This is a genomic window from Microvirga sp. ACRRW (assembly GCF_022346925.1).
Lineage (GTDB): Bacteria > Pseudomonadota > Alphaproteobacteria > Rhizobiales > Beijerinckiaceae > Microvirga.
The window spans coordinates 285,174-340,708 of sequence record NZ_JAKRNJ010000002.1 but is presented as its reverse complement, the minus strand read 5'-3'; the positions used below and the strand labels follow the sequence as shown (position 1 = coordinate 340,708).

Here is a 55,535-nt window from a genome sequence, read left to right as displayed (position 1 = left end):
GCCCTCCATGGTCGTGGGCGTGAGCGCGGGCGCGTGGTCCGCCTGCTACAGCCTTCTGGGCCTCGGCCGGACGGTCAACGCCATGGTGGCGGAGGGCTGCAGTCAGGGCCGCCGCAATTTCGAATGGAAGGCGTGGCGCAGCGAAGGCTCGCCTTGGCCCGTCGCCTTCATGTACCGCAGCCTGATCGAGACCATCATCGACGACGATGCCCTGGCGTACTTGCAGCAGGGACCGGACGTCCTGATCGGCCTTGCGCGCAAGCCGCGCCGCCTGCCGCTTTCCATCGCCGTTCCGCTCGGGATCGCCACGTATCAGATCGAGAAGAAATGGCACTCCCCCGTGCATCCGCGCGGCGGACGCGCGCTCGGTTTCAGTCCCGAATTCGTGCGCGTACAGGATCTCGAAACACCTGCGGAGGTCTCGGCAGCGTTGATGGCGAGCGCCAGCGTGCCGCCTTTCATGCCGGTGGGTCTTGTCGGCGGCATGGCCGCTCTTGATGGGGGCCTCGTCGACAACGTGCCGACCGAGCCGCTCTTGCCCGTGGAAGCGCAAGGCGGCAAGACCCTCGTCATTCTCTCGCGCCTCTATCGCGCTTTCCCGAATGTGAAGGGACGCACCTACATCCAGCCGTCCGCGCCCGTCCCCATCGGGCAATTCGACATCACCAATCCGTCCGGCATCCGCAAGGCCTATGAGATGGGATTGAGGGATGGAGAGGCATTCGCGAAGCGTGCGGCTTCGCACATTTAATCGCAAGGCTTGGCCTTAATCACAGCCCCGCTTACCGTTACGTCACACAACCAAGGGGACTGATCATGACACCGCGTTGGGTCGAGGCCATTCTGTCGAGCCGCATCACCGAAATCGCCGCTCGCGTTCTCTTCACCTTTCCGTTCTGGGGTAGCGGCCTCGCCAAGCTCTTGGACTTCTCCGGCGGCATGGCGGAGATGAGCCATTTCGGGCTCGAGCCCGCATGGCTCTTCAACAGCCTCACGATTTTCGTTCAGCTCACTGGCTCAGCGCTGATCATCTTCAACCGTGGCACGTGGTTCGGCGCCGCCATGCTCGGAGTCTTCACATTCCTGACCATCCCGATCGTTCATGCCTTCTGGCGGCTTGAGGGCGAGCGCGCCATCACCGCATTCCATACCGCAGGCGAGCATATGGGCATGATCGGCGCATTGGTCCTGGTCTCAATCCTGGCCGCGCGCTCGAAGGAGGCTTCATCCAGGAACCGCCAGGAAGCGGCTCTCGAAACCGCTGGAATCCTGCGGCGTTAATCCTGGATTCAGCCTGATCGGATCATGTGTGGGACAACACGCACATGATCGAAGCCATGCCTTAATCAGGTCATGGCTCCGCGATCATGAACGGCAGGTGCAAAAACCGCCGGACCTGGAGGAAAAACCATGACTTCGAACGCCAAGAACCGCGATCCTCAATCGAGCCACGAGGCCGCCCAGGCCGCTCCGGCTTTCAAGCCCGTCGCTCTTCCCGCTCTCGCCGCCGCCATGCGCTCGGTGAAACGCCAACCGGCGAAGGCCAAGGCACAGGAGCTTCCCGCGATCCTGCGCAAGGAAGCTCAGCTCGACTGACAATTCCTACAGCCGCAACGAAAAAAGCGCCCCTTGGGGCGCTTTTCCTGTTCGTCTGATGCGATCTTAGCGGACGATCACTTTCGTGTTCATCGCCACGCGATTGTAGAGATCGATCACGTCGATGTTGCGCATGCGGATGCAGCCCGAGGACACGGCTTGGCCGATCTTCTCCGGCTCGTTGGTGCCGTGGATGCGGTAGAGCGTGTCCTTGTTGCCCTCATAGAGATAGAGAGCGCGGGCGCCGAGCGGGTTGTTGGGGCCGCCCTTGGTGAACTGCACATGCGGCCAGCGGGCCTTCATCTCGGCGGGCGGATTCCAATCCGGCCACTCGGCCTTGCGGGCAATGCGCGAGGTGCCGGTCCAGCCATAGGCCTCATCGCCGACCGTCACGCCATAGCGGATCGCCTGCTTGTTCGGCATCACGTAATAAAGGAAGCGCTGCTTGGTATCGACAACGATCGTGCCAGGCGCTTCGCCCGTTGGGTCCTCGATGAGGTAGCGGCCATAGCGCGGCTCTTCCTGGGCAGGCGGAACCTGTGCCATCCATTCGGTATCGCGTGCGGAAACCTGCGGGTCCGGAATACCCTTAAAGGTACAGCCGGCCAGGGCTGCCATGGTTGCGACAAGAAGGACGAGTCTCGAGAGGCGCATCGGAACAAAGCTCTGCTTTGCCGCCGCAAGGGCAGCATGTGTGAAAATTAACGCTATAACGCTAGGGTAAGTTGACCCAGGGTCAATGAGCGAATCACCCGAACCATGCCACGGTTAACCCCAAATGAGTGTTGCATCGCAACAACATGGACATTCACTCATACGGCTGCGACACTGCTTTTCCACCCCAAATCAAGTGCTTGCATGTCCACGCTCTACATCAGCCATCCGGCCAGCCTCGACCATCAGACACCTCTTGGTCACCCGGAGCGCCCCGACCGCATACGTGCCATCGAGCGAGCCCTGGAGAAGGAGCGCTTCACCACCCTGATCCGCGATCAGGCACCTATGGCCGAGATGGAAAGCCTCACTCTGGCGCACCCTGAAGATTACGTGGTTCGGCTGCGGGACATCAGCCCCCGGGAGGGATTAGTCCGGATTGATGAGGACACGGTGATGTCGCCGGGCACCTACGAGGCCGCCCTGCGCGGCGCGGGAGGTGCGGTGAAGGCCGTGGACGAGGTAATGTCGGGCCGCGCGGCGAACGCCTTCGTCGCCATGAGACCGCCGGGCCATCACGCCGAGCGCATCAGGGCGATGGGCTTCTGCTTCTTCAACAACGCGGCGATTGCGGCGCGCCATGCGCAGAAGAAGTTCGGGGCCGAGCGTATCGCGATCTTCGATTGGGACGTGCACCACGGCAACGGCACGCAGGACATTTTCTGGAGCGATGCCAGCGTGCTCTATTGCTCCACGCATGAAGCGCCGCTCTATCCCGGAACGGGCGCGCTCTCGGAGACGGGCGAGCACAACAACATCGTCAATGCGCCGCTCAATGCGGGCGATGGATCGGAAGCTTTCCGCGATGCGGTGGAGAGCGTCATCGTTCCGCGCATCGATGCATTCCGTCCCGATCTCATCATCATCTCGGCAGGCTTCGACGCCCATTGGCGCGATCCGCTCGCGAGCCTCAACCTGACCGAGACGGATTTCGCCTGGGCGACCCGCAAGCTGATGTATCTCGCAGACTGCCGTTGCGGCGGCCGCATCGTGTCGGTTCTCGAAGGCGGCTACGATCTCGAAGGCCTATCGAAATCGACAGCGTTTCATCTCGACGCCCTGATGGGGCGCGAGGTGAACACCTAAAACACTGTCCTCAGAATGAGGACAGTGTGCAGGAAATACGTTTTGTCGATCAGCACTCGATCGGTTCGTCACCCAGCAGATCGATACCGAAGCCGCTGAGGCCTACATAAGAACGGCTCGACGTCGCGAGATTGCGGATCGAGGCCACGCCGAGATCCTTGAGGATCTGCGCGCCGAGTCCGATCTCGCGCCACTGATTGGAGCGCGCGACTTCGGAAGCGGTTTCGTCGTGCTCTGTGAAAGTGGTGGTCGGCACACCCGCCGTTCCGTCGCGCAGGTAGACGAGAACGCCCCTGCCCTCCTTCACGAAACGCTGCATGGCGGCAGCAACCGTCTTGCCGCCCTCGAACACATCCGTGAGCGCATTGGCGCGGTGCAGGCGCACGGGAATATTCGAGCCATCGCCGATGCGACCATGGACGAGCGCCATGTGCTGCACGCTGTCGAAGGGCGTCGAATAAGCATAGCCCGTGAACGAGCCCCACGGCGTCTCCACCGGGAAGGTGGCGATGCGCTCGACAAGCTTCTCGCGCGACTGACGATAGGCGATGAGATCGGCCACCGAGATGCGCTTAAGGTCGTGCTTCTCGGCAAACGCATCGATCTGCGCGCCCTTCATCACCGTGCCGTCGTCGTTGGCGAGTTCGCAGATCACGCCAACCGGCGGCAGGTTCGCGAGCTTGCAGAGATCGACCGCCGCTTCCGTGTGACCCGAGCGCATGAGCACGCCGCCATCCTTCGCGATCAGCGGGAAGATGTGGCCGGGACGCACGAAGTCGGTGGCCCCCATGTTATGGTTGGCAAGCGCGCGCACGGTATTGGAGCGCTGCTCGGCGGAAATGCCGGTGGTAAGCCCGTGCTTCACGTCGACGGTCACCGTAAACGCCGTACCGAGGGGCGCGTCGTTCGAGGCCACCATCGGGTCGAGGCGCAGGCGGCGCGCTTCCGCAGCGGTGAGCGGGGCGCAAACGATGCCGCAGGTATTGCGGATGATGAAGGCCATCTTCTCCGGCGTGCAGAGGGAGGCCGCGACGATGAGATCGCCTTCGTTCTCGCGGTCATCATCATCGGTCACGATGACGATTTCACCACGAGCGAAAGCCTCGATGGCTTCAGTGACGGAATTGGGCATCAAGGCCTCCTGAAGGGATGGGGGCAGAAAATCATTGGGCGTGACCGCGCCGCGGGTCTCGCGGGCGATCAGTTCCGCGGTATCCCGCGAAATCCAGGCCTGCTCTGAGTTGCACATCTGGGTAATGGCGCCGGGCGTGACGCCGATCCGCCGCGCGAACTCCACGCGCGACACGCCATTCCGGGATAACCATTCAGCCAGCTTCATGAGCTTGGCTTAACGGATGGCGGGATTTTAGTAAAACTAAAATTTGCCGATTTCGGCTTGCGCGAAAGCACTCCACCTCATCCTGAGGAGCCTGCGCAGCAGGCGTCTCGAAGGAGGCTCCAGCGATCTCTGGAAATGCCTCGCCCTTCGAGACGGACCTGACGGTCCTCCTGAGGTGAGGCTATGGAGAGTGAGAAGAACCCTAAGCCTTGAACGGCCAGGACGGCCCCTCGCCCACCTGTCCGCGATGACGCAAGACATGATCGGCCAGAACGCAGGCCATCATGGCCTCGCCCACCGGCACGGCGCGGATGCCGACGCAGGGGTCATGGCGGCCCTTGGTCATCACCTCGGCCTCGGCGCCGGTGCGAGTCACGCTGGAGCGCGGGGTGAGGATCGACGAGGTGGGCTTGACCGCAAAACGGCAGACCACCGGCTGGCCCGTGGAGATGCCCCCGAGAATGCCGCCCGCATGGTTCGACAGGAAGGTCGGCGCGCCCTGGTTGCCGGAGCGCATCTCGTCCGCGTTCTCCTCGCCGCGCAAAGCCGCCGCCGCGAAGCCGTCGCCAATCTCGACGCCCTTCACGGCATTGATCGACATCATCGCGGAGGCGAGATCGGAATCGAGCTTGCCGTAGATCGGAGCGCCGAGGCCTGCCGGCACGCCCTCGGCCACGATTTCGAGCACCGCACCGATGGAGGATCCTGCCTTGCGCAAGCCATCGAGATATTCCTCGTAGAAGGCAGCCGCCTTCGCATCCGGGCAGAAGAACGGGTTGCGGGAAATCTCATCCCAATCCCAATTGCCGCGATCGATGGCGTGCGGACCCATCTGCACCAGCGCGCCGCGAATGGTGACGCCGGAGAGAACCTTTCGCGCCACCGCGCCCGCCGCCACGCGGGCCGCCGTCTCGCGGGCGGAGGAGCGCCCGCCGCCGCGATAATCGCGGATGCCGTATTTCACGTCGTAGGTGAAATCCGCATGGCCCGGGCGGTAGGAATTCTTGATCTCGGAATAATCCTTCGAGCGCTGGTCCACGTTCTCGATCATCAGCGCGATGGGCGTGCCGGTGGTGACCTGCTGGCCTGTGCGCTCATCGATGAACACGCCCGACAGGATCTTCACCTGATCCGGCTCCTGGCGCTGCGTCGTGAAACGCGACTGGCCCGGGCGGCGGCGGTCGAGCTCCGCCTGGATCTCGGAAGCCTCGATCGGGATCATGGGCGGGCAGCCGTCGATGACGCAGCCAAGGGCGGGCCCATGGCTCTCGCCGAAAGTGGTGACGCGGAAAAGGTGACCGAAGGTATTGTGGGACATGGCGCTTCTTCGAAGGTTCAAGGCGTCTTAAGACCAAAGCGGGCGGGTGTCACGCCCCCGAAACGATAGGCACCGACTGCAAAGAGCAAGCATCAGCGCTCTCGCGGCTTATGCAGCCCGAGGTTTGGGATCGAGGGAGGCGCGAGGAGGCGTCGGGCTCGATGCTATGTGAGTGTTTGAAGAACCTAACGGCTCCTCGCGCACGGTTCTTTTAGGCGGACACCGCGTCGTTTTCAGCGGTGGGCCTCCCGCCGACAGGCTTGCGAGGCCTGACACGGGACCGTTCCCGGCTCCGACAATCACGACGCCTCGCGAGCGCGCCCCTCGGTGAGCCGGGACGCTCCACCTATAGCCCAGATTAGGAACCTTGTCAAGAACAAAAAGAGAACATTGACCCGCATCGTCATGCCCGGACTTGATCCGGGCATCCACGCCTTTAGCGCGTGAAGGCGTGGATCACCGGCACAAGGCCGGTGATGACGTGGGAGAGCGTCATCCCGGACGGCACAGCCGAGCCGGTGAAGACAGCCGAGAGGAAAGGACGTCACAGACCGCTCTCAGGAATGGATAAAAGCGGGTGATCGGCTTACCGCTGAACGAGCCAGGCCAAGCGCTCATCCGCCATGGCCGGCATGACTTCCTTCACGTCGTATTCCGCGACACCGGCGCGATTAAACGGGTCCTGAGCCAGGATCTTATCCAGTTCATCACGGCTGAGACCGTGCGCCAGGATGAAGCCTCCCACTCTGGGCACCTGCCGCCCGGAAAGCAGGAAAACACCACGGTCATAGCATTGCTTCAGCCAATCGATATGGGCATCGACATGCAGGTCCACTTCGGACAACGGCTTGCAGTAGGTGAGAATGACGATGAACATGAGAAATCCTACTCACACCCAGCGGTGGTTGCGCCCCTCGATCACCAGCACCCTGCCCTGCCAGATATCCATGCTGGCGGCCTGACGTGAATTGACGCCGCAGCAGAGGGCGAGGAAGGCGCGGGCGACGCCACCATGGGCGACGATGACAGTATCGCGCGTGATGTCCTCGATGATGGGATGGATGCGGTCCACGAGCATGGCGTAGCTCTCGCCTCCGCCCGGGGGAACGTAGTTCCACTTGTCGCGCTCGCGCAGAGCCGCCAGTTGCGGCTCGGCCTTGCGGACTTCCTTCCAGGTCATGCCTTCCCAGGCGCCGAAGGTGATCTCGATCAGACGGTCGTCCAGCTTGTAGCTCTCGGGGTGAAGGCCGACGGCTCCCCGCAGGATCTCCATGGTCTCGCGGGTGCGCAGCATCGGGCTCGCCACATAGGCGAGGTCCTCGAATTGCGGAGCGACAGATTGGAGACGACGCCCCGCCTCCTCGGCCTGCACGCGGCCGAGATCGTTGAGCGGAATGTCCTTCTGGCCCTGGAGACGTCCCTCGAGATTCCAATCCGTCTCGCCGTGGCGGATGAAATAGATCTTTGGGCGAGACAGGGTCATGAGGGGCAGACTACTCTTTGTCGAGGGAGAGGTCGGGGGCTTCCGGGGTCTTCATGCCGACCACGTGATAGCCGGCATCCACATGCAGGATCTCGCCGGTCATGCCGCGGGACATGTCGGAGACGAGGTAGGCCGCCGTCTCGCCGACTTCCTCGATGGTGACCGTGCGGCGCAGCGGCGAGTTGTACTCGTTCCACTTCAGAATGTAGCGGAAGTCGCCGATGCCGGAGGCGGCGAGCGTCTTGATCGGGCCCGCCGAGATGGCGTTGACGCGGATGTTCTTGGGGCCGAGATCGGCCGCGAGGTAACGCACCGACGCCTCAAGCGCGGCCTTGGCCACGCCCATGACATTGTAGTGCGGCATCCACTTCTCGGCGCCGTAATAGGTGAGCGTCAGCATCGAGCCGCCGTCGTTCATCAGCTTTTCGGCGCGCTGCGCGATGGCCGTGAAGGAATAGCAGGAGATGAGGAGCGACTTGGAGAAGTTGCCCTCGGTCGTGTCCACGTAGCGACCGGTCAGCTCGTCCTTGTCGGAGAAGGCGATGCAGTGGATGACGAAGTCGATGGAGCCCCAGAGGCGCTTCACTTCCTCGAACACCGCGTCGATGGTGGCGCCGTCCGTGACGTCGCAATGGCCGACCACGTGGGCGTCGAGCTCCTTCGCCAGGGGCTCGACACGCTTCTTCAGGGCGTCGCCCTGATACGTGAAAGCCAGCTCCGCACCCTGCTGGCGAGCAGCCTGCGCAATGCCCCAGGCGATCGAACGGTTGTTCGCCACGCCCATCACCAAGCCACGCTTACCGGCCAGGATGCCGGGGGCCTTTGTCTCCGCCATGATTCACCTAGATCGTCGCTGGACACGTTGAAAAGAGCGGCTTCTTTAGCCGAGACCACAGGCATGGGGAAGCCCTCTTGGGCTCAAGAGGGCAAATCCCGGCGTTATATCGTGGATTTTCGCTATTCTGCCTTAGCGGAACGCCGCTTGCGGGCGTAGTCCATCAGATCCTCGTCCACCACCTCGGGCAGCTTGATCTCCACGGTCACCAGCAGGTCGCCATAATCCCCACCCTTCATGGGCAGGCCCTTGCCGCGCAGGCGGAAGGTTCGGCCGGAATCGGTCATGGGCGGAATGTTCATGTTCACCGCCCCGGTCAGGGTCGGGATCCGCACCGAGCCGCCGAGGATCGCCTCCTCGATCTGGATCGGCAAGCGCGAGCGGAGATTCGGGCCCTCCATGGTGAAGCGGTCATGGGGAGCGATCTTGATGGTGAGCAGCGCATCGCCCGGGTCCACGCTCGGAGCGCCCTGCCCCTGGCCGCGCAGGCGGATCACCTGCCCATCATTCACGCCCTTGGGGATGACCACGTCGAGATCACGCCCGGTGGGAAGCCGGATACGCTTCTTGGCCTCCGCCGCCACCTCTTCCAGGGTCACGGTCAGGGTTGCGGACACATCCTCTCCCTTCTGAGGACGGGCGCGGCTCTGTTGCTGCTGGCGCATGTTCTCGGCTCCCGCCGAGCGGAAAGCCTCGCCGAAAAGCTCGGAGAAGAAATCGCTCGTCTCGCCGCCCGAGAACCCCCGGGAACGGCGACCGCCGAAGCCGAAGCCCTCGAAGCCTTGCGCTCCAGCGCCCCGGCCGCCGCCGAAGCCCTCGAAACCCTGGAAGCGCGGCTTGCCTTCCGCGTCGATCTCGCCCCGGTCGAACTGCCCGCGCTTGTCGGCATCGCCCAGGATCTCATAGGCGGAATTGACTTCGGCGAACTTGTCCTTGGCCTTGGGGTCGTTCTGGTTGCTGTCGGGATGATAGGTCTTGGCCAGCTTGCGGAACGCTTTCTTGATCTCCGCTTCGCTCGCGGAGCGGGATACGCCTAGAACGTCGTAGGGGTTTCGCATTGCGGACAAATCCATGAACCGTCGGATTAGGGCAGAACTGCCCTACGGAACTCAAGGGTTCATATGGATAAAGTGTTGCTACTTTGCAACGGGAAGCTTGCGTAAGCTCAAGCCTTGGCGAGCTTTTTAGCCGATTTAGCCGGCGATTGATCCGGCTTGGTCTCGGCCCCGGCAGGCTTGACCTCCCTGATCGCCCATTCATCGCCCGAAGGCCGGCAGGCCATGCCATGCAGGGAGGCCGTGGCGGAACCGCTGAGCTGGGCATTGAAGGTGCGGCAGATCTCGTCGTTCTTCACGAAGGGCGCGCCGGTGGGCGTGAAGCTGCCCTTCATGTCGGTCTCGGGATTGTCCCAGGAAACCTGGGTGCCCGGGCCCTGCGGGTCGAGCGCGACGCCCAAGGCGGCCTTGGCCCGGCGCCAATCCTCTTCGTCGAGGTCGGCGGACAAGGGGTTGGCGATTTCCGAAACGTCATCGACCGGCGCAATCGCGCCCGTGGTCTTGGGCTCGTCGCTGTTCATGCCCATCATGCCGAGCGAATAGCTGCATGCGGAGGTCGACAGGGCGATCAATCCCGCAGCCAGAATTTTCCCGGCTTCGCGCAGGAAAGCATCTGATCTATAACGGCGCGGATTGGTCCACGGCACGCGTCGAATCTCCCAGATCGAAAAGTCACACTCAGGGATAAAACATTGAACCCGTTAACAACCGGTGACTTCACCGAAGCGGAAGAACCCTTCGCTCTGATCGGCTCCTGGCTGAAGGAGGCGGAGGCCTGCGAGCCGAACGACCCGAACGCCATGGCGCTCGCCACCGTCGACGAGACGGGCCTGCCCAATGTGCGCATGGTGCTGCTCAAGGGTTTCGACGAGAACGGCTTCGTGTTCTACACCAACACGGAATCCAACAAGGGCCGCGAGCTTCTGGGCCAGCAGAAGGCCGCCATCGTGCTCCACTGGAAGAGCCTGCGCCGCCAGGTCCGCGCCCGTGGCCCGGTGACCATCGTGAGCGACGAAGAGGCCGACGCCTATTTCCAGAGCCGTCCCCGCGACAGCCGCATCGGCGCCTGGGCGAGCCAGCAATCGCGGCCGCTGGAGAGCCGCTTCGCGCTGGAGAAGGCGGTCGCCGTCAACACCGCGAAATACGCCATCGGCGAAGTGCCGCGCCCGCCCTACTGGACGGGCTTCCGCATCGCGCCCGTGACCATCGAGCTCTGGCAGGACAAGCCCTTCCGCCTCCACGACCGCGTGGTCTTCACCCGCGAAGCGGACGGCTGGCGCAAGACGCGGCTTTATCCGTAGTCAGATCCGGCAGAGCAAGTTTGATAGCGGATAATATCTTTCTGAGATGGTTGGTCCGATCCATCGTGATCGGACCAATCTTCCTGTTTGTCTTGGGGGCCGCGCTCCTCGTCTCCGGCGATGGCGATCCCTCTTACTATCGTCGTGATGGGATGAGGACGATCGATTGCTATGGTCCGTTTCCGGGTAATGCGGTATCGATGCCGATCAAGGTTGAATTCCGGGAGCGTGGCCTTACGGCAATCTTGCACTCCGGCCAGGACACGTTTCGATTACCGTTTCAGTCCGACCGGTTTCTTGAAGATGTCTACGGCGATGGCACCATCGAGCTTCGCCTCGATTCCGAAGTCTATCTTACAGGTTTGAGAGACGGCAGTATCGGACCATGCGATCTGGAATGAAGCTGCGCGCTGATAGAGATTTTTGAAAATGTCCTCTTCGTCCAACACCTCCCGCCGCATCATGCTGCTCACCGGCGCCAGCCGCGGGATCGGGCATGCCACGGTGAAGCGCTTCTCCGCCGCCGGCTGGCGGGTGATCACATGCTCGCGCCACGGCTTTCCCGAGAACTGCCCGTGGGAGATGGGGCCGGAGGATCATCTCCAGGTCGATCTCGCCAATGCCGAGGACACTGTCCGCGCCATCGCCGACGTGAAGGAGCGGCTTGCCGCCGAGGGCGGCTGCCTCCATGCGCTCGTCAACAATGCGGGCATCTCGCCGAAAGGCCCCGGCGGTTCGCGGCTCGACGCGATCCACACATTGCATGACGATTGGCTGCGCGTATTCCAGGTGAACTTCTTCGCCTCGATCATGCTGGCGCGCGGCCTGCAGGACGAGTTGACCCGCGCCAAGGGCTCGGTGGTGAACGTCACCTCCATCGCGGGTTCGCGCGTTCATCCTTTCGCGGGCGCGGCTTATGCCACCTCAAAAGCGGCGCTCGCCGCGCTCACCCGTGAGATGGCCGCCGATTTCGGGCCGCTCGGCGTTCGCGTGAACGCCATCTCCCCCGGCGAGATCGATACATCGATCCTCTCGCCCGGCACGGAGAAGATCGTCGAGCAGTTGCCCATGCGCCGCCTCGGCACGCCGGACGAGGTGGCGAAGGCCATCTACTTCCTGTGCACCGATGCGAGTTCCTACGTGACCGGCGCGGAGCTGCACATCAATGGCGGGCAGCACGTCTGAAGACGGCTGCCCCACTCGCCAGCACCTCAGATCAGGAAGAAATCCTTGGCGGTCAGAGCGAGGTTCTTTGCAAGGGCCGCGATCTTCACCTGAGCCGCGCCGCCGATGCCGTCCGGATCGTAGTACAGCGCGCCGGTCTTCTTGTTGTAGATAACGTGGTCATCGCCATCGTGCGCTGCAGAGCCGGAATAGAAGAACCCGCTCTTGAGAGCCGCGGGTGACGTGATCGTTCCCTTCTTCCCCAACGCCTTGAACACGGCATTCTCCAGCCAGATCGTGTCGTCCTTCACGTTGTAGTCCGTGATCCGCTCGATATTGGTCTTGGTGGGTTTGCTGGAAAACACGAACATGTCCCGGCCAAGACCGCCCGTGAGCGTATCGGAGAGGAGGCCGCCGTCGAGCACATCATTCCCGGACTCGCCTCGAAGCACGTCGTTGCCGTTCAATCCGAAAAGCCTGTCCGCGCCATCGGCACCGAAAATCGTGTTCTTGAAGGCATTGCCGGTCAGGCTGAGCGGCAATGCTCCCGAACTCGCCTGCAGGATCTCGATCTCCGCATTCGCAGACAGCCCATAGCTGACGCTCGAGATCACCTTGTCGATGCCTCCACCGCCGCTTTCGACGACGACATCGCCCGCTTGATCGACATGAAACACGTCGTTCCCGAAACCGCCCGACATATGGTCGATTCCGAGACCGCCATCGAGCGTATCGTTCCCATCCCCACCGTCGAGGGTGTCGCTGCTCGGGTCATCAGGGACCAGGGGACCGGCGGTACCGGTTACCCTTTGCGAGCCGCCTAAAGCGGCGTCCGTGGCGCCGTTGAAATCCACGGTGATGCTCAGGAACGGCCCGGAGACGACGGCAGGCGTTGCGCCGTGGAGAAAGTCGTTCCCGACATTACCCTGAATATGGTCGCTGCCCGCGCCGCCGAATAGGGTATCGTCACCCTCTCCGCCGAAAACCACATCGAATCCCCCGGCGGCGTTGACATAATCCGCGCCACCGCCGGCGAAGATGTTGTCCGCTGTTTTGAGAGCAAGGATGTGGTCACGGTCTGCTCCGAGCGACGCGGTCGTCAGGTCCGGATTGTCGTCGCCATAGATCGTCGCAAAGTTATTGGCTCCGACACTGCCGTAGTCGATGATGTCGGATCCTCTCCCGCCTTTCAGAACAATGCCGTAGAACGCGGTGTAGCTCGTGCCCGGCACCGTCACACCAATGACGTCGTTGCCTCCCATTCCGTAGATTTCGGTCAGCCCAGCCAAGGAAAGATTGAAAATCTCATTCCGCTCGGAGACACCCACCAGATAGCCCTTGCCACTGTTTGTCGTCATAGCAGCCGCCCTTCCTAACGGTTATCGGGAAGGGCAGGATCTCAGGAGGACAACCTGCGGTGCAAGGAAGCATGAGTATAGTCGGTCACGCTGCTTCCGCAGGCCACGGCCCCACATAGCGCGATTGCGGGCGGATGATGCGGGCCACGCGCTCCTGCTCGAGAGCATGAGCCACCCAGCCCGCCGTGCGGCCTGCCGCGAAGAGCGGCGTAAAGCCTTCGCGCGGCACGCCGAGCGCATCGAGAAGGATCGCGGTGTAGAACTCCACATTGGTGTCGAGGCGTCGTCCGGGCTTGCGGCGCTGAAGCACGTTCAGGGCCGTCTGCTCGACGGCTTCCGCGAAGGCGATGCGGTTGTTGTTGCCCTTCAAGCGCGCGGCTGCGGCCTTGAGCACGTCGGCGCGCGGATCGCGCACACGATAGATGCGGTGGCCGAAACCCATGAGGCGCTCGCCCCGCGCCATGGCGTCATCGAGCCAGGCATCCGCATTCTCGATGGTGCCGATGGCATCGAGCATGTCGAGCACCGGACCCGGCGCGCCGCCATGGAGCGGCCCCTTCAAGGCGCAGAGGCCCGCGACCACGGAGGAGAGCAGCCCCGCCTCGGTGGAGGCGACCACGCGGGCGGTGAAGGTGGAGGCGTTGAGGCCGTGGTCGATCACCGTGACGAGATAGGTGTCGAGTCCCTTCGCCCGGCTCTCATCGACAGGCGCGCCCTTGATCATGCGAAGAAGATCCGCCGCGTGACCATCAGAAGCATCGGGCGCGACAGGAGCCAACCCCTTCGCACCCCGGATCGCCATGGCCGCCGCCACCGCCGATGCGCCGACGGCGAGGGAGGCCGGGTTCTTGTCCGCATCCGGCAGGGCCGAGAGCAGGAGGCGCATGCCCTCCACAGGCGTCAGACCCGAAAGGTTATTGGCAAGCGGGGAGAGATAGTGGAACGCCCTCTCCCGCGCTTCGCCGAAAAGCGCGCGGGGGTCGGACGCGTCCGGCACCAGCCCGTCCCACAGCATCGCCGTGGCGTCCTCGAAAGAGACGCGGCCTGCAAGCTCTTCGAGGTCGTGCCCGCGAATGATGAGGCGGCCCGCCTCGCCGTCCACGTGGCTCAGGATCGTTTCGGCGGCAATGACGTCATCAAGTCCGATGCTCATGGAGATTCTCCTTGTTATCGAGAACCTTCACGCCGGGCTTGCAGAACCGTCAATCTTGAATCAACATATCAACATATGAGCCTTGAACTGACCTCGGCAGAAGAAGCCTCCGGCCGCCTCGGCATCAGCCGGGCGAGCCTCTATGCCTATGTGAGTCGGGGTCTGATCCGCTCGTTCTCCTCGCCCTACGACCCGCGCCAGCGGCTCTATGCCCTCGACGATGTGGAAACGCTGGTGGAGAAGAAGGCCCGCTTCCGACGACCGGCCGCCGCAGCGGCGACCGCCCTCGATTGGGGCCTGCCGGTGCTGGAGACGAGCATCACGCAGATCAAGGACGGGCACCTGTTCTATCGCGGGCACGACGCCATCGCCTGGGCTCAGGTGAAGACCTTGGAGGAAACCGCACGCCTGCTGATCGGCGGCCTGGACATTGAAGCCTTCCGCCTGCCGTCCCGACGGCCTCACTCCCTGCCCGGCCGGGCGCTCGACCTCCATGACTTCGTCACCCATGCCGTCCGCCTTCTCTCCGAGCCGAGGCCCAAGGAGTTACGGGCCGCCGAGGTGGCGACGATCCTGCGCCTCATGGCGGCAGCGGGCAGCGGCGCGGCTCCTGAAGCGGAGCCATTGCACGAGCATCTGGCTCTCGCCTGGAAAGCGCCCCAGGCGTCCGATGCCATCCGCCGAACCCTCGTTCTCTGCGCCGATCACGAGCTCAGCTCCTCCGCCTTCGCGGTGAGGGTCACGGCCTCGACCGGCGCGTCCCTGAGCAACGCCATCATCGCCGGGCTCATGGCCTTGAGCGGCCCCTATCATGGCGGCATGACGGAGCGGGTCAGGGCCTTTCTGGAAGCACCCGGCAAAACCGCCGCTCCGAGCTTCCAGCATAAGCTCTATCCCGATGGCGACCCGCGCGCAGCGGCAATCCTCGAGAACGTGCCGCTGCTCTCCTCCGATGCGACGACCCTGCAAGCCATCGCAGCCGGTGGCGGGAAACCCGGCATCGACACGGCGCTCGTGATGCTGGAGCGGGCCTATGGACTCCCGCGCAGCGCGGCCTTTACGCTCTTCGCGGTCGGGCGCACGGCCGGATGGCTTGCCCATGCCATCGAGCAGCGCAGCCAGTCCCAGCTCATCCGACCCCGGGCACGCTATGTCGTGGGCGAGGAACCATCTCCGTCATGACCGACGACCGCTTCTATCCATCCCGACCTATCCTCGCCGCCTCGGTGGCGGTGATCCGCGACGGGCGCATCCTGCTCGCCGCACGCGGCAAGCCGCCGAGCGAAGGGCTCTACTCCCTGCCCGGCGGCATGGTGGAAACCGGAGAGCTTTTGGGCGAAGCCGCCTTGCGCGAGCTGCGCGAGGAGGTCGGCGTCGAAGCCGAGATCATAGGCCTGATCGCGCCTGTCGAATTCATTGAAAGGGATGAGAAAGGCCATATAAAGCACCATGTCGTCATCGCCGCCCACGCCGCGCGCTGGGTTTCGGGCGAGCCCCAGACAGGACCGGAAGCAAAGGACATCCGTTGGATTACGGAACGGGACATCGGCGATCTGCCCATGACAGCGGGGCTCACCGGAATTCTGAAGCAGGCCTTCAGGATGGCACGCGAGGAGGCGCGCCCATGAAGCGCGCCGTCGTGCTTCTCTCCGCTCTCGTGATGCTGCCGGTCTCCTTTCAGCCGGCAAGCGCGCAGGGCTTCTTCGAACGCCTCTTCGGCCCTCCGCGCGGGCCGAACGTGCCGCAACAGCCGCTTCCTCAGCAGCAATACAGGCCCCAGCCTCAATACCGCCCGCAGCAGCGGCGACCGCAACAGACGGCGCCCCAGCAACGCCCGGGAACGCCGCAGCCGGAACAACAGGCGGCACCCGCCCCCGTGGTCGAGCCGCCTCCCGCGCCTTATGAGAAGGAGCTCCTCCGGCTCTCCGAAATCATGGGCGCGCTCGCCATGCTACGCCCTCTCTGCACCGCCCCCGATTCCAGCGAATGGGGCCGGCGCATGCAGATCCTGATTGACACGGAGGGAACGACGCCCGGCCGCAAGGAGCGTCTGGCAGGAGCCTACAACAAGGGCTACCAGGCCTACGCTCTCACCTACCGCGTCTGCACCCCATCGGCCCAGGAAGCCTCGACCCGCTTCATCCGCGAAGGCGAGCAGCTGGCCCGCAGCATCACCGGGCGTTACGGCGGCTAGGAGCCCTTCAGCCCGACAGAAGGGCGTAAACCCGTGCCCGGCAAAGGGTTTTATCCACATTTATTAGAGCCGACCCTCTCGCGTTAACCTCTTTGCAAGGTGAAGCTGGCGGTGGGACGGCGCGATGCCTTACAAGTCGAATCAACCGAACCCGCGCGCCGACCCCGAAAAGGGGCCTGGATTCATGAACGACAACGACCTCCCCCTCGACGAGCTGCCCGAACTCAGCGCCATCAAGCAGGCTGCTCTGAGCTATGTGACCGAGGCTTTCGCCGAGGCCGAGCTCGATGGGCTCGATGCCGATTGCATGGCGCAGGCAGCCCTCTTCGCAGCCTTCACCGAACTCGTCACGACTTATGGTGAGGAAGCGGTAGCGGAATATGCCGCGACCTTCGCGGACAAGATCCGCAGCGGCGCATTTTCGATGATGGCCACGCTGAAGCATTGAAGGCCATCATCCGGCTTCTGCGCTCGGTGCTCACGGGAGCACCGAGATATCCGCGCAAATACGTGCCTTCAATCAAGATCGAGGCATCCGAGGCATATTGGCTTTGGGATGAGCGTGTATCGGCCTCGCAAGTTTATCCCGTTGTAGTCATCAAGAATCTGATCGACATCACGCAGCACGGATTCTTCGCCGGACACCCTCTTCCTGAAGAGCTTCCGCCGTTCCAACTGAAAGCTCTGAGTAAAAGCCCGCTTCCAGATTATTTTGAAGCCGGCATCTTTCGTTTCATCTCAGCGCGGTTGAAGCGGCATCTTGAAGAGATGCAGGTTTCAGGTTTCGAGTGCAGACCCGCCCATATCAAGCATAGAGGGCAAACTCTGACGGACACTCATTTCTACTTCCATGTCTACCAGATGGTGGATTGCTTCGACCTCGTGCATTCCACCTACGAAATGGACACAGGCCCGAAGGGACCATACATTTCCAAAATTCGCGTATTGCACTTGGATGAATCCAAGATCGGCGACCATCCGTTATTCCACGTAGGAACACCGGGCGCAGAGTATAATTTGATCGTCTCAGATGCTCTGGCGGAGTCGCTTCTCCGATCCAAGTTCATCGGCTGTGGATTCAAATTGCCGGCGGACATCGAAAATTATTTCGAGGCTCCACGATATAAAACTCTCAGTTCGTGACGAGCTGGTGCTTGTTGCCGACTGCGCGCAACCGGCACCTTCCAGAGACCGGATTATTTCCGCTCGACGCGTCCTTACCCGCCGAGCGTCTCCTCGAACTTCACCACTTCACCTTGCGACGGCTTTTCCAATCCGCCGTCCCACATCACCACATTGCCACGCACGATGGTCCCGATGGGCCAGCCGGTCACCTTCTTGCCGTCGTAAGGCGTCCATTGCGACTTCGATGCGATCCAGTCGTTGGTGATGACTTCCGTGCGCTTCAGATCCACGATGGTGAAGTCCGCGTCGTAGCCGACGGCGATACGGCCCTTGCGGGCGATGCCGAAGAGGCGCTTGGGCCCTGCGCTCGTCATGTCGACGAAGCGCTCGAGCGTGAGCCTGCTGGCATTCACGTGGTCGAGCATGATGGGAACGAGCGTCTGCACGCCGGTCATGCCGGAGGGCGTGTTGGGATAGGTCTTGTTCTTTTCCTCGCGTGTATGCGGCGCGTGGTCGGAGCCGAGAATGTCTGCAATGCCTTCGTCCAAGCCCTGCCAGATCGCGGCGCGGTGATGCTCGTCGCGCACGGGCGGGTTCATCTGGATATAGGTGCCGAGGCGCTCGTAATCCTCAGGGCCAGCCAGCGTCAGATGATGCGGCGTCACCTCGACGGAAACGAGTTCCTTGTAATCCTTGAGAAGCTCCATCTCCTCTGCGGTCGTAACGTGGAGCACGTGGATGCGCGCGCCGGTCTCGCGCGAAATGCGCACGAGGCGCTGCGTGCAGGCAAGCGCCACCTCAGCGGAACGCCAGACGGGGTGGGAGCGCGGATCGTTCTCGACGCGTAGATCCTTGCGCGCGCGCAGCATCGACTCGTCCTCGGAGTGGAAAGCGGCGCGGCGGCGCGTGTTGCGCAGGATATTGGCGATGCCCTCGTCATCCTCGACGAGCAGCGAACCGGTGGACGAGCCCATGAATACCTTGATGCCGGCGGCACCCGGCAGGCGCTCCAGCTCCGCGACGTCCTTCGCGTTCTCATGCGTGCCGCCGACCCAGAAGGCGAAGTCGCAATGCATGCGGTGGTGCCCGCGCCGCACTTTGTCGGCGAGCGTTTCGGGCGTTGTGGTCTGCGGGTCGGTATTCGGCATCTCGAAGACCGCCGTAACGCCGCCCATCACCGCCGCGCGGGAACCGGATTCCAGGTCCTCCTTATGATCGAGGCCGGGCTCGCGGAAATGCACCTGCGTGTCGATGACGCCGGGGAGGATATGCAGGCCGCGGCAATCGATCTCACGGCCGGCGGAGGCCCGCGAGAGATCGCCGATGGCGGCAATGGTTCCGCTCCGAATGCCGACGTCGCGCTCGACGCGTCCGTCCTGGTTCACGACGATGCCGCCTTTGAGGATCAGGTCGAAGGTTTGGGTCATGGCGGTCTTAATCCCTTGAGGCTTGTGCGAAGGGGGCATATGTCACGCTTCAGGTTTGAACAACTGGAGCGGGACATGCCGTCAGTCCATTTAGCCGACCGGGGCGTGGTAAGGGTTTCGGGCGAGGACGCCAAGAGTTTTCTCGACGGCCTCGTCACCTGCGACCTCGACCGTGTGTCACCGCGCACGGCGCGGTTCGGCGCTCTGCTGTCGCCCCAGGGAAAGATCCTGTTCGATTTCCTTGTATTCCAGGCCCCCGAAGAGATCGGCGGCGGGTATTATCTCGACGCCCTCAACGTTTTCGTTCCCGATCTCGCCAAGCGGCTGAGCTTCTACAAGCTCCGGGCCAAGGTCGCGATCGAGGATATGTCCGAGGCCATGGCGGTCGTGGCGGGCTGGGACGAGCCCAGGCCCGGCGACGAGGTCGGTCTCGTGACGGAGGACCCCCGCCTGGCTGAGCTTGGCTGGCGCGCCATCATTGCCGCCGAGGATGGTGCGGAATTCGCGAAGGCACCTCCGGAGGCTTATCACACTCATCGCCTCACGCTTGGAGTGCCGGAAGGCGGGCGTGACTTCATGTTCGGAGACGCCTTTCCGCATGAGGCGCTGATGGACCAGCTGCATGGGGTCGACTTCGACAAGGGCTGCTATGTAGGCCAGGAAGTCGTATCGCGCATGCAGCACCGGGGCACCGCGCGCACGCGCATCGTCCCTGCCGTCTATGAAGGTGGGTTCGCCGCCGATGTGGGCGTCGAGGTGACGGCAGGCGAGAAATCGCTGGGCAAGACCGGATCCGGACTGCAGGGCCGCGGCCTCCTGATGATCCGTCTGGACCGGGCCGCCGATGCCTTGGCGGCCGGGCACATCATCAGGGCCGGCGGTATCCCCGTTCATCTGGAAAAGCCGCGCTGGGTCAGCTTTTCTTACCCAGGGGAAGATGATACGCAATCCCCATGAAGAGCTTGGCCAGGAACGAATTCCAAGGAACTCCAACGAACGAAATCGCGTTAGCCGCGAACGGATCTCTGACGCGCCGGAAGTCATGCGCGAAGAGTCTCTCAAGGGTTTCTCGATGAATGCTGTTCAAGTACCCGAGACGGCGCCCGAGAAGGAACGCTTCCAGCTCCTTGTCGATGCCGTAACGGATTACGCCATCTATATGCTCGATCCGAACGGCATCATTGCAAGTTGGAATTCCGGAGCTCAGCGATTTAAAGGTTATATCGAAAGCGAAATCCTCGGGGAGCATTTCTCGCGCTTCTACACCGACGAGGATCGCGCAACCGAACTGCCTCGGCGTGCGCTGGAAACGGCGGCGCGCGAAGGCAAGTTCGAGGCCGAAGGCTGGCGCGTGCGCAAGGATGGCGGCCGCTTCTGGGCCCACGTAGTGATCGATCCCATCTGGGATGCCAAAGGCAATCTTATCGGTTATGCCAAGATCACCCGCGACCTCACCGAGCGGCGCAAGGCCGAAGAGGCACTGAAGGAAAGCGAGCAGCGCTTTCGCCTGCTCGTGCAGGGCGTCACCGACTACGCCATCTACATGCTTGATCCCGAAGGCTATGTGTCGAACTGGAATCCGGGTGCGCAGCGGATCAAGGGCTACACTGAGGACGAGATCCGGGGGAAGCACTTCTCGCGCTTTTATACGGACGAGGACCGGGCCAGAGGTTTGCCGCAGCGCGCTCTTGAGATCGCAAGGCGCGAAGGCCGCTTCGATGCCGAAGGCTGGCGCGTGCGCAAGGACGGCACCCGCTTCTGGGCAAGCGTGGTCATTGATCCGATTTACAACGACATGAAGCGATTGATCGGTTTCGCCAAGATCACTCGCGACATCACCGAGCGCCGCAACGCGCAGGAAGCATTGGAGCAGGCGCAAGCCGCCCTCTTCCAGGCGCAGAAGATGGAAACCGTCGGGCAATTGACCGGGGGCATCGCACACGACTTCAACAACCTGCTGACGATCATCGTCAACAGTCTCGACCTCCTGACGCGCAACGTGACCGGAGCTCGCGAGACCCGCCTCATCGAGAGCGCGCAGCGCGCTGCGGATCGGGGCGCACGGCTGACCCAGCAATTGCTCGCCTTCTCGCGCCGGCAGCCGCTGCAGTCGGAGCTGCGCAATCCGCGAACCCTCATCGAAGGGTTTGAGACCGTTCTGCGCCGCGCTTGCGGGGAGCTGGTGAATTTGCGCCTCTCTCTGCCCACCCGCTCCAGCGCGATCAATGTGGATGGCGCGCAATTCGAAGCCGCCCTTCTCAATCTCGTGGTGAATGCCCGCGATGCCATGCCGGACGGCGGCGAGCTGACGATCGCCGTCAGCGAGACCGAGCTGAACGAGACACGCGCAGCGATCTGCAACATCCCGGCTGGTCCATACGTTGTTCTGAACGTGCGCGACACAGGGATCGGCATGTCGAAGGATGTGGCGGAACGCGTCTTCGAGCCCTTCTTCACCACGAAGGAGTTCGGCAAGGGAACAGGGCTTGGCTTGAGTCAGGTCTACGGTTTCATCATGCAGTCGGGCGGGCATATCGAGGTGCAGAGTGAGCCGGGCAAGGGCACGACGATCACCATGCTTCTCCCGGCGCATGACGGCGGTGAGGAGCAGGATGAGGAAGGGTCCTCCGACATGGGCAAGCCTGCGCGCGACACCGCAGGAACGGTGCTGATCGTCGAGGACGAGCCTGCCGTTCTTGAAGTCGCGATGGAAATCTTCGACAGTCTCGGATACGACGTCTTGACCGCCACCGACGCCATGCATGCTATTGAGGTCTTCGAGCGCGATATACCCATCGACGTTCTGTTCAGCGACGTGATCATGCCCAACGGCATGAACGGCGTCGAACTCTCTCGCAAGGCGCAGAAGCTGCGGCCGGGCATCAAGGTCCTTCTCGCTTCCGGCTATCCCATGTCGGCGCTGCCGTCGGAAGGTTTCGACGAGGGCGTATCCTTCATCAGCAAACCCTATCGCTGGACGGAACTGGCGGACAAACTGCGCGTGCTGCGGACCGGCTCCTGAGCATCCATCCGCTCCGGTGATGCCCGGGATCGTGATTTTTCATTGGTCTTGCCCTCGGACTTGAGATTAGCATTCCCATAACACCGGAATGGGAATGCCATGTATCAGCCGCCGCACTTTCGGGAAGACCGCCTGGACGTCCAGCATGCCCTCGTCAGGGCGCATCCGCTCGGGCTTCTCGTGACCAATGGGAACACGGGCCTCATCGCCAATCCCATTCCCTTCATCCTGGACGCGACCGCCTCGCCGCATGGCACCCTGCGGGCACATCTCTCCCGCGCCAATCCGCAATGGCGCGACTTCGACCCTGCCCAGGAAGCCCTGGTCGTCTTCCAAGGCACTGAGACCTACATCACGCCGTCCTGGTACGAAGCCAAGCGCGAGCACGGCAAGGTCGTTCCCACCTGGAACTATGCCATCGTGCAAGCCTATGGCCGGATGCGGATCATGGATGATCCCGCATGGCTCATGCAGCAGGTGACAGTCATGACCTCGGCCCAGGAAGCCACCCGGCAGGAGCCTTGGGCGGTCAGCGATGCGCCCGCCGATTTCCTGGCCTCGCAAATCAAGGGCATCGTGGGCATCGAGATTGAGATCACCCGGATCGAAGGCAAGTGGAAGGTAAGCCAGAACAGGCCCGAGGCGGATCGACAGAGTGTTGCCTCGGGCCTGCGCGGCTCAGGCGATGGGGATGCCCTCCACATGGCCGATCTGGTCGACAATAAAGGGGCATGATCGGATCTTTCCGTTTCCGTCGAAGGCCGTTACACCTTGCCCATGACAAACGGACTGATCCTGCACCCCGACAACAAATACCGCTGCTGGTGGCCCGGCACGGACCCGTTCTATGTGGCCTATCACGACAACGAATGGGGCGTGCCCGAATTCGACGACCGGGCCCTTTTCGAGAAGCTCATTCTCGACGGCTTTCAGGCGGGCCTTTCCTGGATCACGATCCTGCGCAAGCGCGAGAACTTCCGGAGCGCCTTCGCGGGCTTCGATCCCGCTATCATCGCGAGGTTCGAGCAGTCGCATGTGGAAGCCTTGATGCTCGACAAGGGCATCGTGCGCAACCGCGCCAAGATCGAGGCGACGATTGCGGGCGCGCGTGCATGGCTCGCTATTCAGGAGCGCGGCGGCTTCTCGAATTTCCTCTGGAACTTCATCGATGGCCGTCCGGTCCAGAACAACCTGATCAGCCGCAGCGACGTGCAGGCGGAAACGGATGTGTCGAAGCGCATCTCGAAGGCGCTTCGCGCAGAAGGCTTTAACTTCGTCGGCCCCACCATCGTCTATGCCTTCATGCAGGCGGTGGGCATGGTGAACGATCATCTCGTGGGCTGCTACCGCCACGCGGAATGCGCCGCCATGGCCGAGAAAATGTAAATGGCGAAGGAACCTCGCGTCTGGCAGCGGATGCTCTCGGGCCGCCGTCTCAACCTGCTCGATCCCTCGCCTCTCGATGTCGAGCTCGACGACATCGCGCATGGCCTTGCGCGCGTTGCGCGCTGGAACGGCCAGACCATCGGCGGGCATATCTTCTCGGTTGCGCAGCACTCTCTTCTCGTCGAAGCGATTGCCGGTCATCTCGATCCCGAAATGCCGCGCGCCACGCGGCTTGCGGTGCTGTTGCACGATGCGCCGGAATACGTGATCGGCGACATCATCTCGCCCTTCAAGGCGGTGATCGGCGATGCCTACAAGGCCATCGAAGCAGGATTGCTCAGCGCGATTCATCTCCATTTCGGATTGCCCGCTTCACCAAGCGCCGCGCTGAAGCGCTTCATCAAGCAGGCGGATCGGCAGGCGGCATTTCTCGAAGCGACACATCTCGCAGGCTTCGAACGTGAAGAGGCGATCAAGTTCTTTGGCCGTCCCGAGCCGCTGCCGCGCAGCGTTCAGGCATTTTTGGAGCCGTGGCCCGTGGCGCAAGCGGAAGAGCGTTTCAGCGAGCATGTGCTCAAAGCCATGGCCTGAACAAACCCATGCCCACCCTCCACGTCTGTCCCCTCTCACGCCTGAACGAGACGATTGCCGCTATCGGGCCGAGCCATGTGGTGAGCCTCATGAGCGCAGGCGCGGTGGTCGAGCGGCATGCTTCGATTGCACCCGAGCGCCATCTGTCCATCAGCGTGAACGACATCGTGCAGCCGATGGAAGGCCATGTTCTGGCAGGCCCGGAGCACATGGAGCAATTGATCGCGTTCATTCGCGCCTGGGATCGCGCAAGCCCCCTGCTCTTTCACTGCTGGGCCGGCATCAGCCGTTCGACGGCGGCGGCCTATATCGCGGCCTGCGCTCTCGCCCCGGAGCGGGAAGAGGCTGAAATAGCCCGAACCTTGCGCGACGCTGCGCCATCGGCCACGCCCAATGCGCGCTTCGTGGCCCTTGCCGACGAGATCCTGGGCCGCCAGGGCCGCATGGTGGACGCCATCCGCGCTATCGGCCGAGGGGCGGACGCTATGGAGGGCACGCCCTTCATGTTACAAATTAACAGGGGCTGACGCGATTCTGCCGCGAAAGCGGCCCTGATGCTGTATTGTTCGAGGGCTTTTCGTGGAAGTCGCGCTTTCAGGCCTTGCCATTTTTTTGGTCGCCGTATTTGGGCTCGCCGGTCCCGTCATTGCATTGATTGGCCTTATCCTCGCCATGCGGGCGCGACGTGAGCTGCACCGCATCCAGCTTCGCCTGGATCGCATTGAAGCCAGCATGCGTCCGGTTCAAAGGCCTAGCGCCCTTACAGTCGAAGAAGCCGATTCTCCTGTTCAAGAGGCCGAAGCACTCCACCCTGCGGAAGCGGTTCCATCTGAGCCCGAAGCTCTCAAGCCTGCCTCCGTTCCCGCCATCCCTGCCGCTGCGGCTCAACCCGTCCCGCCCCGCCAGGGCTTCGAGGAAAAGCTCGGCTCCCGTTGGGCCGTGTGGGTGGGCGGCGTGGCGCTTGCGCTCGGCGGCATCTTTCTCGTGCGCTATTCCATTGAGCAGAACCTGCTCACGCCGCAGACCCGCATCGTGCTCGGCATTCTCTTCGCGCTCGCCCTCATCGGCGCGGGCGAGTGGATGCGCCGCCGCGAAAGCCGCTTCGACCTGCCGGGCATTCCAAGCGCCCACGTGCCGAGCGTCCTCACCGCCGCAGGCACCTGCACGGCCTTCGCCTCGGCCTATGCCGCTTACGCGCTCTACGGCCTCGTCGGCCCCGGCCTGACCTTCGTGCTGCTCGGGCTGATCGCCGTTCTCGCCATGGTCGCCGCGACGCTACACGGACCGATGCTCGCGGCACTCGGCCTTGTCGGCGCCATCGGCAGCCCGTTTCTCGTCTCGTCGGACAGCCCACAGCCCTGGGCGCTCGTGATCTATCTCACCTTCGTGGTCCTGCCTGCGTTCGGCGTCGCGCGGCTTCGGTTGTGGCGCTGGCTCGCGCTGGCGGCATCGACGGGCGCGCTGCTCTGGACAATGCCAATCTTCCTCATCGACGAAGAGAACATGCTGCCCGCCATGGTGCATCTGGTGCTTCAGGCAGGCTTGGCCTCGTTCTTCCTCGCCGTCGATCCCTATCGCCATGTACCGGATGACGAAGCGCGCACCGACAAGGCCGCGAGCGTGGTGCTGCTTGCCTTCGCCTTTGCCGGAATCGCCGTGACGAGCTCCGTTGCGACAGCCGATGGGAGGCCGCTCTTCGTGGCAGCCATGGCGCTTGTTCTGCTAGGCGCGGGCCTGCGCATCGCCAATGTTTCGACGGCTGCTGCGAGCAGCGCCGCGCTGGCGGCGGGAGCACTTCTCGTTTGGCCGCTTGCCACCGACATCGGCGACACGCCGGAGAACCTGTTCTTCCAGAGCGGAGATGTTTTTGCCGTTCGCCCCCATGCGCTCAACACCTATCTTGCCCTGGCGGCGATCCTGCCTCTGCTGATCGCTAGCGCATCCCTGCTACGGCTTGCGCGCTCGCGAGGCTTAAGGCTCTCCGTCGCCGCCTGGTACGCGGGTGCCGCGAGCGTCGGACCTCTGCTTGCGCTGATCGCCGCCTATTGGCGCGTGACGGAATTCGAGCGCAGCCTCTCCTTTGCCATCGTCGCGAGCGCTCTCGCGCTCGCCTTCGTGCTTGCTACCCAATGGCTCATGCGGCTTGGGCGAACGGAGGAAGACTCTGCCATCCGCCTCGGCCTCGGCGCAGTTGCATCGGCGGCTCTGGGAGCAGTCGCATTGGGCCTGACCTTCGCGCTGGAAAAGGGCATGCTGACGGTCGCCTTCGCGCTCGCGGCTCTCGGCACCGCGTGGGTCGCCCACCGCATCGCCATTCCCGCCCTGCGCTACGCGGTCGGCGCCATCGGCCTGATCGTCTTGGGACGCCTCATCTGGGACCCCACTATCGTCGGCAGCGATCCGGGACCCGTGATCTTCAACTGGCTGCTCTGGGGCTATGGCGTTCCCGCCATCGCGTTCTGGCTCGCGAGCCGCATTCTGGAGCGCAGCGGTCGCGACCGCATCGTCCAGCTCACGGAAAGCCTCGCCATCGTCTTTTCGGCCTTCCTGGTCTTCTTCGAAATCCGCCACGCGCTTCATGCGGGCTATCCGCTGGCGGCCGATTTCAGCCTCCTGGAAGCAGGCCTTCTCGCCACGCAGAGCCTTATTTTCGCGATCCTGTTGACGCGCTTGGATACCCACAGAGCCGACCCGGTCTATCGCTGGGGCTCGCTGATCTTCAAGGCCCTCTCCTTCGGCCTGTCCGCCATCGCCCTGCTGGTGGTCGAGAACCCGCTTCTGACCAATGACGAGATTGCGGGCGGGGTGCTCTTCAACAGCCTGATCCTGGCCTATCTCCTGCCCTCCATCCTCGCCGGCTTCCTGGCCTATGCGGAGCGGGACGTCCGCCCGTCCTACTATGCCCTCGCCTCCGCAACTTTGAGCCTCGTCCTGCAATGGGCCTATGTTGCGCTGGAGATCAGGCGCATCTTCCAGGGACCGCATTTGGGCTTTTTCTGGCGAGGTTTCACCCAAGGCGAGCAATGGAGCTATTCCATCGCCCTCCTCCTCATCGGCATCGCACTCCTCGGCTTCGGCATCCTCCGGGACAACCGCTTTGCGCGCATCGCCTCGGCGGTTTATCTTGTGCTTGCCGTTCTGAAGGTATTCATCCTCGACCTGTCCAATCTGGAAGGCGTGATGCGGGCCTTGTCATTTATTGGCCTCGGCCTTGTTCTCATCGGCATCGGCCTCGTTTATCAGAGGTTCCTCGTCCGACGGCCGGGCAACACCGCGATCTCGTGAGAAACGCGGCATAACAACGAATTTTTTGACGGATAGCTGCATGACCGACACCACGTCCATCAAGACCCTCCCCTTCGAGAAGGCCCTAGCTGAGCTGGAAGAAATCGTGCGGCGCCTCGAGCGCGGCGACGTGCCCCTCGAGGATTCCATTGCCATCTACGAGCGCGGAGAGGCCCTGAAGAAGCATTGCGAGCAGCTTCTGAAGAAGGCCGAGGCCCGAATCGAGAAGATCACCATCGGCCCGGACGGAGCGGCCTCCGGCACGGCTCCGCTGGACGTGGGCGAATAAGTCACAGGGATAACAACCGGGTCCGGCCTCACCTTGTCCACAGCTCTCCTCGACACCATCACGATCCCGGAAGACCTCCGGCGGCTCCCCGAAAACCAGCTGCGGCAGGTTGCGGACGAGCTGCGCACGGAGACCATCAGCGCCGTTTCCGTCACCGGCGGGCATCTGGGCGCAGGCCTCGGCGTGGTCGAGCTGACGGTGGCGCTCCATTACGTGTTCGACACGCCCCGCGACCGGCTGATCTGGGACGTGGGACACCAGGCCTATCCGCACAAGATCCTCACCGGCCGCCGCGACCGCATCCGCACCTTGCGCCAGGCAGGCGGCCTGTCGGGCTTCACCAAGCGCGCGGAGAGCGAGTACGACCCCTTCGGCGCAGCCCACACCTCCACCTCGATCTCGGCGGGCCTCGGCATGGCCGTGGCGCGGGATCTCGACGGGAAGAAGAACAACGTCATCGCCGTCATCGGCGACGGCGCCATGTCGGCGGGCATGGCCTATGAGGCCATGAACAACGCTGGCGCCATGCATTCGCGCCTGATCGTGATCCTCAACGACAACGACATGTCGATCGCGCCGCCCACCGGCGCCATGTCGTCCTATCTCGCGCGCCTCGTGTCCGGCGGCACCTATCTCAGCATCCGCGAGGCCGCTAAGCAGCTGGCGCGCAAGCTGCCGAAATTCTTCTACGAGAAGGCGCAACGCGCCGAGGAATATGCACGCGGTTTCTGGACCGGCGGCACGATGTTCGAGGAGCTCGGCTTCTACTATGTCGGCCCCATCGACGGCCATAACCTCGATCACCTTCTGCCGATCCTGAAGAACGTGCGCGATTCCGAGACGGGGCCGATCCTCGTTCACGTGGTGACGCAAAAGGGCAAGGGCTACGCGCCTGCGGAAGCCGCAGCCGACAAATATCACGGCGTCGTCACCTTCGACGTGGTAACGGGTGCTCAAGCCAAGCCGAAAGCGAATGCGCCCTCCTACACCAAGGTGTTCGGCGAAAGCCTGATCAAGCAAGCCCACGAAGACGACAAGATCGTCGCGATCACGGCGGCGATGCCGACAGGCACGGGCGTCGATCTCTTCGGCAAGGAATTCCCTGCCCGAACCTTCGATGTAGGCATCGCCGAGCAACACGCGGTGACGTTTGCCGCAGGCATGGCAACGGAAGGCTACAAGCCGTTCTGCGCGATCTATTCCACGTTTCTGCAGCGCGCCTACGATCAGGTCGTGCACGATGTCTCGCTGCAAAATCTACCCGTGCGCTTCGCCATCGACCGCGCGGGTCTCGTCGGCGCAGACGGGCCGACGCATGCGGGCTCCTTCGACATCGCCTATCTCGGCACCCTGCCGAACATGGTGGTAATGGCAGCAGCCGACGAGGCGGAATTGGTGCACATGGTTGCCACTGCCGCAGCCTATGACGACGGCCCCATCGCCTTTCGCTATCCGCGCGGCGAAGGCGTTGGCATCGATCTGCCCGAGAAGGGTGAGCCGCTTGCCATCGGGAAGGGCCGCATCGTTCGCCAAGGCAGCCGCATCGCCATTCTCTCGCTCGGCACGCGCCTCGCCGAAGCGCTGAAAGCCGCCGAAGAACTCGAAGCGCGCGGCCTCTCCACCACCGTGGCCGATGCGCGCTTCGCCAAGCCGCTCGACGAAGACATGATCCTCAAACTCGTACGCGAGCACGAGGTTCTCATCACCCTCGAGGAAGGCTGCATCGGCGGCTTCGGCTCCTTCGTGCTGCAATTGCTGTCGGACAAAGGCGCGCTCGATCGCGGCACGCTCAAAGTTCGCTCCATGGTGCTGCCCGACACATACCAGGACCACGACAAGCCCGAGCGTCTCTATGCCGATGCCAGCCTCGATTCAGCCGGCATCGTGAAGAAGGTGTTCGAAGCACTGGGCCAGGAAGAGATCCGCGAAGTCCGCGCTTAAGTCCTTATCCGTGTCACCGATGGCAGTGGTAATCGCCTGTTTTACGGTTGTTGTGACAGCCCTCTTTGTTGAGGCCGCCCGGATGGGCCAAGGCGGCGGTGGCAACGAGAGATGCGAGAAGTCCGGCGAGTAATGCTTTCATGTGAGCCCCCAGAACATGCCTCTCTGGTACTCACACATTAATGCAACTCAAGGTAGTGATTCGCAATTATATATCTATTGGTTGCGCCCATTCCTTCCCTGTCCTGTGGCAGAGGGCTTAAAGGCACATCCCAAGCCAGCCGCCACCCATTGTTAAATCGTCAGAGTCCCAGCCTTCGCGGCGGCGTAGCGCTCGCCGATCTTGTTCCAGTCGAGCACGTTCCACCACGCCTTCAGGTATTCCGGCCTGCGGTTCTGGTACTTGAGGTAATAGGCGTGCTCCCATACGTCGTTGCCCATCAGCACACGCTGCCCGTCCATGAGCGGCGTGTCCTGGTTCGGCTTGGCGACAAGGGCGAGCTTGCCGTCGCGGTTTACCGTCACGAACACCCAGCCGGAGCCGAACTGCTTCTCGCCTGCAGTGTTGAAGTCGGTCTGGAATTTCTGGAACCCGCCGAGATCCCGGTCGATGGCGCTCTTGAGTTCGCCCGAGGGTTCGCCGCCCGCTCCGCCCATGACCTGCCAGAACATGGTGTGATTGGCGTGCCCCCCGCCATTGTTGCGAATGGCGCTTCGAGCCGATTCCGGCAGATCGCCGATCCTCCCCAGCATCTCATGGAGCGGCATGCGGGCCAGCTCCCCATTCTGGCTCAAAGCCGCGTTCAGGTTGTTGACGTAGGCCGCATGGTGCTTTCCATGGTGGAGTTCCATGGTCTGGGTGTCGATATGGGGCTCGTTCTTGGACGGGGCATATGGCAGAGGATCCAGCTTGAAGGGACCGGGAGCCCCTTGCGCCCAGGCGCGAGGAATGGCAGCGCTGGCGGCAAGCAATGTTGCACCGGTCAGGAGATGGCGGCGGCTGAGCATGGGGGCTCCGTTCGGTCTGTTGGATGGCTGAACGGATACGCCCGCCGGCGACAGCCGGTTCCAAGGCTTGAAAGGATTGTGAAGTCACATGAGGTCGAGGCGTCCATGACCCGCAAGCGTGCCGATGTGGTGCTCGTCGAGCGCGGCTTCTTCACAAGCCGCGCCCGGGCGCAGGAGGCTATTGTCGCGGGCCTCGTGACCGTGAACGGCGTTGCCGTGCGAAAAGCCTCCGAGACGGTTCCCGAGGATGCGGTCATCACCGCCGTGCAGCCGCACCCTTACGTCTCGCGCGGAGGCGTGAAGCTCGCGGCAGCCCTCGATGCCTTCGCCATCGATCCGAAAGGCTGCATCTGCCTCGACATCGGCGCCTCCACCGGCGGCTTCACGGAAGTGCTGCTGATGCGGGACGCCAGGCATGTCTATGCGGTGGATGTGGGCCATTCGCAGCTTCATCCGAAAGTGGCGAACGATCCGCGCGTGACCAATCTCGAAGGCACGGATGCGCGCTCGCTCAACACCGACCTCGTGCCGGAGCCTGCGGATCTTCTCGTATCGGATGTAAGCTTCATTTCCTTGAAGCTCGTGTTGCCCGCCTCCGTCGCGCTGCTGAAGCCGCAGGCGAGGCTGGCGGTTCTCGTGAAGCCGCAATTCGAGGCCGGGCGCGACAATGTGAAAAAGGGCATCGTGCGGGACGAGGCCGTGCATCGCGCCGTGTGCGAGGATATGGAAGCTTTCGTCACGTCGCTTGGTTTTACTGTCGATGGCATCGTCCCCTCGCCCATCGAGGGCGGGGACGGAAATCGCGAATTTCTGTTAGGAGCCCACCGTGGCTGAGCAAGTCGTTATCAAGCGCCTCGGCGCGAAAGCCGATGGGATCGCGGACACCGCATCCGGTCCCGTCTTCGTGCCGAAGGTGCTGCCGGGCGAGAAAGTCACCATCGAGCACGAGGGATCGCATGCCGATCTCGTCAGCGTCGATGTTGCGTCTTCCGAGCGCGAAATTCCGTTCTGTCCCTATTACGAAGAATGCGGCGGCTGCGCGACGCAGCACATGAAGCACGGCTTCTATCAGGGCTGGAAGCAGGAGACGCTGGCACACACATTGTGGCAAGCGCGCATCGAGGCTCCCATCGAGCCGTTGATCGACGCCCATGGCGAAGGCCGCCGCCGCGTGACGCTGCATGTGCGCTTTCCCGACCGCGCCATGCATGTGGGCTTCATGGCGGCGCGCAGCCACCAGATCGTCGAGATCGGCTTCTGCCCCATCGCGGAAGCTCCGTTGAAGGATCAGGCGCCCGGCATCGCGCGCGCCATCGGTGAGCACTTAAAAGCGGCGCGCAAGCCGCTCGACATTCAGATCACGAACACGCAGACGGGCTTCGACGTGGATGTGCGCGGCCATGGGCCGTTGAAGGACGCGGATCGCCTGAGCCTCATCGACCTCGCGGCGAGGCTCGACCTCTCGCGCCTGTCGATCCATGGCGACGTGATCGTGGAGCGCCGTCCGCCCGCGATCCTCATGGGCCGCGCTTCCGTCGTGCCGCCTCCCGGATCGTTCCTGCAGGCGACGCGGCTGGGCGAAGAAACTCTTGCGCGCCTCGTCACCGAAGCCTGCGAACGCTCAAAACGTGTCGCCGATCTCTTCTCCGGTTCCGGCCCCTTCGCGCTGCGCCTTGCCGAGAAGTCGGAGGTTCACGCCGTCGAATACGACAAGGGTTCGACCATGGCCCTCGACAAGGCATTCCGCGCAACGCCGGGCCTGCGCCGCATCTCCACGGAAGCGCGCGACCTCTTCCGCCGTCCGCTCCTCACACCGGAACTCAACGCCTTCGACGCCGTGGTGCTCGATCCGCCGCGCGCGGGCGCGGAGGCACAAGCCAAGCAGCTTGCCGTGTCGAAGGTGCCTCTCGTGGTCAGCGTCTCATGCGACGCCGCGACCTTCGCCCGCGATGCCGCGATCCTGATGAGCAGCGGCTATCGCCTGGAGCGCGTGATCCCCGTCGATCAGTTCAAGCACTCGCCGCATCTCGAAGTCGTCGGCATCCTGCGCCGCGACGTGGTGAAGAAGCGGCGGTAATACCAACCAGTGTCATCCCGGGGCTGCAAAGCAGAACCCGGGATCGTATGACGAGAATGGCGCCCTATTCTGCGCACGATCCCGGATCGGCTTACGCCGTCCGGAATGACGCCTAGAACAGGCTCCCCTGATCGTCCTCATCGCTCGACAGCGGCTTCTTCGCCTTGGGCTTGCTCTGCTTCATTGGAGCAGGCTCGGGATGCGCGAGAGGTTCCATCAATCCGGCATCGTCGTTCTCAACCTTGTTCACGCGGCTTGAGACCGGCAACACTTCAAGCCAATCGTCAGGACATGGACGCACGAGCGGCATGACATTAGCGCGCTCGTCGCGTACATCGAGCCAAGCGGTAATGTCTTCTTCCGAAAGAATTACCGGCATGCGGTCGTGCACCGCCGACATGGTGCCGTTGGCATCCGTCGTCACGATAGCTGCCGTGTCGATCTCACCTCCGTCAGGGCTTGAATAAGTCTCCCACAAGCCCGCCATGGGCAGGGGCTTGCGATTGCGCGGGCGGATGAGGAACGGCGTCTTCTCGCGCCCCTCGCGGCGCCATTCGTAGAAGCCGTCAGCGAGGAAGATGCAGCGACGACGCTTCACCGCCGCCTTGAAGGTGGGCTTCGTCTCCAGGGTCTCGCCGCGCGCATTGATGACCAGCGGAAAATCCTTCGGGTCCTTCACCCAGGACGGCAGGAAACCCCAGCGCACCAGCATGAAATGCCGCTCGCCGCGATCCTCCAGCACGATGGGCACGGGCTGCGTGGGAGCCACGTTGTAGCGCGGAGGAAAGTTCGGCTGCTCGGGATAGCCGTAGAATTCGCGGAAGATCTCGGGAGGCAAGCTGATGGCGAAGCGCCCGCACATGACAGCCTCCTACAACCACCGCTTCCAGCGGAAAATGAGGTAGGGCACGATGGCAGCGAGCAGCATGAGGCCGATGGCCCAGAGGTAGCCGAACTCCCAATCCAGCTCCGGCATGAGCTTGAAGTTCATGCCGTAGAGCGACGACACCAGCGTCGGCGGCAGGAAGATCACGGACATCACCGAGAAAATCTTGATGACGTCATTCTGCTCGATGGAGACGAGGCCGAGCGTGGCATCGAGCAGGAACTGCACCTTGCTGGAGAGGAAGGTCGCGTGCTCTTCGATGGATTGCACGTCGCGCAGCGCTGTGCGCCACTCGGCCTGATAGCCGCGCGTTTTCTGCGGGCGCGGCATGCTGGCGGAGAGAAACAGCAGCAGGCGCTCGACGGACACCATGCTTTCGCGCACGTTGGAGATCACATCGGCCTTACGCCCAATGGATTTCAGCGCTGCGCGGAACGATGCCGTGCGGCGCGTGCCCTTCTTCTCGTTCTCGAAGATCGATTGCGACAGGCGGTCGATGCGCTGGCCCACGGTGCCGAGAATTTCTGCGGCGCGGTCGATGATCGTCTCGATCAGACCGTCGAGAACAGCCTCCGGCTGGTGGCGGCATCCGCCGGGCTTTCCGGCGCGCGCCGTGAACATGCTGAACGAGCGCGGCTCGCCATAACGCACGGTCACGAGCGCCCGTTCGGTCAGGATGAACGACACGTCGATGAGCTTCGGATTGTCGGTGTCCGAGCTACAGAGCACGCGAGCTGTCATGTAACGGGCGTTGTTCTCGTGATAGAGGATCTCGGATGGCTCGATATCCGCCATCTCCTCCCTGGTCGGGATCTCGATATTGAGATGGCGCTCGACGAGGCGATCCTCCTCGCGGCTGGGGTCGATCAGGTCGACCCAAAGCGCATCTTCCGGGATCGCCTCCCCTTCCGGCAGAACATAACGCTCGAGGGATTCCCCCGTGGGGAAAGCCGTCTGTGCCGGCCTGTGGATCACGATCATACCCGTCTCCGCCTTATCGGGTGAATTCTAGCTTCACCTTTATGACGTTTGCTTCATCGGCGGAATATCGTCGGGCACGAAGAAATCAGGCATCAACGGTTTAGTCGGGTCGACCCGGTACTTCTCGAAATCGGTCACGCCCTCCTCGCTGAGGAAGACGTCGTCGATGAGGAAGTGGCCCGAGAAGCTCTTGGAAGGCTTTTGGAAGATGGCATAGGCCGCGTCTGACAGGATCTCCGGCGTGCGGCTTGCCTGCACGATCTCGTCGCCGCCGAGCAGGTTCTTCACGGCGCTGGTCGCAATCGTCGTGCGCGGCCACAGCGCGTTGACGGCAATGCCCTTCGGGCGCAGCTCACCGGCAAGGCCGAGCACGCACAGGCTCATGCCGTATTTCGCCATGGTGTAGGCAAGATGCGGCGCAAACCACTTCTCCTTCATGTCGAGCGGCGGCGACATCATGAGGATGTGCGGGTTCTCTGCCTTTTCCAGATGCGGGATCGCATATTTCGAGACCATGTAGGTGCCGCGCGTGTTGATCTGATGCATCAGATCGAAGCGCTTCATGTCGGTCATCAGGGTCGGCGTGAGGCTGATGGCGCTGGCGTTGTTGACCACGATATCGAGGCCGCCGAAGGTCTCGACCGTTTTCGCGATCGCGCCGCTCACTGCCTCTTCATCACGCACATCCACGATGAGCGGCAGCGCCTTGCCGCCCGCCTTCTCAATCTCCTCCGCCGCCGTGTAAATCGTGCCGGGGAGCTTCGGATGCGGCTCGGCGGTCTTCGCCGCGATCACCACATTCGCACCATCCTGCGCGGCCCGCAGGCCGATGGCGAGACCGATGCCGCGTGAGGCGCCGGTGATGAAAAGCGTCTTTCCTTTGAGGCTCATGATGATCAGCTCGCCAATGCCAGAGTTGCGTCCTGCAAAAAGCCTGCGCCGCCGAGGACCGTGTCTTCCAATCCCTTCGCGCCGACTGCGATGTTTTCCGCGAAGAAGCGGCAGAGCGCGATGCGGCCCGCATGCGCCGGATCCTTGTCGCCACCCGCCATCAAGGCATTCGCGGCGAGCGCTGCCTCCGCGAGAGCAGCGCCACCCTGCGCGAGGCCGAAGAGACGAAGGTAAGGCGTTGCGCCCGCCAGCGCATCGCCCTGCGCATTGGATGAGACGGCCTTGAGCATGTAGCTCGTGGCGCGGTCGAGGCTTTCGATGGCATCGCGCAGACGCGAGGCGGTTGCGCCGAAGGCGGACGTGCTTTCCTTCAGAAGGCGTGTCACGACGGCGCGCATGGAGGCGATCTGCGCATGTACTGCCTCGCCGCCGGAGAGCGGCAGCTTGCGCGTGACGAGGTCGATGGCCTGAATACCGTTGGTGCCCTCATAAATCGGCGCGATGCGCGCGTCGCGGTAATGCTGGGCCGCGCCCGTTTCCTCGATGAAGCCCATACCGCCATGGACCTGCACACCGAGGGATGCCACCTCCATGCCGATGTCGGTGGAGAAGGCTTTTGCGACGGGCGTGAGAAGCGATGCGCGCTCATGCGCCTTTTTGGCGCGCTCCGCATCCTGCTCCAGATGCGCGCGGTCGATAGCTTCCGCCGTCATGTAGCAGATGGCGCGGGCAGCCGCCGTCATTGCCTTCATGGTGAGAAGGCTGCGCTGAATGTCGGGGTGCACGATGATCGGGCTCATTCCCTCGGCAGCGCCGATGGCGCGACCTTGGCGACGCTCGTTGGCGTAAGCCAAGGCCTGCTGATAGGCGCGCTCCGCAATCGCGACGCCCTGCAAGCCGACCGCGAGGCGCGCATTGTTCATCATCGTGAACATGCAATTGAGGCCGCGGTTTTCTTCACCCACGAGCCAGCCGATGGCGCCACCGTTGTCGCCGAAGATCATGGTGCAGGTGGGCGAGGCATGGATGCCGAGCTTGTGCTCCAGGCTGTGGCAGCGCACGTCGTTGCGCGTGCCGTCGGGGAGGAATTTCGGCACGAGAAAGAGCGAGATGCCGCGCGTGCCCTGAGGCGCATCGGGCAGGCGCGCGAGCACGAGATGGATGATGTTGTCGGTGAGATCGTGCTCGCCGTAGGTGATGAAGATCTTCTGGCCGGTGATCTTGTATGTCCCGTCACCCACAGGCTCGGCGCGTGAGCGAAGCGCGGCGAGATCGGAACCCGCCTGCGGCTCCGTGAGATTCATCGTCGCCGTCCATTCGCCCGACACGAGCTTTTCGAGATAACGGCTCTTCAGATCGTCGGAGGCATGCGACTCCAGCGCCTCGATGGCGCCATGCGTCAGCACCGGGCCAATGCCGAAAGCCATGGAGGCGGAATTCCACATCTCCACGCAGGCTGAATTCAACAGAGTCGGCAGGCCCTGTCCGCCGTAATCGACAGGTCCGGGAAGCGCGTTCCATCCGGCCTCTGTCCAGGCTTTGTAGGCCTCTTTCCAGCCGGGAGCGGTGGCGACCGCGCCGTCCTTGACCGTCGCGCCGACTTTGTCGCCCTCGCGGTTGAGCGGGGCGATCACGTCATTGGCGAAGCGTCCGGCCTCGTCCAGGATGGTCTCCGTGAGATCAGCGGAAAGGTCGCCATAGAGACCATCGGCAACGGCGCGGTCTAACCCTGCCACATGGCGCATGGTGAAGACGATGTCCGACACAGGCGCACGATAGGTCATGGCATTTCCTTCTCAAGCAATGGCTTTTGGATATTGACGCGTTCCCCTGCACGGTTAAACCCGCCCAAGGTATCATCTCACATATGGGATAGTTTAGACGTGAACGATCACGGGTCAATGGGACGGACGGCGCGTCTTTCGGCCGATGAGGCTGGTCTGGCCGAGGCTGCGGCAATTCTGCAGCGCGGCGGCCTCGTGGCTTTCCCGACCGAAACCGTCTACGGCCTGGGCGCCGACGCCACTCAAGCAGAGGCGGTTGCGGGCATCTATGCCGCCAAGGAACGCCCGAGCTTCAACCCGCTAATTTCCCATCTGGAGAGCTTTGAGGCGGCGAAGGTGCAGGGCACCTTCGATGACACCGCACGCAAGCTGGCAGAGGCCTTCTGGCCGGGGCCTCTCACCCTCGTGGTGCCGGTGGCTCCCACCTGCACGATCTCCGACCTTGCCCGAGCCGGGCTCGACAGCGTGGGCCTGCGAGTGCCTGCCCATCCCCTCGCCCATGCTCTGCTGAAGGCAACCGGCCGCCCGGTGGCAGCACCATCCGCCAACCGCTCGGGTCGGGTGAGCCCGACGGATGCGGATCATGTCTTAAGCGATCTCGACGGACGCATCGATGCGGTGGTCGAGGGCGGCGCGTCCGATGTGGGCGTGGAATCTACCATCGTCGCGTGCCTCGGCGGCGCTCCTCGCCTGCTGCGTCCCGGCGGCGTGCCGCGCGAGGCGATTGAAGCGCTGATCGGACAGACGCTCGAAAGCGGCTTGGAAGGTGGCGAGAAGAACCCACTCGCGCCGGGCATGCTCGCATCGCATTACGCACCGCGCGCGCAGGTGCGTCTGAACGCAACGGCCATCGAAGCCGGTGAGGCTATCCTGCTGTTCGGCCCCGAGCGGATGCAGGGAAGCGAGCAGGCGAAGGCTGCGTTGAACCTCAGCAAAAACGGCGACCTCAAGGAGGCCGCCGCTCATCTGTTCTCGTATCTCAGGCAGCTGGATGCCTCGGGCGCTCAGACCATTGCTGTTGCGCCGATCCCGGAGACGGGTCTGGGGGACGCCATCAACGACCGCCTCCGGCGCGCCGCCGCGGAGCGGTGATCCGCTCCGCAGACTAACTTCCATCGAACTCTGTCCTCATCCTGAGGAGGCGCGCAGCGCCGTCTCGAAGGAGGTTCCAGAGTGCACTGGAAACGCCTCGCCCTTCGAGACGCCACTAGCGTGGCTCCTCAGGGTGAGGCTGTGTTCCATTGTTTACTTCCCTGCGAGCTTCGCGGCGATCTGAGCCACGTGCTTGCCCTGGAAACGGGCGCCGTCGAGATCGATCTCGGTGGGCTGACGCGAGCCGTCGCCGGCAGCAATGGTGGAAGCGCCGTAAGGCGAGCCGCCACGGATCTGGTCGACGCCCATCTGGCCCTGGAACGAGTAAGGCAAGCCGACGACCACCATGCCGTGATGCAGAAGCACGGGAAGCGTGGTGAGGATCGTGGCTTCTTGGCCGCCGTGCTGGGTGGCGGTGGAGGTAAAGACCGAGCCCACCTTGCCGATGAGCTTGCCCTGGGCCCACAGGCCGCCGGTCTGGTCGAGGAAGTTCTTCATCTGGGCCGTCATGGTGCCGTAGCGGGTCGGCGTGCCGAAGATGATGGCGTCGTATTCCGGCAGCTCCTCGACGGTGGCGATGGGAGCCTTCTGATCGGTCTTGTAATGGGCGGCTTTGGCGATCTCGTCAGGCACGAGTTCGGGGACACGCTTCACAACCACCTCGGCGCCAGCCTCGCGCGCGCCCTCGGCGGCGGCGTAAGCCATCTGCTCGATATGACCCCAAGACGAATAATAAAGCACAAGAACCTTGGCCATGTGATCTCCAATGCAGGAAGGGTGAGAGCAGGCGGCGAGTTCGACCGAGCTTATGCACAAGCCTCGGACAAGGCCGTTCTGCAACTGTATGACGCACTAAGGATAACCTTTCCTGCATGCAAAACCAGTGCTAGACATGCAGGGTTTCCATTGCACCGATGCAAGAGAGCATGGCCAAGCAACAACAACTCGACTGGGACGATTTCAGGCTCGTCAAGATCATTGCCGAGGCCAATGGCCTTGCGGGCGCGGCCGAACGTTTGGGCGTCAATCACTCGACGGTTTTCCGCAGGCTCGGCCAGATGGAGGAAAACCTCGGCGTGAAGCTCTTCGAGCGGCACCGGACCGGCTATGTGCTGACGCCCGCCGGCGAGGAAATGTCGGCGCTTGCCGAGCAGATGGAGGAGAACGTGACCTCCTTCACGCGCAAGCTCGCGGGCCAGGCGGTCGCGCCTGCCGGCGAATTGCGGGTGACGACGAACGATACGCTGCTCGTCCATATGTTGACGCATCTCTTCTCGCGCTTCGTGAAGACCAACCCGGAAATGCGCCTCGACGTGGTGCTCGCGAACCAGGCGCTCAACCTGTCGAAGCGCGACGCCGACGTGGCGATCCGCGCCACGGACGATCCGCCGGAAACTCTCGTCGGGCGGCGCGTAGCCACCATCGCCTGGGCCATCTATGGGCGATTGGAGGAATTCCCCGATCACCACCAGCCGTCGGACCTCAATTCGCCCGAACTCTACGACCGTCCCTGGGTGGCGCTCGGCGACAACCTCGCGGCCCTGAAGGCCGCCCGCTTCGTCCGCGATCGCGTGGCGCCAGAGAACATCGCCTACAAGGTGAACACGGTGCTGGGCCTGGCCGAGGCCGTGGAGGCCGGCATCGGCATTGGTCCCCTTCCCTGCTTCATCGCGGATGCGAGCCCCAACCTGGTGCGCCTCTCGGACGTGAATCCGGAATTCTCGGCGGGCCTGTGGCTGCTCACCCATCCTGACCTGCGCCAATCGGCGCGCGTGCGCGCCTTCATGGATTTCATGGCAGCCGAAATCGGCAAGCAGCGCCGCTGGATTGAAGGCAGCGGCCGGAAGCCCACCGATCAGCCGATGGCCACCACGACACGCCCCTTGATCTGACCCTCCACGATCTTGCGTCCCGCTTCCATCACCTCGTCGAGGGAAATGGTGGAGGTCATGGATGCGAGCTTGTCGTGGTCGAGTTCCTGCGCCAGCCGGTTCCACGCTTCGATACGAAGCGCCTTGGGCGCCATGACGGAATCGACGCCGAGCAGAGCCACGTTGCGCAGGATGAAGGGCGCGACCGTCGAAGGCAGATCCATGCCGGCGGCGAGGCCGCAGGCTGCAATCGCACCGCCGTATTTCGTCATCGCAATCACGTTGGCGAGCGGCACCGAGCCGACAGTATCGACACCCGCAGCCCAACGCTCTTTGCCGAGCGGGCGCACAGGTCCGGTGAGTTCGCTGCGATCCAGAATTTCGGAAGCGCCAAGGCCCTTCAGGTAATCCGCCTCTTCAGGCCGTCCCGTCGCGGCGATCACATGCCAGCCTGCCCGCGCGAGCAATGCCACGGCCACGGAGCCGACGCCACCGACCGCGCCGGTGACGATGGCAGGGCCGCGCTCAGGGCCGAGCCCATGCTTCTCGAGCGCCATCAGGCAAAGCATCGCCGTGTAGCCCGCCGTGCCGATGGCCATGGCCTGATGCGGCGCGAGGCCTGAGGGCAGCGGGATCAGCCAGTCGCCTTTCACGCGCACCTTCTCGGCATAGGCGCCGAGATGCGTCTCGCCCAAGCCCCAGCCGTTCAGGATCACTCCATCACCCGGCTTGAACTCAGGATTGGAGGAAGCTTCGACCGTGCCGACGAGATCGACGCCAGGGATCATCGGAAAGCGCCGCACCACCGGCGCCTTGCCGGTGAGCGCAAGACCGTCCTTGTAGTTCAGCGTCGAGTGAGACACGCGGACGGTGACATCGCCGTCCATGAGATCGGCTTCATTGAAGTCGCGAAAGCCGACGGACTGACCTGCATCGCTCTTGTCGATGACGAGCGCTTTGAACGTTCCCATGAGCATCGATCCTCCCGCACCGATTGTTGGCGCGGGAGAAGATCAGGGCAAGCGCACAAGCCTCATCCCTTCGGACGAGAAGCGCTGTTACTCCGCAGGCTGAAGCACAGGGCCACGCTCGACCGGGCGCTCCTTGATCGGCAGGTTGATCAGGGCCGATGCGATGCCGAGCGCGATCGAGAGCCACCACACCAGCGCATAGTTGCCGTAGATCTCATACAGCACGCCGCCGAGCCACACGCCGAGGAAGCCGCCGACCTGATGCGAGAAGAAGGCGAAGCCGTAGAGCATCGCCATGTAGCGCGTGCCGAACATCAGCATCACCAGCGATGATGTGGGCGGCACGGTGGAGAGCCACAGGAGGCCGATGGAGATGCCGAAGGCAATCGACGTGACGGGCGAAGCCGGCAACAGGATGAAGGCTGCAATCGCGATGGAGCGGCCGAAATAGATCCAGGCGAGCAGCCAGCGCTTCGACATGCGCGTGGAGAGCCAGCCTGAACCGAGCGAGCCGAAGGCGTTGGCAAGGCCGATCACGGCGAGCGTCCAACCGCCGATGGCCGCTGAGAGGCCCGCATCCTTCAGATAGGCGGGAAGATGCGCGGTGATGAAGGCGAGCTGAAAGCCGCAGGTGAAGAAGCCGAGCACCAAGAGCACATAGGAACGGTGCTGGAAGGCCTCCGTCAGCGCCTGCTTGATGGATTGGTTCGGCACGTTGGCGGCGCTTGCCTGCCCAGCGGCGCTCGGACGGGTCGCGAGCGCGAGCGCCAATGGCATGACGAGCAGCACCGAGCCTGCGAAGATGATGAGCGCCTGATGCCAGCCGAACGAGTCGATGAGCACATTGCCGATGGGCGGGAACAGGAACTGGCCGAAGGAGCCTGCCGCCGTGCCCGCGCCGAAGGCCATGGGCCGCCACTTCTCCGGCAGGAGCTTGCCGAAGGCGCCGAGCACCAGATTGAACGAGCAGCCGGAGAGGCCGAAACCGATGAGAACGCCCGCGCCGAGATGCAGGATGCCGGGTGTCGAGGCATAAGCCATGACCACGAGGCCGATGGCGTAGAGCAAGGCGCCGAGGCAGAGCACCTTGAACGCCCCGAACCGGTCCGCCACCGCACCGGCGAAGGGCTGGCCGACGCCCCAGAGCAGATTCTGGAATGCAATGGCCAAGCTGAACGTGTCGCGTCCCCAGCCGAATTCCGTCGTCATCGGGATCTGGAACAATCCCACCGAAGCGCGAGGCCCGAAGGTGATCAGCGCGATCAGGCAGCCGGCCAGGACGATGATCTCAGGAGAGACGCGGGTTTGAGTACTTGGCGCAGACATGGACACGGCCCTCAAGCGGCAAACTGGAGGGCGGATCCTATCCGATGTCTCAAGCCTTCAATATCGAAACTTTATGGGGAAAGGGATGAAGGAATGTGATGAATGAATTCCCCGTCCCTTCCCCTGAAAAGCCGGCCATCTGAAGACGGCCGGCTTCCGGAGCCTGTTAGATCACGACGAGATCGGTGTGGAAGAAAGCTTTGTTCTTGCCGATATTGCCGAACACCACCTGGCCACCTTTTCCGCTACCGTTGGAATCGTACCAGAGGTCGCCGGTCGTCTTGTTGTAGCCGACGAAGTCGTTCTTATCGATCGCCTTGGAGCCGGTCACGAAATAGGCCTTGTTCAACGTGCCGGTCTTCTTCAACGCCTTGAAGATCGAGTTCTCTAGGCGGATCGTGTCGTCCTTGTAGTTCCAATCCTTGATCAGGTCTTTGTCCTTTTTGGCATTCGGCGTCGTGTTGAACACGAACGCGTCCTTGCCCTTGCCGCCCCAAAGCTGATCATTACCGCCGCCGCCTTCGAGCGTGTCGTTGCCGCCGTTGCCCTTCAGGGTATTGCCAGCCGCGTTGCCGATGAGCTTGTCAGCCCCATTGCCGCCGAGGGCATTCTCGATCACGACCTTGTTGGCGATCGTCACGCCGCCAGCGATCCCCTTCTGCTGCGACAGGAAACCGCCTGCATTCTTGTCGTTCGGGCTCAGGGTTGCCTCACGCAGATCGATGGTCACCGAGACGGTGGATTTTTGGCCGCTGATGGTGTCGACACCAGCCGCATCCCAGATGGAGAACCAGCCGGTGCCGCGTGCGTTCTGGGTGGGCAGCTCATAGGTATCGTTGCCCGTCGCCGTCGTCATGTTGGCGCCGTACATGACCTGCAGGGCTGCGATATCGAGCGCACCGATGCCGTATTGCGCGCCGTAGGTGTTGTCGCCACGGGCGCTGACGTGGCCAGGGTTGTAGGACATCACCGTATAGACGCCCTGGTTCTGGCCCAGCGTACCGATGCCGCCATCCGACGCGCCCGGGAACGTGGTCCCGTCGTCGCGCATGCCGCCATCGTGCGGATGCGCGAGGCCCAGGGCATGCCCGAGTTCGTGAATGATGGTGTTCAGGCCATCGCCGCCCGCCTCCATTTCAGTCCAAGACGCCGTCGCGTAAGGATCGAAATAGCCCCAGCGCTGATGGCCCGATTCCTGGAAATTGTCGGGCGATTCATGAGCCCCCAGCGCCCCGCCGGACAGCTTGGTCTTCCACCAGACCATGTTGGCGTCAGCATAGCCTTCCGCGAGCTCGAACGAGATGTTGGCGACGCTCTCATAAAGACCGGCCGCATAAGCCATGGCGTCGATTTCCTCGCTCCACCACGTGTAGCGCCACTTCCAGTCCTTGATGCTTCTGAAGTCGGTGTTGACGTTGCCGAAGGGAGTTTCGTCGCCATGAGGCGAGGCAGGAGCGATCTCCTTGTCCCACTCATCCATGGTGATAGACGTCCCGAACTTCACCTTGATGGAGCCGGTCGTGTTGTTCCAGATCTGACCGCCCCAGATCAGGGAATCGATCAGCGCATTGCCGTATCCGGAGCCCGGAATTGTCTTAAAACCAGCCATTGTAGCCCCCGCTTGATTCTTTGCTTGAGAGCTACATGCAACATAACTTCATTGCAATCCGTGCGGCTGCGCACATTTGGCGCAGGCCTCAGGTTTGTCCTCTCAAGTTTGTCCTGGCTTGAGCTTGTAGAAGATGTGGCGGCCGATCACGTCCATCTTCTTCAGGCGCCGGGCCCAATAGGGGCGCACGTAGTTGGCGTGGTAATGGGTCGCTCCACCCACGTCGGCGAGATAGGTCTTGCCTTCGAGCACGGCGCTCGCCACCCGCTTGGCCCGCTCCCAGGACATAGTGTCGGTCGTGCGCAGGGCCTTGCCTTCGCAGGCGAAGGTGAACTGGCAGGCGAGATGGCGGTGGCGGTTCTGGTAGACCACGCCGCAGATCGAGGATGGATAGAGACCGCTCTTCACGCGGTTCAACACTACCTGCGCCACGGCCGCCTGGCCTTCTTCCGGTTCGCTGCGCGCCTCGAAATAGACCGCCTCCGCGAGGCAGCGCTGTTCCTTGCTCAAATTGTCGGGGTCGATCAGGTCCGCATAACGCGGCTGCGCGCCTTCATCCGTTTTGGGCACGAAGCTCGTGCCGAACCCGCCCTTGTCGAGGCGCGGCGAAACAGGCGCGGCGGCAATCTCGATAGGCGTCGCCTCCATTGGAGCAGGCGTCGTGGACGAGAGAGTGATGGCGCGCTTCACCATCGGCGTGGTGGGGCTCGCCGACGCACCGGTCGAACCGGCCGCCGCGGCGACGGGCGACTGCACGGAAATGGCCTGACGCGTGGTGGTGAATTCCGGCGCTTCCCAGGGCTCGAAGCCCTGCTCCATCTCGGGCGTCTCGAGTTGCCCTTCCATGAGAACGGTGGGCGGGAGCAGGCGCTCGTCCTGGCCGAACAGAAGACGCGAGCCTCCGGCCTGCGCGAGATCCGACCGCAACTGGCTCGCCCGGAGCGACAAAGTGATGTGCGGCGCGACGAGCGGATCGCCCTTTCCCGAACGCTCCACCACCGGATCGGCGCCCACGCCGACCTTGCGGTCGGCCTTGGGGAGCTGGCCGTTCAGCATGTGATCGGGCAGGTCGTAGCGCGGCACGAACCGCAGAACGTCGCGTTCGAGGTCGAGCCGCCCACCAGAGATGGAGGTGGTGATAGCTGGCACGAGAGCCGTCTGGGTCAGGCGTGCCATGGACCCGCGCGGCGCGAAACTCACGCCCGCCTGCGGATCGTTGCTGGCGGAGGCGGTGAACGAGATCAGAAGGCCGGTCGCGAGCGCCCAGGGCGCCGTGGTGGCGCAAATCCATTTCACCCGAGAGCGACGATTCCGAAAACGCACGCGAACACCCACTCAAAAACAGATCGGGAAATCATCGGACAGAAGACTTCCGTTGCTTATGGTTATCGCGGGTTAAGGTTGATGGGTGGTTAAGGCCGCGCGTTAAGCGGCCCCCGCCCCTGCGGCGGCCTGACGCTTCCCGGCCATGCGCCGCAAGGCATCCGCCGTCTCGGCATCGGCGGGAAAGAAGGCCTCGATGGCGAGTTCCGAGAGGGTCACGTCAATGGGCGTGCCGAACACCGTGGTGGTACTGAAGAAGGTGAGCACGCCCTCCTCCGTCATCAGCTGCAACGGCACGACGATGCTCGTGTGATCCGCCTTTGAGGCAGGCGCGCGCTTGGCGGCATCGGGGATCGGATAGGAACGCAGCTCCTCGATGAGCGCTGAGAGCACCGCATCGCCGGTCACGTTCACCTGATGATGGAGGCGCGCGATGAGATGATCGCGCCACTCCGAGAAATTCACGATGCGCCGTGCAAGACCCGCCGGATGAACGCTCAGGCGCAGCACATTCACGGGCGGCTTCAGCAAGGCAGGATCGACGCCCTGCACAAGCGAGAACAGCGCATCATTTGCGGTCACGAGCGACCAATGCCTGTCGACGGCGAGTGCCGGAAAAGGATCGTGTCCCTTCAAGATGAGATCGATGGCCTCGCGTATGCGCCGCAAGGCCGGATCGTCGAGCGGGCGCTCGGAATAGACCGGCGCGAAACCGGCGGAGGCGAGCATCACATTGCGCTCGCGCAGAGGCATGTCGAGCTTTTCCGAGAGCAGCTGCACCATCTCGCGGCTCGGCTGCGAACGGCCCGTCTCCAGAAAGCTCAGATGCCGCGTCGAGATCTCGGCCTCGAGAGCCAGATCCATCTGGCTCATACGCCGCCGCTGACGCCACTCGCGTAAGAAATCACCGAAATGCTGGACAGGATTGTTCGCTCTCATGCACGGACCATAGCGGAGGATGAGTGCGGGTTCCATGACCTTGGAGGGAAAGATGCCTTTAGGTGAGCCGAGTGCTTGCCTCCGGCGGAGAGGGAGGATAATCCCATACATTATATAGTTAAGTTTACACAATAGACCTTACGTGAGGGCAGATCATGACCACACCGACACCTTGGGGCAAACCGTTCGGCGTCAGCACGACCACAGACGATCAGGGCTATATGAAAACCGCAGCTTTCGCAGACGGCTCCTTTGTGGCCGTTTGGCTTGATGACAGCAAGACGGGCCCAGATACGTCAGGCTTGGCTATTCGCGGTCAGATCTTCAATGCCGACGGCAGCAAGAGGGGCGGTGAGTTCGTCGTAAACACCACAACCGAAAATGAGCAAAGAGACCCGGTTGTCACTGTTCTCAGCGATGGACGCTTCGTGGTTGCCTGGACCGACGACAGCCGCTTAGAGGATGGCTCCGAAACCGGCGTTCGCGCACGCATCTTCAACGCAGACGGCACTGCCTTCAACCGAGGCGGCGATGCTGGCGATACGGACTTTCTCGTCAACACGACCTCGAAGACCGGCGCACAGCTGACCCCTTCGATTGCAGCTCTAGCCAATGGAGGCTTCGTCATCGCCTTCGAGGATGAAGGGCCCGCAACCGACGTCATCAAAGCCCATGTCTTTGATGCTCAGGGCTTCCACACTGGAGGAGAGGTCCTCGTCAAGTCTGAGACTGGCGACAGCCAGTCTGCTCCAAGCGTCGTTGCATCCGGCAATAGCTACACCGTCTTCTATCAGACTAGCGTCGAGGGCGTGTCATCCATCTACGGCAGATCACTCTATACGGATGGACGAGAGCCATCGGCGGAATCTCTCATTTCCATGACTGAACTCGGTTCAGTACTTCCGAAAACGGCAAAACTCTCAGATGGCCGCTTCGTGGTCACCTGGTTGTCTCTAACGGAAGATGAAGTATCTGGTGATTATAGATACCTCAACACGGCACAGATGTTTAATGCCGATGGAAGCAAGTCTGGCGGCGAGATCATTCTCAAGGGTTCAGATACGCCTATCGAAATCGTTACGAATGTAACTGCCTTGTCCAATGGGGGCTTCGCTGTTCTTTTCGTTTCTGGGGCGGAGGAAATTTTCTCGGAAACCGGCAAGTTTGATGTTGGGGCGATCTTCTATGATGCTAACGGCAATAAGACCGGCGCCAATCCGCAAATCACTCAGGTCAAACTTGAACACTATATGACCATTGGCATCTCGACGCTGGCCGATGGCCGCGTTGTCGTGACTTCGACTCTGCTTGACGGCGAGAACATGGATGACATGAACGTCTACGGCCAGATCGTGGATGGCCGCGCGGCAGGCATCTCGCTCCCCGGCACTGCCGGCAATGACGAGTATTACGGCACAGCCTTCGGCGACCACCTGAATGGTGCAGCCGGCAACGACAAGCTCGTCGGCGGCGACGGCAACGACACGCTGATCGGCGGCGCAGGCCGTGACACCCTCGACGGCGGTGCGGGCGACGACACCTACACCTATGATGCCGAGGACGTCATCATCGATGCAGGCGGCATCGACACGCTGATCGTCTCGTCGCACTACACCTTGAGCAGCACATCGGCGCTGGAAAACCTCATTGCATCGGGCTCCGCCGCGATCAAGCTCAGCGGCAACAATGCCGCCAACAAGCTCACCGGTAGCACCGGAGCCGACACGCTGACCGGCAACGGCGGCAACGACACGCTGGATGGCGCGGGCGGCGCGGATCGCATGGTGGGCGGCACCGGCAACGACGTCTACTACGTCAACCACAAGTCCGACAAAGTGGTCGAGACCTCCAGCAAGCACGGCACCGACACGGTCTATGCCCGCATCAGCTATACGCTGGGCTCCTATGTCGAGAAGCTGATCGGCGAGGGCTCGAGCGCGATCTCGCTCACGGGCAATGCCTCGTCCAACACCATCATCGGCAATCTTGCTAAGAACACCATCAAGGGCCAGGGCGGCAACGACGTCATCGATGGTGGCTTGGGCAACGACGTGCTCTACGGCGGCACGGGCAAGGACGCGTTCGTGTTCAGCACGGCGCTCCACAAGAGCAAGAACGTCGACACGATCAAGGACTTCTCGGTGCGTGACGACACGATCCGCCTGGAGAATGCGATCTTCACCAAGCTGACCAAGACGGGCAAGCTCAACAAGGCGTTCTTCAAGATCGGCGACAAGGCCAAGGACAAGAACGACTACCTTGTCTACAACAGCAAGACCGGCGCGCTCTCCTACGATGCCGACGGTTCGGGCAAGGGGGCTGCGATCAAGATTGCGCAACTGCCCAAGGGCCTAGCGATGACTGCTGCGGATTTCATCGTCATCTGAGACGAGAACATCCAACTCAGGCTCCATCGCGATTGATGGCAGGCGGGCTGCTTCTTGAGAGGCAGCCCGCTTTTTTCATGACCTCATCATTACCTGAGACGTAATCGACTGCTTTCTCCGTCTGCACGATCCTTCAAGCCGGTTGAGACGACCGGCTCTTGAAAGGAACCTGCCATGACGACGATCCACCCCTCCCCGCTTCTTCGCCAAGCCCTTCTGGCGGACGCCACCACGAGCGGAGCGTTCGGCCTGCTGATGCTGCTCGCTGCCGGACCCTTGAGCCATCTGCTTGGATTGCCGGAGATGCTCCTGCGCGGTGCGGGCGCGGTGCTTCTGCCTTATGCGGCGCTGCTGGCATGGCTCGGCCTGCGCGAGCAGATGCACAAGGGCTTTGCGTGGGCCATGATCCTCGGCAACATCCTTTGGGTGATCGACAGCCTGCTGCTTCTTGTCAGCGGATGGGTTTCGCCCACGACGGCAGGCTACGCCTTCGTGATCATGCAGGCGCTCGTGGTGCTGATGTATGCGGAGTTTCAGATCATCGGCCTGCGCCGGTCGAGTGTCGCGGCGGCGTAAGACCTCACCAAGGCAGTCTATCAACACACGTCATCCCGGGGCTGCGTAGCAGAACCCGGGATCGTTGGGCGAGTATGGCGCCATATCCTTCGCCCGATCCCGGATCCGCTACGCCGCCCGGGATGACGCTATCATATTGGCGCTACCGATCCCTGCCGTTGAACGGCATGGCCTTCACGTTCGACAAGTCCACATCGTCCAGGCAGCGCACGTTGATCGCCGCCATGGGCTCTCCGCCCGGCTGCTGGCCTTCGCCGAAAGTGGCGGTGCCGCATGAGGCGCAGAAGCGGTGGCGGATGGTGTGCGTGTTGAAGGTGTAGGTGGAGAGGTTCTCCTCGCCCGTCACCTTCAGGGCCGTGCGTGGCGCGAAGGTGAGCATATAGCCCTTCTTGCGGCAGATGGAGCAGTTGCACTCGATCACCTGAGAAAGATCGGTCTCGACCTCGAAGGCCACCTTGCCGCAATGGCATGAACCCTTGTGCAACGCCATGTCCGTTCCCCCGATTAAAACGCCGTCATGAGCGTCACGATGATTCCTGCGCCGATCACGGCGACGAAGCGGTCGCCCATGCTCAACGGCTCGGTCTTACCCTGCGCCGCCAGTTGTCCGATGACAAGATCGACGATGAGCGAGACCGCGAAGGGCCAAGCGGCCGGCGGCACGGCCAGATGCTGCCAATCGGGATTGGCCCGAACGATGAAACCGATGACGATGCCGGAAACCAGCACCGCCCCGATATAGAGAAGTTTTACACGCGACAGTGTCATTAGGCTTGGCTCGCCGCCTTGTTGCCGAGCGCCGCCTGCGCCGCCGCAAGGCGTGCGATCGGCACGCGATAAGGCGAGCAGGACACGTAATCGAGCCCAGTCTGCTGGCAGAAGTGGATGGAGGCCGGATCGCCGCCATGCTCGCCGCAGATGCCGAGCTTGATGTCGGCTCTTGTCTTCTTCCCGCGCTCGGCCGCGAGCTTGATCAGCTCGCCCACGCCTTCCTGGTCGATGGTGACGAACGGATCGGCAGGCAGCAGGCCCTTCTGCGTGTAGGGGCCGAGGAACGAAGCCGCGTCATCGCGCGAGATGCCGAGCGTGGTCTGCGTGAGATCGTTGGTGCCGAAGGAGAAGAACTCCGCCGATTCCGCGATCTCGCCCGCGCGCAACGCGGCGCGCGGCAGCTCGATCATCGTGCCGACCTGATACTCGACCTTCACGCCGCTTTCCTTCGCCACGGCTTCCGCCATGGCGACGATGCGCTCCTTCACGAGGTCGAGTTCCGGCTTCGTCATGACGAGCGGCACCATGACCTCAGGCACGACGGGCTTGCCCGTCGATTTGCCTGCCTCGACAGCCGCCTCGAAGATGGCGCGCGCCTGCATCTCGGCAATTTCCGGATAGGCGACCGCCAGACGGCAGCCGCGGAAGCCGAGCATCGGGTTGAACTCGTGCAGCTCGCGCGCGCGGTGCTTCAGCTTGTCGACAGAAGCGTTCATCGACTTCGCCACTTCCTCCATCTCCGCATCCGTATGCGGCAGGAACTCGTGCAGCGGCGGATCGAGCAGGCGGATCGTGACCGGCAGGCCGCTCATGATCGTGAACAGCTCGACGAAGTCCTTGCGCTGCATCGGCAGCAACTTGGCGAGAGCCGCACGGCGTCCCGCCTCGTCGTCGGAGAGGATCATCTCGCGCACGGCGATGATGCGATCACCTTCGAAGAACATGTGCTCCGTGCGGCAAAGACCGATGCCTTCCGCGCCGAAATTGCGCGCGGTCTTGGCGTCGAGCGGCGTTTCCGCATTGGCGCGCACCTTCATGTGGCGCACCTTGTCGGCCCAACCCATGAGGGTCGCGAATTCGCCGGAGAGTTCAGGCTCCAGCATCTTCACCTGGCCGAGCAGCACCTGGCCGTTCGAGCCGTCGATGGTGAGCACGTCGCCCTTCTTCAGCACCTGGCCCGCGACCGTCATGGTCTGCGCGTTGTAATCCACACGGATTGAGCCCGCGCCGGACACGCAGGGCTTGCCCATGCCGCGCGCAACCACCGCCGCATGCGAGGTCATGCCGCCGCGCGTGGTGAGAATGCCTTCCGCCGCATGCATGCCGTGGATGTCTTCGGGCGAGGTTTCGACGCGCACGAGAATGACCTTGCGGCCTGCTTTCTTCGCGGCCTCGGCATCGTCCGAATTGAAGACGATCTCACCAGAGGCCGCACCTGGCGATGCGGGCAGGCCCGATGCGATGATCTTGCGCTCGGCTTTCGGATCGATGGTCGGATGAAGAAGCTGATCGAGAGCCGCGGGCTCGACGCGGGTGATCGCCTCTTCCTGCGTGATCAGGCCCTCGGATGCCAGCTCTACCGCAATGCGCAAAGCCGCCTTCGCGGTGCGCTTGCCGTTGCGGGTCTGGAGCATCCAGAGCTTGCCCTTCTCCACCGTGAATTCCATGTCCTGCATGTCACGGTAATGCTTCTCGAGAATGCCGTAGATGCGCACGAGCTCCGCATAAGCCTGCGGCATCGCGTTTTCCATGGAGGGCTTGTCGGAGCCGGAGGCGATGCGCGCCGCTTCCGTGATGTCCTGCGGCGTGCGGATGCCCGCCACCACGTCCTCGCCCTGCGCGTTGATGAGGAACTCACCGTAAAGCAGCTTCTCGCCGGTCGAGGGATTGCGGGTGAAGGCGACGCCGGTGGCGGAGGTTTCGCCCATGTTGCCGAACACCATGGCCTGCACGTTCACCGCCGTTCCCCAGCTCGCGGGGATGGAATGCAGCTCGCGGTACTTGATGGCGCGGTTGTTCATCCAGGAGCCGAAGACGGCGCCGATGGCGCCCCAGAGCTGCTCCTGCGGGTCCTGCGGGAAGGGCTTGCCGAGTTCCTTCTCGACCAGCGCCTTGTAGCGCGGGAGAATGGCCTTCCAATCCGCTGCGGTCATGTCCGTGTCGAGGGTATAGCCCTTCCGGTCCTTGTACTCGTCGAGCACTTCCTCGAAGTGATGGTGGGGGATATCGAGCACCACGTTGGAATACATGGTGATGAAGCGGCGGTAGGAGTCATAGGCAAAGCGCTCGTCGCCCGCGCCCTTGGCCAGCGCCTCGACGGTCACGTCGTTGAGGCCGAGATTGAGCACCGTGTCCATCATGCCGGGCATCGAGGCACGCGCGCCGGAACGGACGGAAACGAGAAGCGGATTGGCGGCATCGCCGAAGGTGCGGCCCGTGAGCTTGCCCACGAAGGTCAGGGCGTTCTCGACCTGGGCTTTCAGCTCCTGCGGATAGGCGCGGCCATGGTCGTAATAATAGGTGCAGACTTCCGTGGTGATGGTGAAGCCCGGAGGAACCGGCAGTCCCAGATTGGACATTTCGGCGAGGTTGGCTCCCTTGCCGCCGAGCAGATTCTTCATCCCTGCCTGGCCTTCGGCCTTACCGTCTCCGAAGGTGTAAACCCACTGCGTCATCGTTCGACCCCTTGGCTCATGAAACGCCCTGCTGCAGGCAGGTGTTGGCTTGGAACATATGGAACCGAAACGCAAGCTGAACAGCCAAGGTTCCTTCGTTACAAAACAAGGCGAAAGGCTAGTCAATTGGTAGGACTGGTACCGTCACCGTTAGATCTGGTTCCGGCTACGTTCTTCGAGCCTCATAGAGAGATTTCAGGCGAGGCTGGCTTTGGAGTATTTCGAGCGGCGCTCAGCGATGCATCGTCGCGTTCACATCGAAAGGAGCACTTGAATAGATCCTGCGGGCAAGCGCGGCCAGACAAAGCAGCGTGACCGAGGCGAGCGCACAACAGACCGCAAAACCCAACGAGAAGCCGCTCCGCGCCACCTCCAACCATGCGGGCGGGGTTTCGCCCATCGCCTTGGCCGTTTCGACCGCACCCGCGAGCGTCGTGGAAACGGCCAGCTGTTGGGCTGCGTTCAGCCCACTCAAGTCTACACCGTCCATCGTCATGCGATAGACAAGGGTTCCAAGACTTCCGAGAACAGCGACGCCAAGCGCTCCCCCGAACTCCGCGCTCGTCTCGGAGATTGCGGAGGCCGAACCTGCCTGCTCGGGTGGGGCTGTCCCTACAATCAGGCCTGTTGTGGTGAGAATGACCGGCACGAAACCGAGACCGACCAGCATACTTGCACCCAGAACGCCGACCAGGCTCTCGGCATAGGCAGCGGCCGCCATCGCAGATACGCCGACAGCATTGACGAGCAGACCCAGGAGGACAGTCCTGACCGGCCCAAGCCGGGTCGTAAATCGATGCGATTGAAACGACATGATCGTGAAGACAAGTGCGGACGGCACAGACCACAGGGCCGCTTCGAGCGGCGACAGGTCAAGAACCAGTTGCAGAAACAGGTTCTGAAACAGGAACACGCCAAACACGAAAAACACGCCGGCCAAATTGACGATCAGCGAGGCGGTGAAAGCGGGGATGCGAAACAGGCGCAGGTCGATCAACGGATGCGCGAGGCTTTTCTGGCGGCGCACGAACAGCACGCCGACCAGCAGGCCGGCCGCGATTGCGAACAGCTGACGCGGCGCGAAGCCATCCACTGCCATATGCTTGAAGCCATAGATGATCGGCAGCACGGTTCCGAGCGACAATGCCACGCTGAGAAGATCGAGCCTTTCGCCACCCTCGTTCTTGTATTCAGGCAAAAGGAAGGGAGCGGCAATCAGCAGCGCCAGCATGATCGGAATGTTGATCAGAAAGACCGATCCCCAATGAAAATATTGCAGCATCACCCCGCCGAGCAACGGGCCCACCAGGCCGCCCAGGGCGAAGGCGGTGCCCCAGATGCTGATCGCCCGGTTCCGCTCGGCCTCGTCCTTAAAGAGGTTGACGACCAGGGACAGGGTCGACGGAGCAATGGTTGCGCCGGCGATCCCAAGCACCGCGCGAGCCATGATGAGCTGCTGGGCCGTGCTTGAAAACGCGGCCAGTGCAGACGCCGCGGCGAAAGCAGAAGCACCGATGAGCAGCACGCGCCGACGGCCGACCCGATCGCCAAGCGTGCCCATCGTCACGAGAAAGCCCGCGACCATGAAGCCGTAGATGTCGTTGATCCAGAGAAGTTCCGACGCCGACGGGTCAAGATCCGCAACGATGGCGGGCATCGCCAGAAACAGAACCGACAGGTCCATCGAATAGATCAGACAAGCAATCGACAGAACGCAGAGCCCGATCCACTCGCGGCGTCCGGCAAGCGGCTGGTCTTGAACTGCTGCCTGTTCTTTCATGAACCGACTTTCGTCTTTGCAAGGGCCGCTAGTTACACACCCTCGCGAGGATTCGGCAACCCGAAGATCATGATCTTCAAGTCCCGGATGAGGCACTCTGCCTGCTTCAGCGGCGGGTCAGCAGCCAGGCAAAGAAAGCCGTGCCAATGAGGATGAAGGCGCTGGCGGGATAGGCATAGACCCGCCAGCCTTTCAGCAGGAAACCGAATTGCAGGCCATGGACGGCAAAGAGCAACGCAAAGAACAAAGCCCAGAGCACCGGAAAGCCGATGAAGATGATGCCAAGTTCCTTCCCACCATGAGCGCCCGAGCCAAACACGCCATACTGGCCGAGAATTTCGGCTCCGTTCCAGGCGGCCGATCCGCTGATCGCGGCATAGACGAGCGTGACGACGAGAAGCCCGAGGAGATCGACAATCATGGGGCTGGTTTTCAGAGAAGAAAGAACACGAAATAGACGGCAAAAATCGCGAGGAAGATCACAGGCGCGATGAGGCAAATCCAGCGTGTCTCGAATAAGGGAAGCAGTGCGCCCTTACGCGTTGCCAGCAGAAGCGCGAAGGTGATGAACCAGAAGAGCGGATGATAGACGAGAACGGCCTCGAGCCCCCGCGTGAAACCGCAATCGATGGCCGGGCCAGAGCAGGTATCGATGAGGCGGAGCGCCCAATCGGCGGCGACCCAGGATGCGGCGCCCGAGACGACTGCATAAAACAAAACGATGCCGGCGGTTCTGAAAAGAGCGCCCAGCATCGTTCTGAAATCCTGATAAGCGTGTCTTAGACGCGGTAGCGGCCGTTGCGCTTCACGTAGACCGTGGTGCCGACGGGAACGCGCTCGTAGAGATCGACCACGTCTTCATTGAGCATGCGCACGCAGCCAGAAGAGAGCTGCTCGCCGATGCTCCAAGGCTCGTTGGTGCCGTG

General features: G+C 62.7%; 57 protein-coding genes (2 of these 57 cut by a window edge). 27 read left to right on the top strand and 30 right to left on the bottom strand.

The window, feature by feature from the left end:
- The 3 genes from MHY87_RS05880 to MHY87_RS05870 form a co-directional block, all read left to right on the top strand.
- Positions 1–751, top strand: partial view of a patatin-like phospholipase family protein gene (locus MHY87_RS05880; RefSeq protein WP_239350341.1) — the 3' portion only. 92 nt of this gene lie to the left of the window's left edge; only the last 751 of its 843 coding nucleotides appear in the window; its start codon lies beyond the left edge, outside the window; its stop codon occupies positions 749–751.
- A 65-nt stretch (positions 752–816) separates the two neighbouring features.
- Positions 817–1,281, top strand: a complete 465-nt coding sequence (locus MHY87_RS05875) for a DoxX family protein (protein WP_239350340.1) — start codon at positions 817–819, stop codon at positions 1,279–1,281.
- Positions 1,282–1,410: 129 nt separating this feature from the next.
- The gene (locus MHY87_RS05870) at positions 1,411–1,596 is read left to right on the top strand and encodes a hypothetical protein (RefSeq protein ID WP_239350339.1); all 186 of its coding nucleotides are present in this window, start codon (positions 1,411–1,413) and stop codon (positions 1,594–1,596) included.
- 66 nt (positions 1,597–1,662) lie between these two features.
- Here MHY87_RS05870 and MHY87_RS05865 read toward each other — a convergent pair whose 3' ends face one another.
- Positions 1,663–2,250: a L,D-transpeptidase gene (locus tag MHY87_RS05865; RefSeq protein ID WP_239350338.1), complete on the bottom strand. Its 588-nt coding sequence runs from the start codon at positions 2,248–2,250 to the stop codon at positions 1,663–1,665.
- A gap of 204 nt (positions 2,251–2,454) precedes the next feature.
- Between MHY87_RS05865 and MHY87_RS05860 the strand changes: the two genes are divergently transcribed.
- The gene (locus tag MHY87_RS05860) at positions 2,455–3,396 is read left to right on the top strand and encodes a histone deacetylase family protein (RefSeq protein WP_239350337.1); all 942 of its coding nucleotides are present in this window, start codon (positions 2,455–2,457) and stop codon (positions 3,394–3,396) included.
- A gap of 49 nt (positions 3,397–3,445) precedes the next feature.
- Here the strand turns inward: MHY87_RS05860 and ribB are convergent, their stop codons facing one another.
- The 7 genes from ribB to MHY87_RS05825 all read right to left on the bottom strand — a co-directional run bounded on the left by ribB (position 3,446) and on the right by MHY87_RS05825 (position 10,073).
- Complete coding sequence (gene ribB, locus MHY87_RS05855) at positions 3,446–4,735, bottom strand: 3,4-dihydroxy-2-butanone-4-phosphate synthase (protein WP_239350336.1); 1,290 nt, start codon at positions 4,733–4,735, stop codon at positions 3,446–3,448.
- Between the two features lie 202 nt (positions 4,736–4,937).
- Positions 4,938–6,053 (bottom strand): chorismate synthase, encoded by a 1,116-nt coding sequence (gene aroC / locus MHY87_RS05850; protein ID WP_239350335.1) that lies wholly within the window; start codon positions 6,051–6,053, stop codon positions 4,938–4,940.
- Between the two features lie 586 nt (positions 6,054–6,639).
- Positions 6,640–6,930: a YciI family protein gene (locus MHY87_RS05845; protein ID WP_239350333.1), complete on the bottom strand. Its 291-nt coding sequence runs from the start codon at positions 6,928–6,930 to the stop codon at positions 6,640–6,642.
- A 12-nt stretch (positions 6,931–6,942) separates the two neighbouring features.
- Positions 6,943–7,536 (bottom strand): histidine phosphatase family protein, encoded by a 594-nt coding sequence (locus MHY87_RS05840; RefSeq protein ID WP_239350331.1) that lies wholly within the window; start codon positions 7,534–7,536, stop codon positions 6,943–6,945.
- A gap of 10 nt (positions 7,537–7,546) precedes the next feature.
- Positions 7,547–8,371, bottom strand: coding sequence for an enoyl-ACP reductase FabI (fabI, locus tag MHY87_RS05835; RefSeq protein ID WP_239350329.1), 825 nt, complete (start codon positions 8,369–8,371; stop codon positions 7,547–7,549).
- Positions 8,372–8,493: 122 nt separating this feature from the next.
- Positions 8,494–9,429 (bottom strand): DnaJ C-terminal domain-containing protein, encoded by a 936-nt coding sequence (locus MHY87_RS05830; RefSeq protein WP_239350327.1) that lies wholly within the window; start codon positions 9,427–9,429, stop codon positions 8,494–8,496.
- Between the two features lie 107 nt (positions 9,430–9,536).
- Complete coding sequence (locus MHY87_RS05825; RefSeq protein ID WP_239350325.1) at positions 9,537–10,073, bottom strand: RT0821/Lpp0805 family surface protein; 537 nt, start codon at positions 10,071–10,073, stop codon at positions 9,537–9,539.
- A gap of 45 nt (positions 10,074–10,118) precedes the next feature.
- Here MHY87_RS05825 and pdxH point away from each other — a divergent pair, with 45 nt between their 5' ends.
- The 3 genes from pdxH (at position 10,119) to MHY87_RS05810 (ending at position 11,912) form a co-directional block, all read left to right on the top strand.
- Entirely contained in the window at positions 10,119–10,727 is a 609-nt protein-coding gene (gene pdxH, locus MHY87_RS05820; protein ID WP_239350323.1) for a pyridoxamine 5'-phosphate oxidase, read from the top strand.
- Between the two features lie 65 nt (positions 10,728–10,792).
- Positions 10,793–11,128: a hypothetical protein gene (locus tag MHY87_RS05815; protein ID WP_239350321.1), complete on the top strand. Its 336-nt coding sequence runs from the start codon at positions 10,793–10,795 to the stop codon at positions 11,126–11,128.
- 28 nt (positions 11,129–11,156) lie between these two features.
- A complete protein-coding gene (locus MHY87_RS05810; protein ID WP_239350319.1) occupies positions 11,157–11,912 on the top strand; it encodes an SDR family NAD(P)-dependent oxidoreductase in 756 nt (251 codons plus the stop codon).
- A gap of 26 nt (positions 11,913–11,938) precedes the next feature.
- On the opposite strand, the gene MHY87_RS05805 is transcribed toward MHY87_RS05810, so the two are convergent.
- Both MHY87_RS05805 and MHY87_RS05800 read right to left on the bottom strand, forming a co-directional pair.
- Positions 11,939–13,249: a calcium-binding protein gene (locus MHY87_RS05805; protein WP_239350317.1), complete on the bottom strand. Its 1,311-nt coding sequence runs from the start codon at positions 13,247–13,249 to the stop codon at positions 11,939–11,941.
- 85 nt (positions 13,250–13,334) lie between these two features.
- Positions 13,335–14,402 (bottom strand): citrate synthase/methylcitrate synthase, encoded by a 1,068-nt coding sequence (locus MHY87_RS05800; protein ID WP_239350315.1) that lies wholly within the window; start codon positions 14,400–14,402, stop codon positions 13,335–13,337.
- A gap of 75 nt (positions 14,403–14,477) precedes the next feature.
- Between MHY87_RS05800 and MHY87_RS05795 the strand changes: the two genes are divergently transcribed.
- The 5 genes from MHY87_RS05795 (at position 14,478) to MHY87_RS05775 (ending at position 17,739) form a co-directional block, all read left to right on the top strand.
- Complete coding sequence (locus tag MHY87_RS05795; RefSeq protein WP_239350313.1) at positions 14,478–15,584, top strand: citrate synthase family protein; 1,107 nt, start codon at positions 14,478–14,480, stop codon at positions 15,582–15,584.
- Positions 15,581–16,030 carry an NUDIX hydrolase gene (locus MHY87_RS05790; protein ID WP_239350311.1) on the top strand — a complete coding sequence of 150 codons (450 nt, stop codon included), beginning with the start codon at positions 15,581–15,583 and terminating at the stop codon, positions 16,028–16,030. Before MHY87_RS05795 ends, MHY87_RS05790 begins: the two co-directional genes overlap by 4 nt.
- The gene (locus MHY87_RS18935; RefSeq protein WP_370644847.1) at positions 16,027–16,596 is read left to right on the top strand and encodes a TIGR02301 family protein; all 570 of its coding nucleotides are present in this window, start codon (positions 16,027–16,029) and stop codon (positions 16,594–16,596) included. Before MHY87_RS05790 ends, MHY87_RS18935 begins: the two co-directional genes overlap by 4 nt.
- Before the next feature lie 184 nt (positions 16,597–16,780).
- The gene (locus MHY87_RS05780) at positions 16,781–17,044 is read left to right on the top strand and encodes a hypothetical protein (protein ID WP_239350309.1); all 264 of its coding nucleotides are present in this window, start codon (positions 16,781–16,783) and stop codon (positions 17,042–17,044) included.
- Positions 17,041–17,739, top strand: coding sequence for an imm11 family protein (locus MHY87_RS05775; protein WP_239350307.1), 699 nt, complete (start codon positions 17,041–17,043; stop codon positions 17,737–17,739). The genes MHY87_RS05780 and MHY87_RS05775 overlap by 4 nt, the downstream gene beginning before the upstream one ends.
- A gap of 74 nt (positions 17,740–17,813) precedes the next feature.
- Here the strand turns inward: MHY87_RS05775 and MHY87_RS05770 are convergent, their stop codons facing one another.
- Positions 17,814–19,148, bottom strand: coding sequence for a dihydroorotase (locus tag MHY87_RS05770; RefSeq protein WP_239350305.1), 1,335 nt, complete (start codon positions 19,146–19,148; stop codon positions 17,814–17,816).
- 75 nt (positions 19,149–19,223) lie between these two features.
- Here MHY87_RS05770 and MHY87_RS05765 point away from each other — a divergent pair, with 75 nt between their 5' ends.
- The 9 genes from MHY87_RS05765 to dxs all read left to right on the top strand — a co-directional run bounded on the left by MHY87_RS05765 (position 19,224) and on the right by dxs (position 29,662).
- Positions 19,224–20,105 (top strand): folate-binding protein YgfZ, encoded by an 882-nt coding sequence (locus MHY87_RS05765; protein ID WP_239350303.1) that lies wholly within the window; start codon positions 19,224–19,226, stop codon positions 20,103–20,105.
- A gap of 115 nt (positions 20,106–20,220) precedes the next feature.
- Positions 20,221–22,170 (top strand): PAS domain S-box protein, encoded by a 1,950-nt coding sequence (locus tag MHY87_RS05760; protein WP_370644863.1) that lies wholly within the window; start codon positions 20,221–20,223, stop codon positions 22,168–22,170.
- Between the two features lie 99 nt (positions 22,171–22,269).
- Positions 22,270–22,905, top strand: coding sequence for an FMN-binding negative transcriptional regulator (locus tag MHY87_RS05755; protein ID WP_239350299.1), 636 nt, complete (start codon positions 22,270–22,272; stop codon positions 22,903–22,905).
- A 42-nt stretch (positions 22,906–22,947) separates the two neighbouring features.
- A complete protein-coding gene (locus MHY87_RS05750) occupies positions 22,948–23,556 on the top strand; it encodes a DNA-3-methyladenine glycosylase I (protein WP_239350297.1) in 609 nt (202 codons plus the stop codon).
- Complete coding sequence (locus MHY87_RS05745) at positions 23,557–24,147, top strand: HD domain-containing protein (RefSeq protein ID WP_239350295.1); 591 nt, start codon at positions 23,557–23,559, stop codon at positions 24,145–24,147.
- Between the two features lie 8 nt (positions 24,148–24,155).
- Positions 24,156–24,674: a tyrosine phosphatase family protein gene (locus MHY87_RS05740; RefSeq protein WP_239350293.1), complete on the top strand. Its 519-nt coding sequence runs from the start codon at positions 24,156–24,158 to the stop codon at positions 24,672–24,674.
- Between the two features lie 52 nt (positions 24,675–24,726).
- A complete protein-coding gene (locus tag MHY87_RS05735; RefSeq protein WP_239350291.1) occupies positions 24,727–27,432 on the top strand; it encodes a DUF2339 domain-containing protein in 2,706 nt (901 codons plus the stop codon).
- Positions 27,433–27,472: 40 nt separating this feature from the next.
- Positions 27,473–27,721, top strand: a complete 249-nt coding sequence (locus tag MHY87_RS05730; protein WP_091135444.1) for an exodeoxyribonuclease VII small subunit — start codon at positions 27,473–27,475, stop codon at positions 27,719–27,721.
- A gap of 33 nt (positions 27,722–27,754) precedes the next feature.
- A complete protein-coding gene (gene dxs, locus MHY87_RS05725; RefSeq protein ID WP_239350289.1) occupies positions 27,755–29,662 on the top strand; it encodes a 1-deoxy-D-xylulose-5-phosphate synthase in 1,908 nt (635 codons plus the stop codon).
- A gap of 13 nt (positions 29,663–29,675) precedes the next feature.
- Here the strand turns inward: dxs and MHY87_RS05720 are convergent, their stop codons facing one another.
- Positions 29,676–29,804: a YHYH domain-containing protein gene (locus MHY87_RS05720; protein ID WP_239350287.1), complete on the bottom strand. Its 129-nt coding sequence runs from the start codon at positions 29,802–29,804 to the stop codon at positions 29,676–29,678.
- A gap of 152 nt (positions 29,805–29,956) precedes the next feature.
- On the bottom strand, positions 29,957–30,670 hold the full coding sequence (locus tag MHY87_RS05715) for a superoxide dismutase (RefSeq protein ID WP_239350285.1): 714 nt from the start codon (positions 30,668–30,670) through the stop codon (positions 29,957–29,959).
- A gap of 105 nt (positions 30,671–30,775) precedes the next feature.
- Between MHY87_RS05715 and MHY87_RS05710 the strand changes: the two genes are divergently transcribed.
- Both MHY87_RS05710 and MHY87_RS05705 read left to right on the top strand, forming a co-directional pair.
- Positions 30,776–31,504 carry a TlyA family RNA methyltransferase gene (locus tag MHY87_RS05710; RefSeq protein ID WP_239350283.1) on the top strand — a complete coding sequence of 243 codons (729 nt, stop codon included), beginning with the start codon at positions 30,776–30,778 and terminating at the stop codon, positions 31,502–31,504.
- Positions 31,497–32,747: an RNA methyltransferase gene (locus MHY87_RS05705; protein ID WP_239350281.1), complete on the top strand. Its 1,251-nt coding sequence runs from the start codon at positions 31,497–31,499 to the stop codon at positions 32,745–32,747. The genes MHY87_RS05710 and MHY87_RS05705 overlap by 8 nt, the downstream gene beginning before the upstream one ends.
- Positions 32,748–32,859: 112 nt before the next feature.
- Here MHY87_RS05705 and MHY87_RS05700 read toward each other — a convergent pair whose 3' ends face one another.
- From MHY87_RS05700 to MHY87_RS05685, 4 genes are read right to left on the bottom strand one after another with little or no spacing between them, the layout of a single operon-like run.
- The gene (locus tag MHY87_RS05700; protein WP_239350279.1) at positions 32,860–33,609 is read right to left on the bottom strand and encodes an SOS response-associated peptidase; all 750 of its coding nucleotides are present in this window, start codon (positions 33,607–33,609) and stop codon (positions 32,860–32,862) included.
- 9 nt (positions 33,610–33,618) lie between these two features.
- Entirely contained in the window at positions 33,619–34,614 is a 996-nt protein-coding gene (locus MHY87_RS05695) for a magnesium transporter CorA family protein (RefSeq protein ID WP_239350277.1), read from the bottom strand.
- A 39-nt stretch (positions 34,615–34,653) separates the two neighbouring features.
- Positions 34,654–35,505 (bottom strand): NAD(P)-dependent oxidoreductase, encoded by an 852-nt coding sequence (locus MHY87_RS05690; protein WP_239350275.1) that lies wholly within the window; start codon positions 35,503–35,505, stop codon positions 34,654–34,656.
- A 5-nt stretch (positions 35,506–35,510) separates the two neighbouring features.
- Positions 35,511–37,289, bottom strand: coding sequence for an acyl-CoA dehydrogenase (locus MHY87_RS05685; protein ID WP_239350273.1), 1,779 nt, complete (start codon positions 37,287–37,289; stop codon positions 35,511–35,513).
- Positions 37,290–37,388: 99 nt separating this feature from the next.
- Here MHY87_RS05685 and MHY87_RS05680 point away from each other — a divergent pair, with 99 nt between their 5' ends.
- Positions 37,389–38,381: an L-threonylcarbamoyladenylate synthase gene (locus tag MHY87_RS05680; protein WP_370644846.1), complete on the top strand. Its 993-nt coding sequence runs from the start codon at positions 37,389–37,391 to the stop codon at positions 38,379–38,381.
- Between the two features lie 153 nt (positions 38,382–38,534).
- On the opposite strand, the gene wrbA is transcribed toward MHY87_RS05680, so the two are convergent.
- Positions 38,535–39,137 (bottom strand): NAD(P)H:quinone oxidoreductase, encoded by a 603-nt coding sequence (wrbA, locus tag MHY87_RS05675; protein WP_239350271.1) that lies wholly within the window; start codon positions 39,135–39,137, stop codon positions 38,535–38,537.
- 170 nt (positions 39,138–39,307) lie between these two features.
- On the opposite strand from wrbA, the gene MHY87_RS05670 reads away from it, so the two are divergent.
- Positions 39,308–40,273: a LysR family transcriptional regulator gene (locus tag MHY87_RS05670; RefSeq protein ID WP_239350269.1), complete on the top strand. Its 966-nt coding sequence runs from the start codon at positions 39,308–39,310 to the stop codon at positions 40,271–40,273.
- On the opposite strand, the gene MHY87_RS05665 is transcribed toward MHY87_RS05670, so the two are convergent.
- The 5 genes from MHY87_RS05665 to MHY87_RS05645 form a co-directional block, all read right to left on the bottom strand.
- A complete protein-coding gene (locus MHY87_RS05665) occupies positions 40,237–41,223 on the bottom strand; it encodes an MDR family oxidoreductase (protein WP_239350267.1) in 987 nt (328 codons plus the stop codon). The genes MHY87_RS05670 and MHY87_RS05665 overlap by 37 nt on opposite strands.
- 87 nt (positions 41,224–41,310) lie before the next feature.
- Positions 41,311–42,549, bottom strand: a complete 1,239-nt coding sequence (locus MHY87_RS05660) for an MFS transporter (protein ID WP_239350265.1) — start codon at positions 42,547–42,549, stop codon at positions 41,311–41,313.
- A 166-nt stretch (positions 42,550–42,715) separates the two neighbouring features.
- On the bottom strand, positions 42,716–44,158 hold the full coding sequence (locus MHY87_RS05655; RefSeq protein ID WP_239350263.1) for a M10 family metallopeptidase C-terminal domain-containing protein: 1,443 nt from the start codon (positions 44,156–44,158) through the stop codon (positions 42,716–42,718).
- 102 nt (positions 44,159–44,260) lie between these two features.
- Positions 44,261–45,481 (bottom strand): cell wall hydrolase, encoded by a 1,221-nt coding sequence (locus tag MHY87_RS05650; RefSeq protein ID WP_239350261.1) that lies wholly within the window; start codon positions 45,479–45,481, stop codon positions 44,261–44,263.
- Positions 45,482–45,583: 102 nt separating this feature from the next.
- Positions 45,584–46,420: a helix-turn-helix domain-containing protein gene (locus tag MHY87_RS05645; protein WP_239350259.1), complete on the bottom strand. Its 837-nt coding sequence runs from the start codon at positions 46,418–46,420 to the stop codon at positions 45,584–45,586.
- Positions 46,421–46,575: 155 nt separating this feature from the next.
- Here MHY87_RS05645 and MHY87_RS05640 point away from each other — a divergent pair, with 155 nt between their 5' ends.
- Together MHY87_RS05640 and MHY87_RS05635 are read left to right on the top strand one after the other, a co-directional pair.
- Positions 46,576–48,807: a calcium-binding protein gene (locus MHY87_RS05640; protein ID WP_239350257.1), complete on the top strand. Its 2,232-nt coding sequence runs from the start codon at positions 46,576–46,578 to the stop codon at positions 48,805–48,807.
- Between the two features lie 174 nt (positions 48,808–48,981).
- Entirely contained in the window at positions 48,982–49,383 is a 402-nt protein-coding gene (locus MHY87_RS05635) for a hypothetical protein (protein WP_239350255.1), read from the top strand.
- A gap of 142 nt (positions 49,384–49,525) precedes the next feature.
- On the opposite strand, the gene MHY87_RS05630 is transcribed toward MHY87_RS05635, so the two are convergent.
- From MHY87_RS05630 to MHY87_RS05600, 7 genes are all read right to left on the bottom strand, one after another.
- Positions 49,526–49,873 carry a GFA family protein gene (locus MHY87_RS05630; protein ID WP_239350253.1) on the bottom strand — a complete coding sequence of 116 codons (348 nt, stop codon included), beginning with the start codon at positions 49,871–49,873 and terminating at the stop codon, positions 49,526–49,528.
- A 14-nt stretch (positions 49,874–49,887) separates the two neighbouring features.
- A complete protein-coding gene (locus tag MHY87_RS05625; protein ID WP_239350251.1) occupies positions 49,888–50,151 on the bottom strand; it encodes a hypothetical protein in 264 nt (87 codons plus the stop codon).
- On the bottom strand, positions 50,151–52,829 hold the full coding sequence (gene ppdK, locus MHY87_RS05620) for a pyruvate, phosphate dikinase (protein ID WP_239350249.1): 2,679 nt from the start codon (positions 52,827–52,829) through the stop codon (positions 50,151–50,153). The genes MHY87_RS05625 and ppdK overlap by 1 nt, the downstream gene beginning before the upstream one ends.
- 232 nt (positions 52,830–53,061) lie before the next feature.
- Positions 53,062–54,609, bottom strand: coding sequence for an MFS transporter (locus tag MHY87_RS05615; protein WP_239350705.1), 1,548 nt, complete (start codon positions 54,607–54,609; stop codon positions 53,062–53,064).
- Positions 54,610–54,715: 106 nt separating this feature from the next.
- Positions 54,716–55,030 (bottom strand): hypothetical protein, encoded by a 315-nt coding sequence (locus tag MHY87_RS05610; protein WP_239350247.1) that lies wholly within the window; start codon positions 55,028–55,030, stop codon positions 54,716–54,718.
- Positions 55,031–55,041: 11 nt separating this feature from the next.
- Entirely contained in the window at positions 55,042–55,362 is a 321-nt protein-coding gene (locus MHY87_RS05605; protein WP_239350245.1) for a hypothetical protein, read from the bottom strand.
- 26 nt (positions 55,363–55,388) lie between these two features.
- Positions 55,389–55,535 carry the 3' portion of a L,D-transpeptidase gene (locus MHY87_RS05600; protein WP_239350243.1) on the bottom strand. It continues 504 nt past the right edge of the window, so the window shows 147 of its 651 coding nt (coding positions 505–651); the start codon falls outside the window, past its right edge; the stop codon is at positions 55,389–55,391.

What these genes read in the sequence shown, in the direction of transcription:
- MHY87_RS05875 (WP_239350340.1), top strand. Translation starts at nt 817, where the DNA reads ATGACACCGCGTTGGGTCGAGGCCATTCTGTCGAGCCGCATCACCGAA.
- MHY87_RS05870 (WP_239350339.1), top strand. Translation starts at nt 1,411, where the DNA reads ATGACTTCGAACGCCAAGAACCGCGATCCTCAATCGAGCCACGAGGCC.
- MHY87_RS05865 (WP_239350338.1), bottom strand. Translation starts at nt 2,250, where the DNA reads ATGCGCCTCTCGAGACTCGTCCTTCTTGTCGCAACCATGGCAGCCCTG.
- MHY87_RS05860 (WP_239350337.1), top strand. Translation starts at nt 2,455, where the DNA reads ATGTCCACGCTCTACATCAGCCATCCGGCCAGCCTCGACCATCAGACA.
- ribB (WP_239350336.1), bottom strand. Translation starts at nt 4,735, where the DNA reads ATGAAGCTGGCTGAATGGTTATCCCGGAATGGCGTGTCGCGCGTGGAG.
- aroC (WP_239350335.1), bottom strand. Translation starts at nt 6,053, where the DNA reads ATGTCCCACAATACCTTCGGTCACCTTTTCCGCGTCACCACTTTCGGC.
- MHY87_RS05845 (WP_239350333.1), bottom strand. Translation starts at nt 6,930, where the DNA reads ATGTTCATCGTCATTCTCACCTACTGCAAGCCGTTGTCCGAAGTGGAC.
- MHY87_RS05840 (WP_239350331.1), bottom strand. Translation starts at nt 7,536, where the DNA reads ATGACCCTGTCTCGCCCAAAGATCTATTTCATCCGCCACGGCGAGACG.
- fabI (WP_239350329.1), bottom strand. Translation starts at nt 8,371, where the DNA reads ATGGCGGAGACAAAGGCCCCCGGCATCCTGGCCGGTAAGCGTGGCTTG.
- MHY87_RS05830 (WP_239350327.1), bottom strand. Translation starts at nt 9,429, where the DNA reads ATGCGAAACCCCTACGACGTTCTAGGCGTATCCCGCTCCGCGAGCGAA.
- MHY87_RS05810 (WP_239350319.1), top strand. Translation starts at nt 11,157, where the DNA reads ATGTCCTCTTCGTCCAACACCTCCCGCCGCATCATGCTGCTCACCGGC.
- MHY87_RS05805 (WP_239350317.1), bottom strand. Translation starts at nt 13,249, where the DNA reads ATGACGACAAACAGTGGCAAGGGCTATCTGGTGGGTGTCTCCGAGCGG.
- MHY87_RS05800 (WP_239350315.1), bottom strand. Translation starts at nt 14,402, where the DNA reads ATGAGCATCGGACTTGATGACGTCATTGCCGCCGAAACGATCCTGAGC.
- MHY87_RS05795 (WP_239350313.1), top strand. Translation starts at nt 14,478, where the DNA reads ATGAGCCTTGAACTGACCTCGGCAGAAGAAGCCTCCGGCCGCCTCGGC.
- MHY87_RS05790 (WP_239350311.1), top strand. Translation starts at nt 15,581, where the DNA reads ATGACCGACGACCGCTTCTATCCATCCCGACCTATCCTCGCCGCCTCG.
- MHY87_RS18935 (WP_370644847.1), top strand. Translation starts at nt 16,027, where the DNA reads ATGAAGCGCGCCGTCGTGCTTCTCTCCGCTCTCGTGATGCTGCCGGTC.
- MHY87_RS05780 (WP_239350309.1), top strand. Translation starts at nt 16,781, where the DNA reads ATGAACGACAACGACCTCCCCCTCGACGAGCTGCCCGAACTCAGCGCC.
- MHY87_RS05770 (WP_239350305.1), bottom strand. Translation starts at nt 19,148, where the DNA reads ATGACCCAAACCTTCGACCTGATCCTCAAAGGCGGCATCGTCGTGAAC.
- MHY87_RS05765 (WP_239350303.1), top strand. Translation starts at nt 19,224, where the DNA reads ATGCCGTCAGTCCATTTAGCCGACCGGGGCGTGGTAAGGGTTTCGGGC.
- MHY87_RS05760 (WP_370644863.1), top strand. Translation starts at nt 20,221, where the DNA reads ATGAATGCTGTTCAAGTACCCGAGACGGCGCCCGAGAAGGAACGCTTC.
- MHY87_RS05755 (WP_239350299.1), top strand. Translation starts at nt 22,270, where the DNA reads ATGTATCAGCCGCCGCACTTTCGGGAAGACCGCCTGGACGTCCAGCAT.
- MHY87_RS05750 (WP_239350297.1), top strand. Translation starts at nt 22,948, where the DNA reads ATGACAAACGGACTGATCCTGCACCCCGACAACAAATACCGCTGCTGG.
- MHY87_RS05745 (WP_239350295.1), top strand. Translation starts at nt 23,557, where the DNA reads ATGGCGAAGGAACCTCGCGTCTGGCAGCGGATGCTCTCGGGCCGCCGT.
- MHY87_RS05740 (WP_239350293.1), top strand. Translation starts at nt 24,156, where the DNA reads ATGCCCACCCTCCACGTCTGTCCCCTCTCACGCCTGAACGAGACGATT.
- MHY87_RS05730 (WP_091135444.1), top strand. Translation starts at nt 27,473, where the DNA reads ATGACCGACACCACGTCCATCAAGACCCTCCCCTTCGAGAAGGCCCTA.
- MHY87_RS05720 (WP_239350287.1), bottom strand. Translation starts at nt 29,804, where the DNA reads ATGAAAGCATTACTCGCCGGACTTCTCGCATCTCTCGTTGCCACCGCC.
- MHY87_RS05715 (WP_239350285.1), bottom strand. Translation starts at nt 30,670, where the DNA reads ATGCTCAGCCGCCGCCATCTCCTGACCGGTGCAACATTGCTTGCCGCC.
- MHY87_RS05710 (WP_239350283.1), top strand. Translation starts at nt 30,776, where the DNA reads ATGACCCGCAAGCGTGCCGATGTGGTGCTCGTCGAGCGCGGCTTCTTC.
- MHY87_RS05700 (WP_239350279.1), bottom strand. Translation starts at nt 33,609, where the DNA reads ATGTGCGGGCGCTTCGCCATCAGCTTGCCTCCCGAGATCTTCCGCGAA.
- MHY87_RS05695 (WP_239350277.1), bottom strand. Translation starts at nt 34,614, where the DNA reads ATGATCGTGATCCACAGGCCGGCACAGACGGCTTTCCCCACGGGGGAA.
- MHY87_RS05690 (WP_239350275.1), bottom strand. Translation starts at nt 35,505, where the DNA reads ATGAGCCTCAAAGGAAAGACGCTTTTCATCACCGGCGCCTCACGCGGC.
- MHY87_RS05685 (WP_239350273.1), bottom strand. Translation starts at nt 37,289, where the DNA reads ATGACCTATCGTGCGCCTGTGTCGGACATCGTCTTCACCATGCGCCAT.
- wrbA (WP_239350271.1), bottom strand. Translation starts at nt 39,137, where the DNA reads ATGGCCAAGGTTCTTGTGCTTTATTATTCGTCTTGGGGTCATATCGAG.
- MHY87_RS05670 (WP_239350269.1), top strand. Translation starts at nt 39,308, where the DNA reads ATGGCCAAGCAACAACAACTCGACTGGGACGATTTCAGGCTCGTCAAG.
- MHY87_RS05665 (WP_239350267.1), bottom strand. Translation starts at nt 41,223, where the DNA reads ATGGGAACGTTCAAAGCGCTCGTCATCGACAAGAGCGATGCAGGTCAG.
- MHY87_RS05660 (WP_239350265.1), bottom strand. Translation starts at nt 42,549, where the DNA reads ATGTCTGCGCCAAGTACTCAAACCCGCGTCTCTCCTGAGATCATCGTC.
- MHY87_RS05655 (WP_239350263.1), bottom strand. Translation starts at nt 44,158, where the DNA reads ATGGCTGGTTTTAAGACAATTCCGGGCTCCGGATACGGCAATGCGCTG.
- MHY87_RS05645 (WP_239350259.1), bottom strand. Translation starts at nt 46,420, where the DNA reads ATGAGAGCGAACAATCCTGTCCAGCATTTCGGTGATTTCTTACGCGAG.
- MHY87_RS05640 (WP_239350257.1), top strand. Translation starts at nt 46,576, where the DNA reads ATGACCACACCGACACCTTGGGGCAAACCGTTCGGCGTCAGCACGACC.
- MHY87_RS05635 (WP_239350255.1), top strand. Translation starts at nt 48,982, where the DNA reads ATGACGACGATCCACCCCTCCCCGCTTCTTCGCCAAGCCCTTCTGGCG.
- MHY87_RS05630 (WP_239350253.1), bottom strand. Translation starts at nt 49,873, where the DNA reads ATGGCGTTGCACAAGGGTTCATGCCATTGCGGCAAGGTGGCCTTCGAG.
- MHY87_RS05625 (WP_239350251.1), bottom strand. Translation starts at nt 50,151, where the DNA reads ATGACACTGTCGCGTGTAAAACTTCTCTATATCGGGGCGGTGCTGGTT.
- ppdK (WP_239350249.1), bottom strand. Translation starts at nt 52,829, where the DNA reads ATGACGCAGTGGGTTTACACCTTCGGAGACGGTAAGGCCGAAGGCCAG.
- MHY87_RS05615 (WP_239350705.1), bottom strand. Translation starts at nt 54,609, where the DNA reads ATGAAAGAACAGGCAGCAGTTCAAGACCAGCCGCTTGCCGGACGCCGC.
- MHY87_RS05610 (WP_239350247.1), bottom strand. Translation starts at nt 55,030, where the DNA reads ATGATTGTCGATCTCCTCGGGCTTCTCGTCGTCACGCTCGTCTATGCC.
- MHY87_RS05605 (WP_239350245.1), bottom strand. Translation starts at nt 55,362, where the DNA reads ATGCTGGGCGCTCTTTTCAGAACCGCCGGCATCGTTTTGTTTTATGCA.